Source organism: Streptomyces sp. NPDC001513 (assembly GCF_042894695.1).
In the GTDB taxonomy this organism is placed as follows: domain Bacteria; phylum Actinomycetota; class Actinomycetes; order Streptomycetales; family Streptomycetaceae; genus Streptomyces.
In genome coordinates this window covers 568,677-624,655 of the sequence record NZ_JBIAVU010000002.1, presented here as the reverse complement: position 1 = coordinate 624,655, position 55,979 = coordinate 568,677, and the positions used below count along the sequence as shown (strand labels likewise).

At 73.3% G+C, this 55,979-nt stretch carries 49 protein-coding genes, 1 tRNA gene and 1 pseudogene (2 of these 51 cut by a window edge); 24 read left to right on the top strand and 27 right to left on the bottom strand.

The window, feature by feature from the left end; all coding sequences use genetic code 11:
- Both ACFYZ4_RS06420 and ACFYZ4_RS06415 read right to left on the bottom strand, forming a co-directional pair.
- Window positions 1-605: the 5' portion of a toxin-antitoxin system, toxin component gene (locus ACFYZ4_RS06420; protein ID WP_351297910.1), read on the bottom strand. The gene continues 28 nt to the left of window position 1, outside the view; 605 of the gene's 633 nt are visible here — the first part of the coding sequence; the start codon lies at window positions 603-605; its stop codon lies off the left edge, out of view.
- The gene (locus tag ACFYZ4_RS06415) at window positions 602-1,630 is read right to left on the bottom strand and encodes a hypothetical protein (protein WP_390783222.1); all 1,029 of its coding nucleotides are present in this window, start codon (window positions 1,628-1,630) and stop codon (window positions 602-604) included. The genes ACFYZ4_RS06420 and ACFYZ4_RS06415 overlap by 4 nt, the downstream gene beginning before the upstream one ends.
- 258 nt (window positions 1,631-1,888) lie before the next feature.
- Between ACFYZ4_RS06415 and ACFYZ4_RS06410 the strand changes: the two genes are divergently transcribed.
- Window positions 1,889-2,305 (top strand): hypothetical protein, encoded by a 417-nt coding sequence (locus ACFYZ4_RS06410; protein ID WP_351297916.1) that lies wholly within the window; start codon window positions 1,889-1,891, stop codon window positions 2,303-2,305.
- On the opposite strand, the gene ACFYZ4_RS06405 is transcribed toward ACFYZ4_RS06410, so the two are convergent.
- Window positions 2,291-3,106 (bottom strand): helix-turn-helix transcriptional regulator, encoded by an 816-nt coding sequence (locus ACFYZ4_RS06405; RefSeq protein WP_351297919.1) that lies wholly within the window; start codon window positions 3,104-3,106, stop codon window positions 2,291-2,293. The genes ACFYZ4_RS06410 and ACFYZ4_RS06405 overlap by 15 nt on opposite strands.
- Window positions 3,107-3,142: 36 nt before the next feature.
- Complete coding sequence (locus ACFYZ4_RS06400; protein WP_390783221.1) at window positions 3,143-4,945, bottom strand: FAD-dependent oxidoreductase; 1,803 nt, start codon at window positions 4,943-4,945, stop codon at window positions 3,143-3,145.
- Window positions 4,946-5,120: 175 nt separating this feature from the next.
- On the opposite strand from ACFYZ4_RS06400, the gene ACFYZ4_RS06395 reads away from it, so the two are divergent.
- Together ACFYZ4_RS06395 and ACFYZ4_RS06390 are read left to right on the top strand one after the other, a co-directional pair.
- Complete coding sequence (locus ACFYZ4_RS06395) at window positions 5,121-5,426, top strand: 4a-hydroxytetrahydrobiopterin dehydratase (RefSeq protein ID WP_351297922.1); 306 nt, start codon at window positions 5,121-5,123, stop codon at window positions 5,424-5,426.
- Window positions 5,426-6,190: a class I SAM-dependent methyltransferase gene (locus tag ACFYZ4_RS06390; protein ID WP_351297925.1), complete on the top strand. Its 765-nt coding sequence runs from the start codon at window positions 5,426-5,428 to the stop codon at window positions 6,188-6,190. Before ACFYZ4_RS06395 ends, ACFYZ4_RS06390 begins: the two co-directional genes overlap by 1 nt.
- Window positions 6,191-6,242: 52 nt before the next feature.
- On the opposite strand, the gene ACFYZ4_RS06385 is transcribed toward ACFYZ4_RS06390, so the two are convergent.
- The 5 genes from ACFYZ4_RS06385 to ACFYZ4_RS06365 all read right to left on the bottom strand — a co-directional run bounded on the left by ACFYZ4_RS06385 (window position 6,243) and on the right by ACFYZ4_RS06365 (window position 12,457).
- Window positions 6,243-6,668, bottom strand: a complete 426-nt coding sequence (locus ACFYZ4_RS06385; protein ID WP_351297928.1) for an RICIN domain-containing protein — start codon at window positions 6,666-6,668, stop codon at window positions 6,243-6,245.
- 13 nt (window positions 6,669-6,681) lie between these two features.
- On the bottom strand, window positions 6,682-7,488 hold the full coding sequence (locus tag ACFYZ4_RS06380) for an aldo/keto reductase (RefSeq protein WP_390783250.1): 807 nt from the start codon (window positions 7,486-7,488) through the stop codon (window positions 6,682-6,684).
- A gap of 161 nt (window positions 7,489-7,649) precedes the next feature.
- Window positions 7,650-8,420, bottom strand: coding sequence for an ABC transporter ATP-binding protein (locus tag ACFYZ4_RS06375; protein WP_390783220.1), 771 nt, complete (start codon window positions 8,418-8,420; stop codon window positions 7,650-7,652).
- A complete protein-coding gene (locus ACFYZ4_RS06370; RefSeq protein ID WP_390783219.1) occupies window positions 8,417-11,179 on the bottom strand; it encodes an ATP-binding cassette domain-containing protein in 2,763 nt (920 codons plus the stop codon). The genes ACFYZ4_RS06375 and ACFYZ4_RS06370 overlap by 4 nt, the downstream gene beginning before the upstream one ends.
- A gap of 9 nt (window positions 11,180-11,188) precedes the next feature.
- On the bottom strand, window positions 11,189-12,457 hold the full coding sequence (locus ACFYZ4_RS06365) for an ABC transporter substrate-binding protein (RefSeq protein WP_390783218.1): 1,269 nt from the start codon (window positions 12,455-12,457) through the stop codon (window positions 11,189-11,191).
- A 342-nt stretch (window positions 12,458-12,799) separates the two neighbouring features.
- Between ACFYZ4_RS06365 and ACFYZ4_RS06360 the strand changes: the two genes are divergently transcribed.
- The gene (locus ACFYZ4_RS06360; RefSeq protein ID WP_351291979.1) at window positions 12,800-13,423 is read left to right on the top strand and encodes a DUF308 domain-containing protein; all 624 of its coding nucleotides are present in this window, start codon (window positions 12,800-12,802) and stop codon (window positions 13,421-13,423) included.
- 54 nt (window positions 13,424-13,477) lie between these two features.
- Here ACFYZ4_RS06360 and ACFYZ4_RS06355 read toward each other — a convergent pair whose 3' ends face one another.
- Both ACFYZ4_RS06355 and ACFYZ4_RS06350 read right to left on the bottom strand, forming a co-directional pair.
- Complete coding sequence (locus ACFYZ4_RS06355) at window positions 13,478-15,301, bottom strand: AMP-dependent synthetase/ligase (RefSeq protein ID WP_390783217.1); 1,824 nt, start codon at window positions 15,299-15,301, stop codon at window positions 13,478-13,480.
- 184 nt (window positions 15,302-15,485) lie between these two features.
- Window positions 15,486-16,337 (bottom strand): LysR substrate-binding domain-containing protein, encoded by an 852-nt coding sequence (locus ACFYZ4_RS06350; RefSeq protein WP_351291975.1) that lies wholly within the window; start codon window positions 16,335-16,337, stop codon window positions 15,486-15,488.
- 146 nt (window positions 16,338-16,483) lie between these two features.
- Here ACFYZ4_RS06350 and ACFYZ4_RS06345 point away from each other — a divergent pair, with 146 nt between their 5' ends.
- From ACFYZ4_RS06345 to ACFYZ4_RS06330, 4 genes are all read left to right on the top strand, one after another.
- Window positions 16,484-17,623, top strand: a complete 1,140-nt coding sequence (locus ACFYZ4_RS06345) for an oxidoreductase (RefSeq protein ID WP_390783216.1) — start codon at window positions 16,484-16,486, stop codon at window positions 17,621-17,623.
- 148 nt (window positions 17,624-17,771) lie between these two features.
- The gene (locus ACFYZ4_RS06340; RefSeq protein ID WP_390783215.1) at window positions 17,772-18,812 is read left to right on the top strand and encodes a bile acid:sodium symporter family protein; all 1,041 of its coding nucleotides are present in this window, start codon (window positions 17,772-17,774) and stop codon (window positions 18,810-18,812) included.
- A gap of 9 nt (window positions 18,813-18,821) precedes the next feature.
- Window positions 18,822-19,253 carry a (2Fe-2S) ferredoxin domain-containing protein gene (locus ACFYZ4_RS06335; RefSeq protein ID WP_351291969.1) on the top strand — a complete coding sequence of 144 codons (432 nt, stop codon included), beginning with the start codon at window positions 18,822-18,824 and terminating at the stop codon, window positions 19,251-19,253.
- Window position 19,254: 1 nt separating this feature from the next.
- Window positions 19,255-19,728: a hypothetical protein gene (locus ACFYZ4_RS06330; protein ID WP_390783214.1), complete on the top strand. Its 474-nt coding sequence runs from the start codon at window positions 19,255-19,257 to the stop codon at window positions 19,726-19,728.
- Here ACFYZ4_RS06330 and fdhD read toward each other — a convergent pair.
- Window positions 19,718-20,545, bottom strand: a complete 828-nt coding sequence (gene fdhD / locus ACFYZ4_RS06325) for a formate dehydrogenase accessory sulfurtransferase FdhD (RefSeq protein WP_390783213.1) — start codon at window positions 20,543-20,545, stop codon at window positions 19,718-19,720. The two genes, ACFYZ4_RS06330 and fdhD, sit on opposite strands and share 11 nt — an antisense overlap.
- A 207-nt stretch (window positions 20,546-20,752) precedes the next feature.
- On the opposite strand from fdhD, the gene ACFYZ4_RS06320 reads away from it, so the two are divergent.
- Window positions 20,753-21,694, top strand: coding sequence for a beta-ketoacyl-ACP synthase III (locus ACFYZ4_RS06320; protein ID WP_351291963.1), 942 nt, complete (start codon window positions 20,753-20,755; stop codon window positions 21,692-21,694).
- Here ACFYZ4_RS06320 and ACFYZ4_RS06315 read toward each other — a convergent pair.
- The gene (locus ACFYZ4_RS06315; protein ID WP_390783212.1) at window positions 21,681-22,883 is read right to left on the bottom strand and encodes a low temperature requirement protein A; all 1,203 of its coding nucleotides are present in this window, start codon (window positions 22,881-22,883) and stop codon (window positions 21,681-21,683) included. The two genes, ACFYZ4_RS06320 and ACFYZ4_RS06315, sit on opposite strands and share 14 nt — an antisense overlap.
- Window positions 22,884-23,141: 258 nt before the next feature.
- On the opposite strand from ACFYZ4_RS06315, the gene ACFYZ4_RS06310 reads away from it, so the two are divergent.
- A tRNA-Leu gene (locus ACFYZ4_RS06310) sits at window positions 23,142-23,226 on the top strand.
- Window positions 23,227-23,608: 382 nt separating this feature from the next.
- Here ACFYZ4_RS06310 and ACFYZ4_RS06305 read toward each other — a convergent pair.
- Together ACFYZ4_RS06305 and ACFYZ4_RS06300 are read right to left on the bottom strand one after the other, a co-directional pair.
- A pseudogene (locus ACFYZ4_RS06305) lies at window positions 23,609-24,328 on the bottom strand (IclR family transcriptional regulator C-terminal domain-containing protein); the annotation flags it as partial.
- 836 nt (window positions 24,329-25,164) lie between these two features.
- Window positions 25,165-25,713, bottom strand: coding sequence for a sigma-70 family RNA polymerase sigma factor (locus tag ACFYZ4_RS06300; protein WP_390783211.1), 549 nt, complete (start codon window positions 25,711-25,713; stop codon window positions 25,165-25,167).
- Window positions 25,714-26,198: 485 nt separating this feature from the next.
- On the opposite strand from ACFYZ4_RS06300, the gene metG reads away from it, so the two are divergent.
- The 3 genes from metG (at window position 26,199) to ACFYZ4_RS06285 (ending at window position 31,885) form a co-directional block, all read left to right on the top strand.
- Entirely contained in the window at window positions 26,199-27,914 is a 1,716-nt protein-coding gene (gene metG, locus ACFYZ4_RS06295) for a methionine--tRNA ligase (RefSeq protein ID WP_351291955.1), read from the top strand.
- Window positions 27,915-28,065: 151 nt separating this feature from the next.
- Entirely contained in the window at window positions 28,066-29,280 is a 1,215-nt protein-coding gene (locus ACFYZ4_RS06290) for a glycosyltransferase 87 family protein (protein WP_390783210.1), read from the top strand.
- A gap of 40 nt (window positions 29,281-29,320) precedes the next feature.
- Window positions 29,321-31,885: a bifunctional serine/threonine protein kinase/MFS transporter gene (locus tag ACFYZ4_RS06285; protein ID WP_390783209.1), complete on the top strand. Its 2,565-nt coding sequence runs from the start codon at window positions 29,321-29,323 to the stop codon at window positions 31,883-31,885.
- On the opposite strand, the gene ACFYZ4_RS06280 is transcribed toward ACFYZ4_RS06285, so the two are convergent.
- From ACFYZ4_RS06280 to ACFYZ4_RS06265, 4 genes are all read right to left on the bottom strand, one after another.
- Window positions 31,882-32,538, bottom strand: coding sequence for a response regulator (locus ACFYZ4_RS06280; protein WP_390783208.1), 657 nt, complete (start codon window positions 32,536-32,538; stop codon window positions 31,882-31,884). The genes ACFYZ4_RS06285 and ACFYZ4_RS06280 overlap by 4 nt on opposite strands.
- Complete coding sequence (locus ACFYZ4_RS06275; protein ID WP_390783207.1) at window positions 32,526-33,836, bottom strand: sensor histidine kinase; 1,311 nt, start codon at window positions 33,834-33,836, stop codon at window positions 32,526-32,528. Before ACFYZ4_RS06275 ends, ACFYZ4_RS06280 begins: the two co-directional genes overlap by 13 nt.
- 63 nt (window positions 33,837-33,899) lie before the next feature.
- Entirely contained in the window at window positions 33,900-35,354 is a 1,455-nt protein-coding gene (locus ACFYZ4_RS06270; protein WP_390783249.1) for a YfcC family protein, read from the bottom strand.
- A gap of 258 nt (window positions 35,355-35,612) precedes the next feature.
- Window positions 35,613-37,349, bottom strand: a complete 1,737-nt coding sequence (locus tag ACFYZ4_RS06265) for a serine/threonine-protein kinase (RefSeq protein ID WP_390783206.1) — start codon at window positions 37,347-37,349, stop codon at window positions 35,613-35,615.
- Between the two features lie 182 nt (window positions 37,350-37,531).
- Between ACFYZ4_RS06265 and ACFYZ4_RS06260 the strand changes: the two genes are divergently transcribed.
- Window positions 37,532-38,140, top strand: a complete 609-nt coding sequence (locus ACFYZ4_RS06260) for a hypothetical protein (RefSeq protein WP_351291941.1) — start codon at window positions 37,532-37,534, stop codon at window positions 38,138-38,140.
- An 84-nt stretch (window positions 38,141-38,224) separates the two neighbouring features.
- Window positions 38,225-39,001 carry a hypothetical protein gene (locus tag ACFYZ4_RS06255; protein WP_351291939.1) on the top strand — a complete coding sequence of 259 codons (777 nt, stop codon included), beginning with the start codon at window positions 38,225-38,227 and terminating at the stop codon, window positions 38,999-39,001.
- A gap of 45 nt (window positions 39,002-39,046) precedes the next feature.
- Here the strand turns inward: ACFYZ4_RS06255 and ACFYZ4_RS06250 are convergent, their stop codons facing one another.
- From ACFYZ4_RS06250 to ACFYZ4_RS06240, 3 genes are all read right to left on the bottom strand, one after another.
- Window positions 39,047-40,189 (bottom strand): MAB_1171c family putative transporter, encoded by a 1,143-nt coding sequence (locus tag ACFYZ4_RS06250; protein ID WP_390783205.1) that lies wholly within the window; start codon window positions 40,187-40,189, stop codon window positions 39,047-39,049.
- A complete protein-coding gene (locus tag ACFYZ4_RS06245; protein ID WP_351291935.1) occupies window positions 40,186-40,743 on the bottom strand; it encodes a toxin-antitoxin system, toxin component in 558 nt (185 codons plus the stop codon). The genes ACFYZ4_RS06250 and ACFYZ4_RS06245 overlap by 4 nt, the downstream gene beginning before the upstream one ends.
- Window positions 40,744-40,807: 64 nt before the next feature.
- On the bottom strand, window positions 40,808-41,476 hold the full coding sequence (locus ACFYZ4_RS06240) for a helix-turn-helix transcriptional regulator (RefSeq protein WP_351291933.1): 669 nt from the start codon (window positions 41,474-41,476) through the stop codon (window positions 40,808-40,810).
- A 216-nt stretch (window positions 41,477-41,692) separates the two neighbouring features.
- Between ACFYZ4_RS06240 and ACFYZ4_RS06235 the strand changes: the two genes are divergently transcribed.
- From ACFYZ4_RS06235 to ACFYZ4_RS06220, 4 genes are all read left to right on the top strand, one after another.
- A complete protein-coding gene (locus ACFYZ4_RS06235; RefSeq protein WP_384341814.1) occupies window positions 41,693-42,682 on the top strand; it encodes a helix-turn-helix domain-containing protein in 990 nt (329 codons plus the stop codon).
- A 189-nt stretch (window positions 42,683-42,871) separates the two neighbouring features.
- The gene (locus ACFYZ4_RS06230; RefSeq protein ID WP_390783204.1) at window positions 42,872-44,227 is read left to right on the top strand and encodes a 6-phospho-beta-glucosidase; all 1,356 of its coding nucleotides are present in this window, start codon (window positions 42,872-42,874) and stop codon (window positions 44,225-44,227) included.
- A 94-nt stretch (window positions 44,228-44,321) separates the two neighbouring features.
- The gene (locus ACFYZ4_RS06225; RefSeq protein WP_390783203.1) at window positions 44,322-46,382 is read left to right on the top strand and encodes an MDR family MFS transporter; all 2,061 of its coding nucleotides are present in this window, start codon (window positions 44,322-44,324) and stop codon (window positions 46,380-46,382) included.
- A gap of 115 nt (window positions 46,383-46,497) precedes the next feature.
- Window positions 46,498-47,166, top strand: coding sequence for a GPP34 family phosphoprotein (locus tag ACFYZ4_RS06220; RefSeq protein ID WP_390783202.1), 669 nt, complete (start codon window positions 46,498-46,500; stop codon window positions 47,164-47,166).
- A 37-nt stretch (window positions 47,167-47,203) separates the two neighbouring features.
- Here the strand turns inward: ACFYZ4_RS06220 and ACFYZ4_RS06215 are convergent, their stop codons facing one another.
- Window positions 47,204-47,737 (bottom strand): NUDIX domain-containing protein, encoded by a 534-nt coding sequence (locus tag ACFYZ4_RS06215; RefSeq protein WP_351291923.1) that lies wholly within the window; start codon window positions 47,735-47,737, stop codon window positions 47,204-47,206.
- Window positions 47,734-48,354, bottom strand: coding sequence for an XRE family transcriptional regulator (locus ACFYZ4_RS06210; RefSeq protein WP_351585491.1), 621 nt, complete (start codon window positions 48,352-48,354; stop codon window positions 47,734-47,736). Before ACFYZ4_RS06210 ends, ACFYZ4_RS06215 begins: the two co-directional genes overlap by 4 nt.
- 66 nt (window positions 48,355-48,420) lie before the next feature.
- Between ACFYZ4_RS06210 and ACFYZ4_RS06205 the strand changes: the two genes are divergently transcribed.
- Entirely contained in the window at window positions 48,421-49,509 is a 1,089-nt protein-coding gene (locus ACFYZ4_RS06205) for an NAD(P)/FAD-dependent oxidoreductase (RefSeq protein ID WP_390783201.1), read from the top strand.
- Between the two features lie 144 nt (window positions 49,510-49,653).
- Window positions 49,654-51,177, top strand: a complete 1,524-nt coding sequence (locus ACFYZ4_RS06200) for an NAD(P)-binding protein (protein WP_390783200.1) — start codon at window positions 49,654-49,656, stop codon at window positions 51,175-51,177.
- Here the strand turns inward: ACFYZ4_RS06200 and ACFYZ4_RS06195 are convergent.
- Window positions 51,084-52,208, bottom strand: a complete 1,125-nt coding sequence (locus tag ACFYZ4_RS06195) for an ATP-dependent DNA ligase (protein WP_390783199.1) — start codon at window positions 52,206-52,208, stop codon at window positions 51,084-51,086. The genes ACFYZ4_RS06200 and ACFYZ4_RS06195 overlap by 94 nt on opposite strands.
- Before the next feature lie 75 nt (window positions 52,209-52,283).
- Between ACFYZ4_RS06195 and ligD the strand changes: the two genes are divergently transcribed.
- The 3 genes from ligD (at window position 52,284) to ACFYZ4_RS06180 (ending at window position 54,918) form a co-directional block, all read left to right on the top strand.
- Window positions 52,284-53,303 (top strand): non-homologous end-joining DNA ligase, encoded by a 1,020-nt coding sequence (gene ligD / locus ACFYZ4_RS06190; protein WP_351291914.1) that lies wholly within the window; start codon window positions 52,284-52,286, stop codon window positions 53,301-53,303.
- A 131-nt stretch (window positions 53,304-53,434) separates the two neighbouring features.
- On the top strand, window positions 53,435-54,610 hold the full coding sequence (locus tag ACFYZ4_RS06185; protein ID WP_390783198.1) for a hypothetical protein: 1,176 nt from the start codon (window positions 53,435-53,437) through the stop codon (window positions 54,608-54,610).
- 62 nt (window positions 54,611-54,672) lie between these two features.
- A complete protein-coding gene (locus ACFYZ4_RS06180) occupies window positions 54,673-54,918 on the top strand; it encodes a WhiB family transcriptional regulator (RefSeq protein WP_351291910.1) in 246 nt (81 codons plus the stop codon).
- On the opposite strand, the gene ACFYZ4_RS06175 is transcribed toward ACFYZ4_RS06180, so the two are convergent.
- Together ACFYZ4_RS06175 and ACFYZ4_RS06170 are read right to left on the bottom strand one after the other, a co-directional pair.
- A complete protein-coding gene (locus tag ACFYZ4_RS06175) occupies window positions 54,919-55,500 on the bottom strand; it encodes a hypothetical protein (protein ID WP_390783197.1) in 582 nt (193 codons plus the stop codon).
- A protein-coding gene (locus tag ACFYZ4_RS06170) for a hypothetical protein (RefSeq protein ID WP_390783196.1) crosses the window boundary here: on the bottom strand, window positions 55,497-55,979 show its 3' portion. It continues 138 nt past the right edge of the window; the window shows 483 of its 621 coding nt (coding positions 139-621); its start codon lies beyond the right edge, outside the window; the stop codon is at window positions 55,497-55,499. The genes ACFYZ4_RS06175 and ACFYZ4_RS06170 overlap by 4 nt, the downstream gene beginning before the upstream one ends.

Sequence of the window (55,979 nt, the reverse complement as noted above, 5' to 3'; positions counted from 1 at the left end):
AGGGATGCGGCGACCGGCTGGTGCAGGTCGTGGCGTGGCACGGGGCTTCCCCAACCGAGTGAGGACTTGATGCGCTCGATCGCCTCGGGCAACTGCTGTTCCCGGCGCGAGGGCAGGTAGGAGCGCAGGATGCTGCCGAGGTGCAGACCGAAGGTCTCGGCCCGGATCTCCGCCGGGTCCCCCTGGTCGGCGCGCGCGGCGGCCTGCCGGACCACTGCGTCCAGCCCGGGACCGGCGAGCAGTTCGGCGAGGCGGCCGGGGCGTCCCGCCAGCCGGGCGGCCACCAGCATGCCCGGACCGAGGCTCTCGCTGGTCCCCTCGTTCAGGTGCCACACCTCGTGGCAGGCGATGACGAGCTGGTGTTCGGGCCGGGTGTGCTGCTCGACGACGATCAGGTCGACGTCGTCCAGCTCCAGCCACAGCCCGCTCGCGGTGCCGGGCGGAAAGGAGGTGAAGTGGAAATCGACCTTCCGCTCTTCGCCGCGCCGTTCGGTGTAGGCGGCGCACAACGCCCCGATGATCGCGCCGGCATCGGCCGGCGCCGTCAGGCGTGCGCCCTCCAGCAGTTCGGAGCCCAGCTCGCGCATGGCCCGTGTGGTCCTCATGGTGTTTCTCCCTCGGCGGCGGCGCCCTCTGTGGGCGTCCCGCCCTTCGTGCCCGGAGATCCGAGCTGCCCCTCGCGCGCGAGGAGGTCGTCCAAGTGGTCGGCCAGCGACTTCCAGCCCTGGGGCGACAGCCGGCCGGCCCGTGTGACGATGCGCCGCAGGTCGTGCGCCCGCATCACCGCCAGCATCGGGTTCTCCCGCTCCCGCGCAGCGGACTCCAGTTCGCCCTCGATCAGCGCGAGGGCGGTGGCGAGCGCCTCGGTGTCGTCGGCCAGCAGGAAGCCGCCCTCGACGCCGTAGAAACGCTGGATTCCCGCCGCCGCGGCGAGGTTCGGCAGGCCCTCGCCCTGGGCGAGGCGGGTCAGCGACTGGCCCGACGCGCGGAAGGACCTGGCGATGGCCGTCAGCGAATGGGCCTGGCCGTCCTCCCGTACGCGGGTCCGGCGCAGGTGCTCGAACCGCTGGTGCACCTGCTCCTTGAGGGGGAGCCGGGGCGGCTCGCCGTCGAGGGTGAGCCGGATGGCCTGCGGGGTCATGCCGGTCAGGTACGAGAGGTGCGCGAGGTCGTCCCGGCCGTCCGGGGCGGTGGCGGCGGCCGAGAGGGCGAGGGCCCGTTCCACGGCGCTCTTGCTGTCGGCCAGGAGGAAGCCGGCGTAGACCCCGAAGAACCGCTGCACGCCCGCCGCGTGCCCCATCCGCGGCAGCCCGGTGCCCGCGTTGAGCGGCCCGAGGGAGGCCCCGGGTGCGTCGAAGTCGTCGGCGATGGCGGCGAGCGGCCACTCCCGGCCGTGCTTGTCCCGCCGGGTGGCGCGCAGCCGCAGGAACCGCTGGTGCACGCGCTGTTCCAGCGGCACCTCGACGGCCGTTCCCGCCACCACCTGCGGTATGCGCCCGGGTTCGACCCCGGACAGATGGCTCAGCCGCTCCACGCCCACCGCGTCGGCCGGATCCTGGCCGCGCCGCTCCGACAGTGCCTCGACACGCCGCCGGATCGCGGCGAGATCGGGTCGGACGGCGGCTCGCACCGGCGGATTCTCCATTTGTCGACAAGGCGTTCGAGTGGATCGGGCTCCGTGAAGCCTAGCCCCCCACCCCGGCCCGAACCAGGGGAACCCCAACGTTTCCTGCCGTACGGCTCAAAAAGGGTTGGCATGACCTCCGAGGTAATCGACCCCCTCCGGGCCACCGGGCACAGTGGCGTCATCGGGTTCCGGGGCCGCGCACTCGGCCCCGGAAACCGTGTCCCCCCTTGGCTGTTCCACCTCGACGGAGGGTGATTCCCCATGTCCGCGACCCTGCTCGGCAGCATCGCTCGTACCGGCGTCCCGCAGCTCATGCTGCGGCGCTTCCTCGCCCTCGACTCCCTCGTCACCACCGGCAACGGGCTCGCGTACGTCGCCTTCTCCGCCCCGCTCGGACGCCTGCTCGGCGTCGGGCAGGGGCTGTTGCTCGGGCTCGGGGTGCTGCTCGTGGCGTACGGGGCCGCCGTCGGGCTGCTCGCCTCGCGCGGCCGGCCGCCGGCGCTCGCCGTGAAGGCCGTCATCGAGACCAACTACGCCTGGGCGGCCCTGAGTCTCGTCTCCCTGGCGGTGTGGTTCACACCCACCCTCGCCGGGACCGTGTGGATTCCGGCGCAGGGCCTCACCGTCGCCGGCTTCGCCCTCCTCCAGCAGCTCGCCCTGCGCTCAGTCGACCAGTGAGCGCAGGTACTTCGCCGTCGCCGGGTCGGCCGGGAGCATGGTCTCGATGGCCAGCTCGGCGACGGTCACGTCCATCGGCGTGTTGAAGGTCGCGATCGACGACACGAAGGACAGCAGGTGGCCGTCGTGCTCGATGACCAGCGGCAGCGCGATGTACGGGACGGGCTCGGCCGGTTCCCCGTCGCCCGGGCGCTCCGCGGCCGGGGGCAGCGGGTACGCGGACACCTCCTCGTACAGCGCGCGCAGCGGCTCGGAGCGGGCGAGCGCGATCTGACGCTCCATCTGGGCCAGCAGGTGCCCGCGCCACTCCTTGAGGTTGTGGATCCTCGGGGCCAGGCCCTCGGGGTGCAGGGTGATCCGCATGGCGTTGAGCGGCGGGGTCAGCAGGTGCTCCGGCAGCCCGTCCAGCAGCATCAGGATGCCCCGGTTGGCGGCGACGACGTCGTACGTGGCGTCGACGACCAGCGCCGGGTAGGGCTCGTACCCGGTCAGCAGCCGCTGGATGCCCTCGCGCAGCGTCTCCATCGACGGGTCGTCCAGCGCGGTCTGCGCGTAGCGCGGGGCGTAACCCGCCGCCAGCAGCAGGGCGTTGCGCTCCCGCACCGGTACGTCCAGGCGGTCGGCGAGCCTCAGCACCATCTCCTCGCTCGGCCGGGACCGGCCGGTCTCGATGAAGCTGATGTGCCGGGACGAGGAGTCGGCGCGGCCCGCCAGCTCCAGCTGGCTGATGCCGCGCCGCTCCCGCCACGCGCGGAGCAGGGCGCCGACCGTCGGAGCGGCCGCGGGCGTCGTGGTGGTCATGCCGACGACGGTAGCCGAGCTCCCCGGCGCGGGGCGTCACCCCAGGTCGAAGACGTTGCGCAGGCCGAGGCGGTGGCGCCACAGGTCGTGGCGCCTGGCGGACTCCATCTCCGGCGCCCGGTACAGCGGCCGGACCGAGCACCGCCCGGCCGTCGAACCATCGCGGTCCAGGAGGCAGTTGACGGCCGCACGGGCCGAGGCGTTCGCGCCCTCCATCGTCGCCAGGTCGATGTCCACCGACACGTAGTCCCCGCTGAGGAAGAAGTTCGGGATGCGGGTTCCCGCGCTCGGCCGGTTGTGGAAGGTGCCCACCGGGTGGATCAGCAGCTCGTCCTGGTTGGTGGGGTGCGGGGTGCCGAGCCCGTCCACCCCCGGGTCCAGGAACCAGGAGTGCAGCTTCGAGTCGCTCAGCGGCGTCTTCCCGGTGTCGTTGAGGGATGCTTTCAGCTGCGCCCACACCTCGCGGGCCACTTCCTCGCGGGTGCACTGCTTGGCCGTCTTCCCGTATAGGATCCCCGGCTTGTCCCACTCGGAGATGTCCACCGACAGGCAGTCGACCGCCCGACCGTCACCGTAGTCGGCCGGGAAGTCGCGCGCCGGCCAGTGCTCGGCCTGCTGGATAGCCGTCAACGACCAGGGCGAGTCGATGCAGTTGAGGTGCCCGTGGACCAGCGGCGCCCGCTCGGTCAGATAGAACTGGATGCCGGTCATCCAGTCGGTCTCCAGCTTGTCGCAGCGCCCCAGCATCGGATCGGCCGCCCGCAGCCCGGCGCTCCAGGTGCGGCGGGCGTGCTCGACGGGCAGCGCGCTCACGTAGTGGTCGGCCGTGACCGTCTGCCGGGCGCCGTCCGGCCCCTCGACGGAGACCCCGCTGACCGGGCCGATCCCGTACTGCACCTCCCGTACGGTCCAGCCGATCCTGAACTCCACGCCGAGCGCGCGGAGATGGGCCTCCCACGGGTCGATCCAGGCCTCGTTGGTCGGCAGGTTGAGGATCCGGTCCGGCGGGCCGTCCGCCCCGCGCCCCAGCAGGTTGAAGACGAAGGCCTCGCCGAGGGTGCCGACCGTACGGGTGGAGGCCTCCTCTGCCTTGGTCGCGACGATGTTGCGGGTGATGCCGACGGCGAGGATGCGCTGGTACTCGGACGACATCTGCTCCGCCCGCACGAAGTCCCACCACGGGGTCCGCTCCCAGACCTCGCTCCGCCGCTCGTCGCAGCTGGTGAGGAAGACGAGCACGCGGTTGACGAAGTACGCCGTCTCGTGGAGCGGGAGCCGCACCAGCGTCTGCAGGATGCCGGTGAGGGCCCTGCGGACCTCGTCGGGCGTCAGCTCGGCGGGGGAGTGGTCCGGCCAGGGGATCGGCCCGCGCAGGTCCTCGCGGCCGGCCGCCCGGGCGAACATCATCTCGCGAGGGGCGACGAGGTTGTCCCACACGCCGTTCGCGTTCCCGGGGAAGGGGATGCGCCGCATGGTGTCGGGCAGGTTGTGGTAAATGCCCGGGATGAAGCGGAAGCCGTGCTCGGCGGGCAGCGGCCGGCGGCCGCCGCGGGCGCTGCCGGGCACGTCCATGCTGCGCGCCTTGCCGCCGAGCGCCCGGCGCTCGTACACCGTGACAGCGTAACCGCGCTCGGCGAGTTCGTGCGCCGCCGTCAGGCCGGCCACCCCGCCGCCCAGGACGGCGACCCGGCGGCCGTCCGGCGCCGCCGCGGCCCCCGCAGGCGCGGCCGCCGCGCCCGGGGCGGTCGCGATCCCGGCCGACAGCGCGCCGGCGGTGGCCACGGCGCCCGCACCCGCGCCCGCGATGAACGTACGCCTGGAACTCCCTGTGCCGGTCATGGCGAATGCCCCCTAGTTACCGCTGGTAACAGTCCTGTCCGGCGCAGGAGCATATGGGGGGCGCGACGGGCGCGGAAGGCGCAGAAGTACCCGAGCGCACTATGGCGCGAAAGGGTTGCTCCGGGGCGCACTGTGGGAACCTTGACTACACGTCACGGGGAAAAGGAGCCGGTGCATGCCGAGTGAGCCGCTGTCACAGAAGGAGATCGAGGACCGGTTGCGGGAGCTCCCCGGCTGGGCCTTCGAGGACGACCGGATCATCCGCACCTACCGGCTGGGCGGGCACTTCGCCGCGAGCGCCCTCGTCGCCCACATCGCCTCGGTCCAGGAGGAGCTGAACCACCACTCGGACCTGACGCTCGGCTACAACACCGTCCGGCTCTCCGTGAACAGCCACGACGCGGGCGGGGCCGTCACCGAGACCGACTTCGCGCTCGCCGAACGCGTCGAGGCCCTCGCCCCCGCCCACGGCGCGAGCTGATGACCACGCACATACAGACCGTCAGACCCCTGCTGGACTACGACGCCGAGGCCGCGGCCTACGACACGAGCCGCGGCGGCGCCCCCCGGGCCGAGGCCGCGGCCGCCGCGGTCCTGCAACTGCTCCCGGCCGACGTGGCCACCCTCCTCGACCTCGGCTGCGGCACGGGCATCGTCACCCGCCGGCTGACCCGCCCCGGACTGCGCGTCCTGGGCGCGGACGCCTCCCACGGCATGGCCTCCACGGCCCTGCGGCGGGGCGTTCCCGTGACCCTCGCCGACGCGGCCCGGCTGCCGGTGCGGTCGGGCTCGCTGGACGCGGTGAGCGCGGTGTGGCTGCTGCACCTGCTGCGGGAGCCGGGACGGGTGCCCGCGGTGATCGCCGAGGCCGCCCGCGTCCTGCGGCCCGGCGGGGTCTTCCTCACCACCGTGGACAAGGACTCCGCGCACGACGTGGGCAGCGACATCGACGCCGTGTTCGCCGCACACCTGGCCCCGACCCCCGCGGACGCCTCCGGGGACGTCGAGGCCTATGCGGCGCGGGCCGGCCTGCTCCCGGCCGGCGAGGCCCTCTTCACCGGCCACGGTCAGGGCCGCAGCCCGCGCGCCTCCGCCGAGGCCCTGCTCGCGGGCCGGTACGCCTCCCGCATCGCCCCGCGCGGCATCACCCCGCAGGAGCTGGCGGCCCGGCTGGAGCTGCTGCCCGACCAGGACGTGCCGCGCGCGGAGCCGACGTACCGCGTACGCGGCTTCGTACGGGTCTGACCGGCGGGCGCTGCGGACGCAGCCGACGGGCGCGCGGCTCCGCGCCGCCGGGCTACACCGGCTCCAGGCGCCACCACTGGGCCGGCGAGTCGGTGTCCTCGCCCTGCCGGACGCGGCCCGCCCCGTCCGTCTCCAGCGGCAGGCCGCTGATACAGGCGATCAGGGACACCACCCCGGGATCGTCGAGGTGCTCCTCGACGATCCACTCCTGCGCGCCGAACGCGTTGGCCCGCCACACCTGCACCCGGGCGCCGCTCTCCGTCGACGCGTTCGCGACGTCGAGGCGCCGCTCGTTGTCCTCGCTCACCACGTGGAAGATGCCGCCGCCGTCGTGCACCGGAGCGATCCGCCACCGGCGGGCGGCCGCCGGCGCGGGCGGCCCGTCCGGGCCGACCCGCACCCGGGAGGCGCCCTCCAGCTGGAGCACCAGCCCGCTGTCCACGTTGCGGATCCGGTAGATCCCTTCGGGAAGGTTCACCTGGCCGTCGCCCTCAGACGTCGAACTCGGCCGGGTCCGGCCCGATCCGGCGGCCCGCCGCGCCCGCGCCCAGGGCGTCCAGCGCGGCCACGTCGGCGGCCTCCAGCTCGAAGCCGAAGACGTCCAGGTTCTCCCGGATGCGCGCGGGGGTCACGGACTTCGGGATCACGATGTTCCCGTGCTGGAGGTGCCAGCGCAGCACCACCTGGGCGGCGCTGCGGTCGTACTTGGCGGCGAGCGCGGCGACCGCCGGGAGGGTGAGCAGCTCCCTGCCCTGGCCGAGCGGGGACCAGGCCTCGGTGGCGATCCCGCGCGCGGCGTGCACGGCGCGCAGCTCGGCCTGCGGGAAGAGCGGGTGCAGCTCGACCTGGTTCACGGCCGGCACCAGCGCGCTCTCGGCGGCGAGCCGCTCCAGGTCCTCGGGGCGGAAGTTCGACACGCCGACCGCCTTGGCGCGGCCGCTCGCCGCGATCTCCTCGAAGGTCTTCCAGATGGCGACGAAGTCGTCGCGCATCGGGCGCGGCCAGTGGATCAGGTACAGGTCGATGTGGTCCAGGCCCAGCTCGCCGAGGGAGTCGTCGAAGGCGCGCAGCACCTCGTCCCGGCCCCACCGCTGCTCCGGGCCGTTCCACAGCTTGGTGGTGACGAACAGCTCCTCGCGCGGCAGCCCGGAGGCGGCGACGGCCTTGCCGGTGCCCTTCTCGTTGCCGTAGATCGCGGCCGTGTCGATGCTGCGGTAACCGGCCTCCAGCGCGGTCCCGACGGCGTGCTCCGCGTCCGCGTCGGGCACCTGCCAGACGCCGAAGCCGAGCTGGGGCATGAGGGAGCCGTTGTTGAGCTGAACGGTGGGGACCTGCTGGTTCACGTCTGGTCGTTCCTCGCGTCGGCGGCGGACTGGGTCGTACGAGGGGCGACAACCGGCCCCTCGTACGACCTATTCCCGCCATCCGCGGAGCGCTCACGAGACCCCGCGGACGGCCCTCACGCAGCGCCCAGATAGGCCTCCCGCACGAGCGGGTTCGCCCGCACCTCGGCCGCCGTCCCCTCCGCCAGCACCGTCCCGAGGTCCAGTACGACCACCCGCGTGCAGAGGTCCATCACGAAGGCCACGTTGTGCTCGACCAGCAGCACCGCACAGCCCTCCTCGGCCGCCAGCCGCCGGACGACCCCGGCCAGCTGCTCGCGCTCGGGCGCAGACATCCCGGACGCGGGCTCGTCCAGGAGCAGCACCCGCGGCGGATCGGCCACCGCACGGGCCAGTTCGACCATCCGGGCCTGTCCGACGGGCAGCCCGCCGGCGTACGAGGCCCCGAGCGCGCCGATCCCGCAGTCGGCCAGCACCCGCTCGCCGCGGGCCCGGCGGGCCAGCTCCCGGGCCCGCCGGGCCGGCAGGGCGAGGAGATCGGCGGCCAGCCCGCCCCCGCCGCCCCGCCACTCCTGCGCCACCAGCACGTTGTCGGCCACGCTGAGCTGCCCGAACAACTGCTGGCGCTGGAAGGTCCGGCGCATTCCGTGCCGCGCCCGCCAGACGGGGGAGCGCCGGGTGATGTCCGTCCCGTCCAGCAGCATCTGCCCCTGGTCGGGCCGGCGGATCCCGGACAGGACGTCGAAGAGCGTGGTCTTCCCGGCGCCGTTCGGCCCGATCAGCCCGCACACCTCGCCCGCCCGGATCCCGAGGTCCACCCCGGTCAGCGCCTTGACCCCGCCGAAGCGGACGCTGACCCCACTGGCCTCCAGCACGTAGCCGCTCATGTCCCCACCCCGCTCGTCCCCATGCCCAGGTAGGCCTCGGTGAGCCGGTCCGCCTCCACCTCGGCGCGGGGGCCGCACCAGGAGACCCGGCCCTGGGAGAGGTAGGCCACGGTGTCGGCGATCCCGAGGATCCCGGCGGCCTTCTCCTCGACCAGGAGCAGCGCGGTCCCCGCGTCCCGCAACTCGGTGAGCAGCGCGTACACCTCTTCCACCACGCGCGGGGCGAGCCCGAGCGAGGGCTCGTCGGCGATCAGCACCTCGGGCGGCCGCTGGAGCAGCGGTGCCAGGGCCAGCAGCTGCTGCTCCCCGCCGGACAGCGCCCCGGCGGGCACGGCGCGGCGCTCCGCGAGCCGGGGGAAGCGCGCGTACACGGCGGCGCGGGCCGCCGCCTCCGTGAGGTACAGGGCCAGGTTCTCCTCGATGGTGAGCGCGGGGAAGATCCCCCGGCCCTCGGGGGCGAGCAGCACCCCGGCCCGCGACCGCCGCACGGGGCCGTCGCGGGTGGCGTCCCGCCCGCGGACGAACACCGCGCCGCCGGTGACCGGCAGCAGCCCGGCCGCCACCCGGCACGCGGTGCTCTTCCCGGCCCCGTTGGGCCCGAGCACGGCGAGGATCTCCCCCTTGCGGACTTCCAGGTCGACCCCGTGCAGCACGAGCCCCCCGTCGTACCCGGCGGTGATCCCGCGCAGCGCGAGCGCAGCCCCCGCGGGCCCTTCGGGGCTCCGCCCCGCTGAAGAACCAGCCCCGGCGTTTGAGGCGCGGGGGCGCGGGGGCGGAGCCCCCGACGGGGTCCGGGGCGGAGCCCCGGTTTCGGGAAGGGGCGGGGTGGGGGACGAGCCGCCCGCAGGGCCCACCGCCCGCCGCTTCGCCAAGCGGACCGGCACGGCCGCGCAATACCCGTCGGGATCGTTGGCCAAGGCCAACCCCGCCAAGCCGAACAGGATCACCGGCAGATGGGCCGACGCCGTCACGTAATCGGCCAGCACCCGCGGAGCAACCGCGAACACGAGCCCCGCCACCACCGCGTACTGCGGCCTCCGCACACCCGCCGCCACCACCACCGCCAGCCACACCAGCCCCGTCAGCGCCGTGAAGTCCGTCGCCGTGATGCGGGTGTTGTACGAGGCGTACATCACGCCCCCGAACCCGGCCAGCCCCGCCGACAGGGTGAACAGCAGCAGCTTCGTCCGCAGCACGGACACCCCCGAGGCCACGGCCGCCGCCGGGGCCGACCGTACGGCCAGCATCGCCCGCCCCGACGGGGAGTTCCGCAGCGCGCTCAGCCCGGCGGCGACCGCCGCGACCAGCACCACCAGGGCCACGCCCAGCGCCCGGTCGTCGGACAGGTCCACCGGCCCGAACACCGGCCGCGGGACCGACCACCCGGAGTCGCCGTTGCGCAGCCACCTCAGCTGGAAGAGGACCTGGTCGGCGAGGAACGCCAGCGCCAGCGTGGCCAGGGCCAGGGACCTGCCCCCGAGCCGCAGCGCCGGCAGCGCGACCAGCGCCCCCAGCAGGGCGGCCACGCACGTGCCCACCGCCAGCGCGGCCACGAACGGCCAGCCCCGGCTCATGAGCAGCCCGGCGACGAGCGCCGCCCCGGTCACGAAGGTGCCCTGGGCCAGGGACACCATCGCCCCGAGCCCGGTCACCACCGTGAAGGACATGAACACCAGCGCGATGGCCAGCCCCTGTGCGAGCAGGCCGCTCCAGAAGGGTGTGGTCACGGTGTAGAACGCCACGCACAACAGCCCGCCGCCCGCCGCCCACACTCCCCACCGCCGCCCCCACGAGGCTCCCGCCAGATGGTCGACGGGCCGCGCGTCCACGGCCGCGACCCCCGCCGTCCGGGCCCTGCGGGTCAGCACCAGCAGCCCGCCGAACAGGATCAGGAAGGGCACCGCCGTACGGAAGCCCGTGATGCCCTCGGCGAAGGACGCGTACCCGGCCACCAGGTTCTGCAGGACCCCCAGCCCCAGCCCGCCCGCGAAGGCGAGCGGCACGGACGCGAACCGCCCGATGACCGCCGCCGTCGCCGATACGAACAGGAACAGCGTGAAGTCGTGCGCCGACAGCCCCAGCAGCGGCGTCGCCAGGACCCCCGCCAGCCCGGCCAGCCCCGACGCGATCATCCACGCCACCGACGACAGCCGGTCGGCGCTGATCCCGCGCAGCTCGGTCAGCGAGCGGTTGTCGACGGCGGCCCGCAGCTGCAGCCCGAGGCGGGTGTGCCGCATCAGCGCCCACAGGGCCACCGCGACCAGCGCCGTCGCCACCCAGGTGATCAGCTGGTCGGAGTCGATGCCGACGCCCTCCGCGAGCTGCCAGGACCGGGCGGGGCTCGGCCCCACCCCCGGCAGCCCGAACTGGTTCTCCGCCGGCTTCACCGGCGCGCCCGCCTCCGCCAGCAGGTCCACGGCCCACAGCCCGGCGGCCGGCAGTGCCACCAGCAGACCGATGGTCGCCACGATCTGGGCCGTCTCGCCGACCCGCGCGAGCCGCCGGAACATCAGCCGGTCCAGCCCCCAGCCGAGACCGGGGGCCAGGACGAACACCACCAGCAGCGCCGCCGGGACCGCCGGCCAGCCCAGGCCCGAGTGCAGCTCGTAGAAGGTGAGCGCGCACAGGTAGGCGGTGGCCCCGTGCGCGAAGTTGAACAGCCCGGACGCCGAGTACGACAGCACCAGCCCGGTGGCGAGCAGTGCGTACAGGGCGCCGGAGACCAGACCGCTCAGTACGAAGACGAGCAGATCTCCCATGCCGCAGCCCTACTTGAAGGGGATGGGCTCGTGGCACTTGAACGGGACGGAGACCTCGTACGCGCCGTTCTTCAGCTGTACGAGCGCCCCGCAGCCGAAGCTGTCCTTCTGCCCCTTGGGCTCCGCGCGGTCGCCGACCAGCGTGCCGGTGTCGGAGAAGCCCTGCGCGGCGCTCTGGAAGGACTCGACGGTGAGGTCCTTGCCCGCCTTCTGCGCGATGGACACGAACAGGTCGGCCGACATGTAACCGGTGAGCATGTGCATGTTCAGCGGGACGTCCTGGCCGCCCGCGGCGGCCTTGATGTCGGCCTTGAACTGCGCCATCTTCGGGTCCGTGGACTCGAACGGCTGGAACTGCAGCAGGACGTGCACCCCGTCGAGCGCCTGCTTCGTGGCGTCCTTGGCGAGCAGGCCCGGGTCGTAGTCGGTCGGGTCGGAGAGCAGCCCCTTGTACCCGCCGCGCTTGAGCGCGGTGAACAGCCCGATGTTGTTGGGGGTCTGCATCACGGAGACCACGGCGTCCGGGGCCTTGCCGCCGTTGCTCTCCAGGATCTCCTTCACGTACGCGGACCAGTCGCTCGGGACGGCGGTGGCGGGCACGGAGGCCTTGGCGTAGGAGACCGTGAACCCGGCGCTGGTGAAGCCCTGCTGGAAGGTCCGGATGCCGAACTTCCCGGCGTCGCTGTCGTTGGCGATGACGGCGACCGACTTGCCCTGTGCCCCGCCGAGGATCCGGGCGATGCCCTCGGGCCAGGTCTGGTTCAGGGTGCCGCCGGGGGTGGGGACCAGGCAGCCGTTGAACCCGTAGATGTACTTGGGCCCGCAGAAGGAGGGCAGGGTGCCCCAGCCGAAGGTGGGGACCTTCTCCTGCTCCAGGAAGTCGGCTCCGGAGAAGGTCACCGAGCTCATGGGGGAGACGGCGAAGACCTTGTCCTGCTGCACGAGTTTGCGGGCGGCCGCCAGGTTCTTCGCCGGGTCCTGGCCGTCGTCCTCCGCGCCCAGGTAGTCGATCTTGCGGCCGTTGACGCCTCCCTCGGCGTTGGCCCTCAGGTAGCGGGCCTTGGCGCCGAGGTCGGTGTCCTTCTTGCTGTAGCCGCTGGCGCTGGTCATCGAGACGATGCCGCCGACCTTGATCGAGTCGGCGGTGACCCCGCGGGAGTTCCCGGGGCCGTCGCCGGGCTTGCCCGGGCCGGTGCCGTTCGTGGAGGCGGAGTTGCAGGCGGAGACGAGCGCGAGGGCCGCCGCCGCGGCGGCCAGGGTGCGGATCGGTCGCAACATGTCGGGGGATCCCCTCCGGTCGGAATCCCCGCATTCTGTGCGCGAGCTGACGCACCGTCAATATTTACGGCAAAGAGAAATGACGGACCGTCAGTTTTGGTGGAGGGGTGCGGTGAAGGGTGGCCGGGAAGGCGGCCGGACCTGCGGTGACTGTGGCGAAGGGGCGATCGCGACCGAGGCGTGCCGGCGAGGCGCTCCGCCCCGTCCCCGGCCTTGGCGTGCGGGCCCGCATTCGGCACGGCAGAACCTTTCATATCCGACTAAAGTGGATCGGAAAGGTAAAAAGCATGTCCGGCGGCTCGTGGTACCCCCGCGTGCCGTCCGGCTGTCCCTGGAGGCGTGATGACCGTACCCTCCGACGCGGCGCCGCGGCACGCACAGAGCGACCCCGAGGACGTCCTCGGGCAGCTCGGAAACTCGTGGCACTGGGCACTCGGCTTCGCCCTCGCGACCCTGATCCCGGGCATCCTGGTGCTCGTCTGGCCCGACGAGACGCTGCACATCCTGGCCGTGATCATCGGTCTGCAGCTGCTGGTGGCGGGCGGCTTCCGCTTCGTCTCGGCCTTCTCCCACAGCAGTGACGGGGGCAGCAGCAGACTGGCCGGCGTCCTCATCGCCCTGCTGGCGTTCCTGGCCGGCGTCCTGGTGCTGCGGCATCCGATGCAGACGATCGGCGCGCTGTCCCTGATCGTCGGGGTGTTCTGGCTGATGACCGGAGTGCTCACGGCATACGTCGCCATCGCCGACCGCGCGATCCTGCACCGCGGCCTGACCTTCGGCCTCGGCGCCCTCGGCGTCGTCGCCGGAATCGTCGTGCTCTGCTTCCCGGTGGACTCCGCGGTCGCCCTGACGCGGCTGCTCGGCCTGTGGCTCGTCCTGCTCGGCGTGTTCGAAGTGGTGATGGCCTTCGCCCTGCGCTCGGCCACCCGCCGGATCACGCCCCAGCCGACGACCCGTCCGGGGTGACCGCCGGGCGCCGGGTGCCGTGCGCCGGGGGAGGGCCCCGGGACCCAAGGAGACTCAGGACGCGTAGAGCGCCGCGACCTCCTTGGCGTACGCCTTCTCGATCGCCCGGCGCTTCAGCTTCAGCGAGGGCGTCAGCAGCCCCCGCTCCTCCGTGAACTGCTCGCCCAGCACCCGGAACGTACGGATCGCCTCCGCCTGCGACACCAGGGTGTTCGCGGCCACCACCGCCCGGCGGACCTCCGCCGTCAGCTCGGGGTCGTTCACCAGGTCCGGGGCCGGCAGCTGCGGCCGGCCGCGCATCGACAGCCAGTGCGCGATCCCGTCCATGTCCAGCGTGAGCAGGGCCGCGATGTACGGCCGGTCGTTGCCCACCAGCACGCACTGCGACACCAGCGGATGCGAACGGACCCGCTCCTCCAGCGCGGCCGGCGCGACGCTCTTGCCGTTGGAGGTCACCAGGATGTCCTTCTTGCGGCCGGTGATCGTGAGGTAGCCGCTCTCGTCCAGCCGCCCCAGGTCCCCGGTCGCCAGCCAGCCGCCCCGCAGCACCGCCTCCGTGGCGCGCGGGTCGTTGAGGTACCCGGAGAATATGTGGTCACCGTGCAGCCACACCTCCCCGTCGTCCGCGATGTGCACCGTGCAGCCCGGGATCGGCCGGCCCACCGTGCCGTACTTCGTCGCGCCCGGCGGGTTCGCGGTGGCCGCCGCGGACGACTCCGTCAGGCCGTACCCCTCGAACACCGTGATCCCGGCGCCGTCGAAGAACAGCCCGAGGCGGCGCGACATCGCCGACCCGCCCGACATGGCGTACCGCACCCGGCCGCCCATCGCCTCGCGGACCTTCCCGTAGACGAGCTTCTCGAAGAGCTGGTGCTCCATCCGCAGCCCCGCCGAGGGCCCCGGCCCGATGCCGAACGCCTTCCGCTCGCGTGCCTCCGCGTACCGCACGGCCGTCTCCACCGCTCGGTCGAAGGGGCCGGAACGCCCCTCCGCCTCCGCCTTGCGGCGGGCGGCCGCGAAGACCTTCTCGAAGACGTACGGGACCCCGAGCACGAAGGTCGGCCGGAAGGCGGCCAGGTCGGGCAGCAGCTCGGCCGCCGCCAGCACGGGCTGGTGGCCGAGCTTGACCCGCGCCCGTACGGCGGCCACCTCCACCATCCGTCCGAAGACGTGGGCCAGCGGCAGGAAGAGCAGGGTGGACGGCTGCTCGCCCTGCCGGCCCTGGAACACGGACTCCCAGCGGGCCACCATGGTGTCCGCCTCGTACATGAAGTTGGCGTGCGTCAGCACGCACCCCTTGGGGCGGCCGGTGGTGCCGGAGGTGTAGATGACCGTGGCCGTCGCGTCCGGCGTCACCGCGCGGCGATGGCGGTGCACGACGTCCTCGGCGACCCCGCGGCCGTCCGCGACGAGGTCGGCCACGGCCCCCGTGTCGAGCTGCCACAGCCGTTGCAGGCGGGGGAGCCGGTCGACGACCGAACCCACCGTCATGGCCTGGTTCTCGTCCTCGACCACGCAGGCCGTGCAGTCGGTGTCGTACAGGATCCAGTGCACCTGATCGGCGGAGGACGTCGGATAGACGGGGACGGGCTGGGCGCCGATCGCCCACAGGGCGAAGTCGAAGAGGGTCCACTCGTACCGGGTACGGGACATGACGGCGACCCGGTCCCCGAACCGCACGCCCTGGGCCAGCAGCCCCTTGGCGAGCGCCAGCACCTCGGCGGCCAGCTCCCCGGAGGTCACGTCCCGCCAGACACCGTCCGTCTTGCGGCCGAGCACCACCCGGTCGGGCTCCTCGTGGGCGTACCGGAAGACGACGTCGGCGAGGCCGCCGACGGGCGCGCCCGTGACGACCGGTGGGACGGTGATCTCGCGCAAGGCCCCGCTCCTCTCCGCGCGCCGCGGTGAACGTACCTCACGGTCAAGGGGCGTTGATCAGCAAACGGATTCCTCCACAAGACCTCCCCAGCGAACGGCCCTCCCATGCCTCTGACGTGCGGCGTCGGGGCTCCGGCGGCGGCTCCCGGCGCCGCGGCTCCCGGCTCCCGGCGGCGCGGGCGGGTCAGCCGGCGCGGCTGAGCCGGTCCGCGCCGGAGAGCACGGCCGCCGCCAGCGCCTCGGCCGCGGCGGAGGCGCGCGGCCCGCGGAGCAGCGCGAACTCCACCGGCCCGAGCTCTGGCAGCCCGCCGACCCGCACCAGGCCCGGCGGGATCAGCCCGCGGGTGTGCGCCATCACGCCCAGCCCGGCCCGGGCCGCCGCGATCAGACCGCTCAGGCTGCCGCTCGTACACGCGATCCGCCAGGCCCGGCCCTCGCGCTCCAGCACCTCCAGCGCGCGGGCCCGGGTGATGCCCGGCGGCGGGAAGACGATCAGCGGAACGGGGCGCTCCGGGTCAACCCGCAGCCCCTCCGCGCCGATCCACACCATCCGGTCCCGCCACACCAGGCGGCCCCGCTCGTCGTCCGGCCCGCGCCGCTTCGCCAGCACCAGGTCCAGCCGCCCGGCGTCCAGCCGCTCGTGCAGCGTCCCCGACAGCTCCACCGACAGCTCCAGATCCACCTCGGGATGCTCGTGCCGGAAGCCCTCCAGGATCTCCGGAAGCCGCGTCAGCACGAAGTCCTCCGAGGCCCCGAACCGAAGCCGCCCCCGCAGCCGCGTCCCCGCGAAGAAGGCCGCCGCCCGCTCGTGCGCCTCCAGGATCGTCCGCGCGAAGCCGAGCAGCGCCTCGCCGTCCTCCGTCAGCTCCACGCTGTGCGTGTCCCGGACGAACAGCGGCCGTCCCGTCGCCTCCTCCAACCGCCGCACGTGCTGGCTGACCGTGGACTGCCCCACGCCGAGCCGCCCCGCGGCCTGCGTGAAGCTGAGCGTCTGGGCCACCGTGAGGAACGTACGCAGCTGGACCGGGTCGTACACACCGCCGATGCTAGGCCCTTCCGGCGTACGACGGCCGTCGTCGTGGCCGTTGACCTGCGCACGAGCGGTCCACGGGGCAGGGGGCTGCTGCTTCGTACCGCGCCGTTGCGGGTTACCGTGTCCCTTCATTTCGAGGGGGACAACTGATGTCGTACACCACGGGGCCGGGACCGTACCCGGGACAGCCGAATCCGCAGTGGGGAGGGAGCTGGCCGCCGCCGTTCCCGCCGCCCCCCAAGCCCGGCGTCATACCCCTGCACCCGCTCGCCGTGGGCGAGATACTCAACGGTGCCTTCACCTCCTTGCGCCGGTACGCGAAGCCGCTGATCGGCGTCATGCTCGCGGTACAGGCCATCGGAATCATGATCATGGTCGCCGCGATCGGCGCCACCGTCGCCATCGCGCAGGACCGGTTCGGCCCGGTCTTCGACCTCCTGCCGGGCGAAGACCCCGACGGCGCGGACGTGGCGGCCCTGTTCCTGTCCTTCGTGCCGGCCGTTGTGCTCCTGCTGGTCGTGGTGGCAATGGGAGCGGCGATGATCGCCGCCCTGTGTCCCGCGGTGGTGCAGGAGGCCGTGGTCGGCCGGCCCACGACCTTCGTCGCGATGTGGAGCCGCAGCTGGTCCCGGATGCCGTCCGTGCTCGGAACCCTGCTGCTCACGGGACTGATCGTGGGCGGGCCGATCCTCGTCCTCTACGCGGTCTGCATCCCGCTGATCGTCATGTCCGCCGACGACTCCGGTCCGCCGGCCGCCCTCGCCCTGCTGATCCCGGGCGTCTTCCTCTACATGCCCGTCGCGGTCTGGCTCATGACACGGTTCAGCCTCGCGCCCGCCGTCGCCGTGTGCGAGGGCCTCGGCCCGATCGCGTCCATGCGGCGTTCCGCCCAGCTGGTCAGCGGCGGCTGGTGGCGCGCGTTCGGCATCTCGATGGTCGGCTCCATCGTGGCCGGCGCCATCGGCTACGCCATCCAGATGCCGTTCGCCTTCGTCGGCATGGCCTCGCTCTTCCCCGCCATGGCGGCCGGCAGCGAGGGCAACGGGGATCCGGAAGAGATCATCTTCGGGATCGTCGTGTACGGGATCGCCGTCCTGATCGGCGGCGTGCTCAGCTCGCTCTTCCAGTACGGCTTCCCCTCGCTGGTGAACGCCCTGCTCTACGTCGACCTGCGGATGCGCAAGGAGAACCTCGCGGAGGCCCTGATCGCCAGCGCCGCCGCCGGTGCCACCGTCACCGACGCGCCCGCCCCGCCCCCGGCGTCCGCCACGGCGACCGACGAGAGGTGACACCCGCCTGCCATCGCAGGTCGTGATGACAGTGAGTGCGGTGTACGGGTTTCCCGATCACCGCCCACCGTCGACCATGGAGGGAGCACCGCGCCCGGGCCCGCCCGCCCGGGTGCCACTCCCCCCGACAGCAAGTGAGCACCCGCACATGCGCCGCCCTCACCTTCCCGCCTGGCTGCCCCTGGACCCGTACGTCCTGGCCCTGCTCGGCACCGTCGGCCTCGCCGCCCTGCTGCCGGCCCGCGGTGCCGGGGCCCCGATCGCCGACGGAGCCTCCACCGCGGCCGTGGCCCTGCTCTTCTTCCTCTACGGCGCCCGGCTCTCCACCCGGGAGGCCCTCGAAGGACTGCGCCACTGGCGGCTGCACCTCACCGTGCTCGCCTGCACCTTCCTGCTCTTCCCGCTCCTCGGCCTCGCCGCCCGCGGCCTCGCGCCCGGAGTTCTGACACAGCCGCTCTACACCGGCCTGCTCTTCCTCTGCCTGGTCCCCTCGACCGTGCAGTCCTCCGTCGCCTTCACCTCGATCGCCCGCGGCAACGTGCCCGCCGCGATCTGCGCCGGCTCCTTCTCCAGCCTGGCCGGCATCGTCCTCACGCCCCTCCTCGCCGCCGGCCTGCTCGGCAGCCACGCGGGCGGCTTCTCCCTCGACTCGCTCCTCAAGATCACCCTCCAGCTGCTGCTGCCCTTCCTCCTCGGGCAGGCCCTGCGCCGCTGGGTCGGCGGCTTCCTCGTCCGCAACAAGCGGGTCCTCGGCTACGTCGACCGCGGCTCGATCCTGATCGTCGTCTACGCCGCCTTCAGCGCGGGCGTGACCGCGGGCATCTGGCACCAGGTCAGCATCCCGCGGCTCGGCGCCCTGATGCTGGTCGAGGCGGTGCTCCTCGCCGTCATGCTGCTCGTCACCTGGTTCGGCTCGGCACGCCTCGGCTTCGGCCGCGCGGACCGCATCGCCATCCAGTTCGCCGGGTCGAAGAAGAGCCTGGCCGCCGGACTCCCCATGGCCAGCGTGCTGTTCGGGGCCCAGGCCGGCCTCGCCGTGCTCCCGCTGATGCTCTTCCACCAGATGCAGCTGATGGTCTGCGCGGTCATCGCCCGCCGCCGCGCCCAGGACCCGGAACAGGAGCCCGCCGCCGACCGTGTGGCGGAGGTCTCGCCCGCGGCCCAACAGCCCACCGGCCAGGCCCGATAGCGTGCGGTGGTGACCTGGATACGCCCGCTCGCCGCCCACGCCGAACGCCCCTGCACGCTGGTGGTCTGCCGCGGCTGCTGCTGCGGCGATCCCCGCAAGAACCCCGGCTCCGACCACGCCGGCCAACTCGCCCGGCTGCGCGAGGCCGCCGCCGCCTCCGGAGGCCGCCTGGCCGTCCGTACGAGCGAGTGCCTCGGCCCCTGCGCCCAGGCCAACGTGATCGTGGTGCAGCCCACCACCGAAGCCCGCCGCCGCGGCGCCCGCGCGACCTGGTTCGGCTGGGCCCTGGACGACACCGCGACCGACGAGATCATCGCCTGGGCCGAATCGGGCGGCCCGGGCACGACCCCGCTCCCGGCCACCCTGGACCTCCACCGCATCGACCCCCCGACCCCGAAGCCGGCCCCGCAGTCCGGCCGCCGCGGCCGCCGGGGGCGCTGACATGCGCGACTACAACCTCGCCCGCGCGGTGACCATAGTCCTCAGCGTGCTGTTCGGTCTGCTGTTGCTGCTGGCCCTGGCCTTCGGCCTGCTGGGCGGCAAGTCCTCCCCGCCGCTGACGGAGGCGGACGTCATCGGGACCTGGCAGGGCGACCGCGGAGCCCGGCTCGAGGTGACGGCCGACGGTCGGGCCCGCCTCACGGACTCCTCGGGCTGGAAGTGCACCCCGAGCGGGGCGCCGGCCGCGCTCACCGCCGAGGGCGACTGGACCATCGACTGGATCTCCGACGAGAACCCGGGAATCCTCATCAAGTTCACGCTCGACGGACCGTCGGTACCGTACTGCGGGGACTACTTCACGCTCGACGGCACCGGGAAGAGCGGCGCCTCGGGGGACGGAAGCGATGTGCGGGCCCATTTCCAGGGCCAGGGGGGTGCGGGCCGCGAGACCTACCGCAGGACCGCTACAGGGTGATCCGCTCCTCGCCCGCGTAGATGTTCATGTCCGGCCCCCGCAGGAAACCCACCAGGGTCATGCCCGACTCCAGCGCCAGGTCCACCGCCAGCGAGGACGGCGCGGAGACCGCCGCCAGCACCGGGATGCCCGCCATCACGGCCTTCTGCACGAGCTCGAAGGAGGCCCGGCCCGACACCAGCAGGACCGCGCCCGTCAGCGGGAGCCGCCCGGCCTGGAACGCCCGGCCGACGATCTTGTCGACCGCGTTGTGCCGGCCCACGTCCTCCCGCAGGTCCAGCAGCTCGCCCTGCGCCGTGAACAGCCCGGCCGCGTGCAGTCCGCCCGTACGGTCGAAGACCTTCTGGGCCGCGCGCAGCCGGTCCGGCATCGCGCTGAGGACCTCCGCGGGTACCCGTACCGGATCGGCGGCGATCCCCGGGAAGCGGGTCGCCGTACGGACCGCGTCCAGGCTGGCCTTGCCGCACAAGCCGCAGGAGGAGGTGGTGTAGACGTTCCGCTCCAGCGTGATGTCCGGCACGGTGACCCCGGCGGCCAGCTGCACGTTGACCACGTTGTAGGTGTTCGAACCGTCCTCGGTCGCCCCCTCGCAGTACGTGACGGCCTGCACGTCCGCCGAGGCCGCGAGCACCCCCTCGCTGACCAGGAAGCCCACCGCCAGCGCGAAATCGTCGCCCGGCGTACGCATCGTGATGGCCAGCGGCTTGCCGTTCAGACGTATCTCCAGCGGCTCCTCGGCCACCAGCGTGTCCGGGCGGACGCCCGCCCCGCCGTTCCGGATCCGGACGACGCGACGACGTTCGGTGACCCGTCCCATGGTGATCAGCCCTCCCCTTCTGTTTTCTCGCCGGTATCCGACAAGCTCATTCTCCCGGTTCCGCTTCCAGCGACGCCCCCGGCAGGTGGATCCTCGGGAAGCTCCAAAATCCGGGGCCGGAATCCTGTCGGGTCACGCGCACCCGTACCCACCAGTAGCAGGCAAAGCTGGGTGATCCTGACTTCCGACCAAGGGGGGACCCCGCCCATGACCGGTTCACGCGTGGTGGCGCTAGGGCACTACCAGCCCGCGAAAGTGCTCACCAACGAGGACCTCGCGGCCATGGTCGACACCACCGACGAGTGGATCCGGTCCCGCGTCGGCATCCGCACCCGCCACATGGCGGGCCCGGACGAGCCGGTGGACGAGCTGGCCTACCAGGCGGCGGGCAAGGCGCTGGCCGGCGCCGGCCTGACCCCGGACGACATCGACCTCGTCCTGGTCGCCACCTCCACCGCGATCGACCGTTCGCCCAACATGGCCGCGCGCGTCGCCGCCAAGCTGGGCATGGGCGGCGGCCCAGCCGTGATGGACATCAACGTCGTCTGCTCGGGCTTCACCCACGCCCTGGCCACCGCCGACCACGCCATCCGCGCCGGCTCCGCCACGCGCGCCCTGGTCATCGGCGCCGACAAGATGACCGAGATCACCGACTGGAGCGACCGCACCACCTGCGTGCTGACCGGCGACGGCGCCGGCGCGGCCGTCGTCGAGGCCTGCGAGGAGCCGGGCATCGGCCCGGTGCTGTGGGGTTCGGTCCCGGAGATGGGCAACGCGGTCCGGATCGAGGGCTCGCCGCCGGTCTTCGCCCAGGAGGGCCAGTCCGTCTACCGCTGGACCACCAGCCAGCTCCCGCCGCTCGCCCGCAAGGTGTGCGAGAAGGCCGGAATCACCCCGGAGGACCTGGCCGCGGTCGTCCTGCACCAGGCGAACCTGCGGATCATCGAGCCGCTCGCCGCCAAGATCGGCGCCGTCAACGCCGTCGTCGCCCGCGATGTCGTCGACTCCGGCAACACCTCGGCCGCCAGCATCCCGATGGCCCTGTCCAAGCTGGTCCAGCGCGGCGAGATCCCCACCGGCGCCCCGGTGCTCCTGTTCGGCTTCGGCGGCAACCTCTCCTACGCGGGCCAGGTCATCAGCTGCCCGTGACGGCTTCCGCGGCCGCTCCCTCCGCCGGCCCGGCGGGGGAGCGGGCGCCCTCGGCGGCCAGCGCGCCGACCAGGACGAACGCCAGGGCCACCAGCTGCCCCGCGCCCGCCCAGCCCATGCCCACGGGGACGGTGGCGAGCGCCAGCACCAGGGCCGCCGCGCGGTAACGGGCCGGCCCGATCCCCAGCGCCGCCCGGAAGGCCAGGTCACCGGCCAGGAACAGGGCGACCCCGCCGGCCAGCGCGACCGCCGGGCCGGTGTGCAGGTGCTCACCCAGGTGCCCGATGGTCTTCTTCACGCCCGCCGCGAAGACGGCGATGCCCAGGAGCATGGGCAGGAAGGCGTAGTAGTACGCGACCATCGCCAGCTTGAAACGCCGCTCCGGCGGAGTCCGCTCGAAGACCCTCTCGGCCCGGCCCTCGTCGCGGACGAAGTACATCCACCACATCGCGGACGCGACCGCCAGGGCCAGGAAGGCGCCCCCGGCGATCCCGAGGGACAGGGGCAGCGAGCCCACCCCGATGCCGATCGCGATCACGGACTCGCCGAAGACGATGATCAGCAGCAGGCCGTGCCGCTCCACCAGGTGCGCCGCGTTCATCCCGCCGAGCTGATCGCCGACCGTCTGCCCGGGCGCCTCCGTCTCGGCCTCGGCCCGCGCCTCGGCCTCCGCCGACCCGCTCGCCGCGACCCGCTGCACCACCACCGGCGTCGCGAACTGCAGCAGCAGCGCCAGCAGCCACAGCCCCCAGGCCGGCGCACCGTCGAAGAACCCGGCCGCCGTCACCGACAGCGCGCACAGCGCGTTGGGCAGCGCGAACCACAGCACCCCGCGCCCGTGCGCCTGCGTGTACAGCGCGCTGTGGACCAGTACGGCCAGCAGGTAGCCGAGGCCGAAGGCCACGCCGCCCGCCCCGAACGCGGTGGGCACGGCCAGCGCGCACACCAGGAACGCCCCCATGGCCAGCATGAGCAGGACCCGCCGGACGGTCCGGTCCGGCGGCACCTGGTTCGTCAGGTGCGCGTAGCCCCCGTACATCCAGAACAGCACGGTGAAGATCAGCACCACCTGTCCCGCGCCCCGCAGGGTCAGGTCGTCCGCCAGCAGCACCGTCAACTGCGTGATGGTGAAGACGAAGACGAGGTCGAAGAACAGCTCCAGCGTGCTGACGCGGTGCTCGGATTCCATGCGCGGCTCCCCCCGGATGTGTGCGCAGCCATCCGACCGCCCGGTCTCCCCCCGTGTCCAGCGGAATCGGCATTCTGAAGTCCCGCGGCGCCGGTGCCCCACCTCGGCGAGACATCCCGTCTCGCTACGGCCATCGGTGCATGCGTGCAGGTCAGCCCGGCGTGGCGGACGCCCACCGCGCGGATAAGTGGTCGGAACCCCGCCGATCCTTTGCTATTGTTGTCCATGTCGCCGCGGGAAACCGGGGCCGACCACCTGGTCCGGGTGGCGGAATGGCAGACGCGCTAGCTTGAGGTGCTAGTGCCCTTTATCGGGCGTGGGGGTTCAAGTCCCCCCTCGGACACAAGAAAGAACCCCACACATCGTGTGGGGTTCTTCTTTTTTGCCCTTCAGGTGCTCAGGACCACCAGGCCCGTCGGGGTGGTCAGACTGCCCGGGGCGACCGACGTGAAGGTGTGGGGCAGGGACAGGCGGGGCGGCTGGTCGCCGGCCGGGGCGGCGTCGAAGAGGTAGGCCGCCGCGGCCGTGGTGTCGCTGACCAGGTGGGGGCCGCCCGGGAGCGCCGTGACTCCGGTGAGCGGGGTACGGAAGAGGCGGCGCAGGTGACGGAGGGTCTCCGGGGTGACCGGGGCCCTCATCGGCAGGGCCCGGGCCGGGTGCTCCGCGGCGGGGGCGTCCGCGGGGGCCGGGGCGGCGGCCGTCGCCTCCGGGGGGATCGCGCCGGTCAGGAGCAGGGCCAGGAGGACCGGGACGGCCTTGCGGCGCAGGGCCGCGGTGGCCTCGGGCAGCCGGTGGGCATGGGTCGCGGGCAAGGAGAGCGCGAGGCTCCCCGCCGCGTCGCCGGTGGCGATCGGGACCGCCGAACAGACGACACCCGGGGAGTATTCGAGCAGGTCGAAGACCGGCGCGCCCGGGGCGACCGCGTCCAGGGCGCTGAACAGCACCCTGCTGTCGGTGATCGTCCGCGGAGTGAGCCGGGCGGTCCGGTGCCGGGCCACGTGGTCGGCGCGGCGGTCGTGGTCGAGCTGGGTCAGCAGGCACTTGCCGACCGCGCTGGCGTGCGCGGCCGCCCGGAAGTCGACCCACTCCCGCACCGGCGGGGTCGCGGGCCCGTCCGCCATCTGCGTGATCCGGACCTCGCCCTCGGCGTACCGGCCGAGGTACACCGCGGCGCCCGCGCTGTCCCGGGCCAGGGCAAGGGTGCGCTGGAGCTGGCCGGCCAGGCCGTGCCCGCCGGGGGCGGCGAGCCGGTCCAGGGCGGGCCCGCGCCCGAACACCCCCGCGCCCGGGCGGTACGCGTACTCCTCCTCGCACAACATCGACAGGATCGGGCGCAGTTCCCCCTCGGCGAGGCCCGACTCCCGTGCGAGCTGGGCGGCGCGGACCCCGAACGGGTGCTGTTCCAGGACGCGTACGACGGCCAGCGCGCGGCGGGCCTCCGCCAGCGCCTCGCTCGTCCCGCCCTGGACGACGGTCCCGCGGGCCGCCGCCGTCAGTGCCGGGTGGCGCAGCGGCCCGGCGGCCGGCCGGACCGTGGCCACCGGTGCCGGGGCGGTCGCCGGTGGCGTCGCCGGCGCTGTCGCCGCCACGGAGACGGGCGGCGCGAGGAAAGCGGCCAGCACCCCGGACAGCCCGGGCCGCGGCAGCGGCACCGGGCCCAGGTCGGGGTCCTCGAACTGGTCGACGTAGCGCAGCACGGCCGCCTGCGCGCACAGCCGGACCTCGCGCAGGTCCCGCCGGCCGCCCGGCCGGAAGCCGCGGCGGCCCAGCTCGCGCGCCCAGTGCCGGGCGTCGTGGTGCTCACCGCGCCGGGAGTGGTCGAGGAAGAGGCAGTACGCGGCGGCGGCGGTCGGCGGGCTCCCGGAACCGGCCGCGAACTGCCACCAGAAGCGCGAGCCTTCGCGCAGCCCGGCGAGGTACAGCAGGCAGCCGAAGACCACCGCGCCGGCCAGGTCGGTGTGCCCGCCGGTGCGGAAGGAGTCGAGGTGCGCCGCGGCCCTCGGCGCGCACACGGCGGCCAGGCAGACGGCCTTGAGGTCGCGCCGGGCCCGTTCGGCGTCGAGCGGGCAGTCCCGGGCCGGGTCGCTCCAGCCGTAGGCGGACCGGCGCCGGGCCCGGTGTCCGGGGACCGGGCCGTGCGGTGTCGCCCGCAGCAGCCGGGCCTCGGCCGCGCCGAGGTCGTAGTGCCGGTAGCGGTCGCGGACGCCCGCCCGGGCGAGGAACTCGGCGAGCGAGCGGGGGGTTCCGTCGCCGTACTGCCGCTCCTGGGGTTCGTACCGCTTCATGATTCGGCTGATTCGGCTGATTCGGCGGACGTGTCGAGGAGGCGCGCGAGCCGCCGGTGGGCCTGGCCGAGGTAGGAGCGGACGGTGGGCTCGTCGACGCCCATCACGTCGGCCGCCTCACCGGGGGTGCACTGGAGTCCGTACCGCAGGAGTACGGCGTCGCGCTGCCGCTCGGCCAGCCGGGAGACGGCGGAGTAGAAGCGGATGGTGTCGGTCAGCACCTCGTACTGGTCGGCGTGGGCCTCCTTGAGGGCGGCCTCGAAGGCGCTGATGTCCGTCGGTTCGGGCTGCTGCTGCCAGGGGTGGCGCCGGCGCTGCCGGTCGACCAGGCAGTGCTTGAGCACGGTCCACGCGTAGGCGTCGAGGCGGTCCATGTGCAGCATCCGGAGCCATTCGCCCATGATCGAGTCGAAGGCGGCGTCCACCGCCTCCTCCGCCGCCGCGTCGGTACCCAGCTGCAGATACGCGAAGCGCATGTACGCGGGCCGCCGGTTGGCGTGGAAGGCCCAGTACGACAGGCGCGCCGTCGGGGGCCACTGACTCATGGGAGTCGGCCGCCGACGCCGGCTCGGTAGTCCCACGGCCCCACCGGACTCCTCCGGTCCGCCATCGTTCACCGCTCCACCTCATCCCCTGTGCGCAGAACAGGAAAGCAGCGCGGGCGCACTCGGAGGGCGCAGAGAAGAAAGCTGGAAGCATTGCGTCGGCGATGATCGACTCGTGATCGATGTCGATCGCGCGAGGCTCCAGCCAGCACGTATGCATATGCCTCCTGCCGGTGCCGCCCGATCGCCGGTCCGGTGGCCGGCGGTCCGGTGCACCGCGGTCCGGCGGTCCGGTGCCCGGCGGTCCGCCTGTACCATGGGCCCGATCGCGAGGGCCGTGACGGAGAGGTCACTGCCCTCGCTTTTGCGTTATGTCCCCCATGAACAAATGCGGCGCGTGGCCTTTCGGCGGTTCGATACGATGAACCGCACTCACATTCCGTCACGTCACGTGGTACCGCACAGAGGAAATGGAGCATCCGAGGATGGCTCGACACCTGATCACCAGCGCGCTTCCGTACATCAACGGGATCAAGCACCTGGGCAACATGGTCGGGTCGATGCTTCCGGCGGATGTGTACTCCCGGTACCTCCGCCAGCGCGGCCACGACGTCCTCTACATCTGCGCCACCGACGAGCACGGCACCCCCGCCGAACTCGCCGCCAAGGAAGCCGGCATCTCGGTCGCCGAGTTCTGCGCGCAGGCCCACGACGCCCAGAAGGCGGTCTACGACGGCTTCGAGCTGTCCTTCGACTACTTCGGCCGCAGCTCCTCCGCGCAGAACCGCGAGATCACCCAGCACTTCGCGCGCAGGCTCCAGGAGAACGGCTTCATCGAGGAGCGCGCGATCCGGCAGGTCTACTCGCCGGTCGACGGCCGCTTCCTGCCGGACCGCTACGTCGAGGGCACCTGCCCGCACTGCGGCTACGACAAGGCCCGCGGCGACCAGTGCGAGAACTGCACCCGCGTCCTGGACCCCACGGACCTGATCGAGCCCCGCTCGGCCATCTCCGGCTCCACCGAGCTGGAGGTCCGCGAGACCAAGCACCTCTTCCTCCTGCAGTCCAAGCTCCAGCACGAGGTCGAGGCCTGGGTCTCCGAGCACGAGGAGGAGTGGCCGCAGCTCGCCTCCTCCATCGCCCGCAAGTGGCTGACCGAGGGCCTGCACGACCGCGCCATCACCCGTGACCTCGACTGGGGCGTCCCGGTCCCGGCCGACACCTGGCCTGAGCTGGCCGCCGACGGCAAGGTCTTCTACGTCTGGTTCGACGCCCCGATCGAATACATCGGGTCCACCAAGGAGTGGTCGGACCTGGACCCGGCGAACCGCGACTACAAGTCGTGGTGGTACGAGGCCGAGGACGTCCGCTACACGCAGTTCATGGCCAAGGACAACGTCCCGTTCCACACGGTGATGTTCCCCGCCACCGAACTGGCCACGCGCGAGCCGTGGAAGAAGGTCGACTACGTCAAGGCCTTCAACTGGCTGACGTACTACGGTGGCAAGTTCTCCACCTCGCAGAAGCGCGGCGTCTTCACCGACCAGGCCCTGGAGATCCTCCCGGCCGACTTCTGGCGCTACTTCCTCATCGCCAACGCGCCCGAGTCCGACGACTCCTCGTTCACGTGGGAGCACTTCGCCGCCACGGTCAACAAGGACCTCGGCGGCACCCTCGGCAACTTCGTCAACCGCGTACTGACCTTCTCCCGCAAGAAGTTCGGCGACGAGGTCCCCGCCGGCAGCCCCGCCGGCGAGGTCGAGGCCAAGCTGGGCGAGCAGATCGCCGAGCTCCTGGCCGAGTACGAGGGCCACATGGAGTCGCTCCAGTACCGCAAGGCGGCGGCCGCGCTGCGCGCCCTGTGGTCGGCCGGCAACGCCTACCTGGACGAGAAGGCCCCCTGGCTGGAGGTCAAGACCGACCTCGACGGTGCGGCGCTCACCCTGCGCACCGCCATGAACCTCATCCACCTCTACTCGGTCGTCTCCGAGCCGTTCATCCCGGCCTCGGCGCGCGCCATGCGCTCCTCCTTCGCGCTCGCCGACGACACGGTCACCTGGATCACCCCGGAGCAGGCCAAGGCGCTGGACGCGGTCCCGGCCGGTACGCCGTTCACCGTGCCGCCGGTGCTCTTCGCCCGGGTCACCGAGGAGGACCTGGAGTCCTACCGCGAGCGTTTCGGCGGTTCCCCGGAGGCCTGAGCCTGCGGTGACCGCCACATGAGGGGCGCGACCTTCCGGGGTCGCGCCCCTTTCGCGTGCCCGCCGGGCGGCAACGGTAGGGAAAACCCCACCGTGAAGTGTCCACCTGGGCGTGCAGACCCGGTGGGGGCCGCGCGGCTGGAATGGGGCCATGACCCTTTCCCGTACCGCCCGTCGGACCGCGGGCTGGCTGCTCGCGGCCGCCTGGGCGCTGTCCTTTCCGCTCCTGTCCCCGCTGGAACCCCACCGGCTGTGGGGCTGGTGCGCGGCGTGCGGCTACCTCGCCGCCGCCGCGGCCACCGCCTTGGGCCGCCGCCGCGCCGCCCTCGCCGCCGCACTGCTCGGCGCCGTCGCCGTGCCGCTGCTGTGGCTGGTCCTCACCGGCCAGGGACAGTCGGAAGTGAGGGTCATCGAACGGTCCGGGCGGCTCCTCCTGGAGTCCGGCCGGCTCTACGTGGAGGGGCCCGCGGCCGTGGAGGAGTACACGCCGTACCTGCCCGGCATGGCCCTGCTCGGCCTCCCGCGGGCGCTGCTCGGCGGCGGGGACGGCTGGGCCGTCCGGCTGCTGGGCGACGCCCGGATCTGGTGCGCGGCGGCCCTGTTCGGCAGCCTGTGGGCCGGGCGGCGGCTGCTCGGCGCGGCCAGGTCCCCGCTGCTCCCCGTGCTCGTGGCCTCGCCCGTGGTGGCGCTGCCCCTGGCCGTCAGCGGGGTGGACCTGCCGCTGGCCGGGCTGTGCTGCCTGGCGCTCGCCGCGGCGGCGGCGGGCCGGCCCCTGCCGGCGGGCGCGGCCCTCGCCGGGGCGTGCGCGCTGAAGTGGACCGCGCTGCCCGCGGTCGCGGTGGCGGTGGCCCTGCTCGCCGTCTGCCGGGGCCGGCGGCCCGCGGTGCGCTGCGCGCTGGTGGCGGCCGGCGGCACGGCCCTGCTGGTGCTGCCGGGTGCGCTGCTCCAGCCGGGCGAGGTGTGGCGGCAGGTGTTCGCCTTCCCCACCGGGCGCGCGGAGGTCCCGACCCCGGCCGGCAGCCCGCTCCCCGGTCATCTCCTCGCCGAACTCGGCTCCTGGGGCTGGTACCTGACGGTGGCTCTGCTCATGCTGGGCGGCTTGGCCGTGGCCCTCTCGCTGCTGGTCCGGCCCCCGCGCACCCTGGTCGCGGCGGCTGACCGCCTCGCGATCGGCCTCACCACGGCCTTCCTGCTGGCCCCCGCCGGCCGCTTCGGCTACCTGGCGCTCCCGGTGCTGCTGGCCCTGTGGTCCCGCACGGTGACGGTCCCGGGCGTCTCCCGCGTCGTCACGGGCTCGTCGCGGCTCCGGCCGTCGGACGGGCGGCCCACAGCGCGCAACGATCGGGCGGGAGGGCATTTCGCCTGACGGCCCCCACCCATTGGATAGTTGCACTATCCTTCCGTCCGTGGATCAGCTGATCGCCGAAGACCCGACCCGTATAGGACCGTACCGCTTGATCGCCCGGCTGGGCGCGGGCGGCATGGGCCTGGTCTACCTGGGCCGCTCCGAGGGCGGCCGTACCGTCGCCGTGAAGGTGGTCCAGGCGGAGTTCGCCGGGAACCCCGAATTCCGCAGGAGGTTCGCCCGTGAGGTGGCCGCCGCGCGCCGGGTGGGCGGCAGCTGGACGGCGGCGGTGCTCGATGCCGACACCGAGGCCGCCGTGCCCTGGGTGGCGACCCAGTACATCCCGGGGCCCGACCTGCAGACCGTGGTCGCCCGGCAGTTCGGGCCGTTGCCCGAGGACTCGGTGCGGACCCTCGCCAACCGGCTCGCCCTCGCGCTGCGGGCCGTGCACGACGCGGGCCTGATCCACCGCGACCTGAAGCCGTCCAACGTGCTCGTCACCGTCGACGGGCCCCGCGTCATCGACTTCGGCATCGCGCGGGCGATGGACAGCCTGACCGGTGACAGCCTGCACACCCGCACCGGCATGCTGATCGGCTCGCCGGGGTTCATGTCGCCGGAACAGGTGCGCGGACTCGAACTGACCCCCGCCAGCGACGTCTTCTGCCTCGGCGCGGTCCTCGTGTACGCCGCCACGGGGCGCATGCTCTTCGGCGCCACCGACACCGGTCTGAACGCCCATCTCTTCCGGATCGCCGAGGAGGAGGCGGACCTGACCGGCGTACCGGAGTCGCTGGTCGACCTCGTCGGCGCGTGCCTGCACAAGGACCCGGCCCGGCGGCCCACCCCCGAGGAGGTGGCGGCGCGCACGGCGGCGGACGCACCCGGGGAATGGCTCCCGGGTACGGTGCTGGCCCAACTGGGGCGGCATGCCGCACAGCTGCTGGACTACGCCCCGGCGTCTCCTGCCGGAGCCGGAGCCGGAGCCGGAGCCGGAGCCGGAGCCGGAGCCGGGGCCGCAGCCGGAGCCGGCGGCGAGGCCCCGACCGGGGGCACGCCCGCCGGGGCGCCGGACCCCCGCCTCGTACCGGAGCAGTCCCGGCGGGACGCCTCCCCGTACGGGACACCGCCCGCCTACGCCCCCACGGCCCCCGGCCACTTCGGCCCCGCGGACGGCTTCGGCCCGCCCCCGGGCCCCGCCCCCGGCGACCCGTCCGCCGCCGCGCCCCCGCACCCCAGGCGGTGGTGGGGCCTCGCTGTCCTCGCCCTGACGCAGCTGCTGGTGCTGGTCGAAGCGGCACAGTTCAACCTGCTGGGGGCGCAGATGCACTCCGATTTCGGCATCAGCGGCGACGGCATCGGCCCGGCCTTCACCGCCTACCTGGTCGCCCTCGGCGGACTGCTGTTGCTCGGCGGGCACCTCGCCGACCTGCTCGGGGCCCGGCGGATGCTGGTGACCGGCCTGATCGGCTTCGCGGTGGCCGCCGCGCTCGGCGGCGCGGCCGACGGCGCCGGGCTGCTGATCACCTCCCGCGCCCTGCAAGGCGCCTTCGCCGCCCTGCTCGTCCCGGCGGCGCTGTCCTTGGTGGCCACCGGCTTCACCGAACCCCGGGAACGCGCCCGGGCCTTCGGGATCTACGCGGCGGTCGCCGCGGGCGGCGGTGCGCTCGGCGTGCTAACGGGCGGGTGGCTCGCCGAGATCCTGGCGTGGCGCTGGGCCCTGTGGTCGGTCGTTCCCTTCGCGGTGCTCGCCCTGATCGGCGCGCTCACCCTGCTGCCCGACCGTCCGGGCCGTACCGGTGCCCGGTTCGACGGACCCGGAGTGCTCCTCGGATCGTCGGGACTCGCCGCCTTGACCTACGGCCTCGCCGCGGTGGAGACGGTCGGCCGGACCCCTCTGAGCCTGTTGCTGCTCGTGGGCGGCGTCGCGCTGCTCGCCGCCTTCCTGCGGCGGCAGACCAGAGCATCCGGCCCGCTGCTCCCGGCGTACGTCCTCGCCGACCGGAGCCGCCTCGCCGCCCTCCTGGCCCTCCTCTTCACCGGCGCCGCCACCGTCGCCCTCCTCCCGGCCCTGGGCTTCTTCGCCCAGCAGATCCGCGGCGAGGGACCGGCGTCAGGGGCGGCCCACCTGCCCCTGGTCGCCGCCGCCCTCGTGACCGCCACCCAGGTCTCCGCCCGCCTGCTGCCCCGCCTCGCACCGCGCGCCCTCATCCTGCCGGGCCTGGTGGTCACGGCCCTCGGGCTGGCCCTGCTGGCCGGTGTGGGGGGCGCCGCCACCTACGCGACGGGGGTGCTGCCCGGCATGCTGATCACCGGCGTAGGCCTGGGCCTGGCCCTCGTCCCGCTCTACGCCGTCGCGACCGCCGGGGTGTCCCCGCAGCACGCCGGCGGGACCTCGGCGGCCCTCGGCGCGGCCCACCACCTGGGGCAGTCGATCGGCGGGGCCGTGCTCGGCACCGTCCTGCTGAGCCACCTGGACCGGGTCTCGGACGACACCGACCTGTTCGCCCGGATGCTGGACTCCTACACGACCACCCTGTGGTGCGCGGTCGGCGTCCTCCTCCTCGCGGCCCTGCCGGCCGCCCTGCTGATCAGGACCGGGGCCCCGCGGCGGGACACTGCCTAGGCTTCCTGGCCCGCCAGGTGGGCCAGGACCGCGAGGACACGGCGGTTGCCCTCGGTGGCGTCCAGGTCGAGCTTCGTGAAGATGCTGGACGCGTGCTTGACCACGGCGGCCTCGGTGATGAACAGCCGTGCGGCCAAGGCCTGGTTGTTGAGGCCCGAGGCCATCAGGGTCAGCACCTCGCGCTCGCGCGGGGTCAGCCGCGCCAGCGGCCGGTCCTCGGACTGCCGGCCGAGCAGGACCCGTACCACCTCCGGGTCGATGACGGTCTGGCCGTCGGCGACCCGCCGAAGGGCGTCGAGGAACTCGGACACCTCGCCGACGCGGTCCTTGAGGAGGTAGCCCAGCCCGGCCGCCGAGGCGCCGGTGAACAACTGGGTGGCGTAGGCCGTGGCCACGTACTGGGACAGTACGAGCACGGGCAACGACGCGTCCCGGGAGCGGAGTTCGAGCGCGGCCCGCAGGCCCTCGTCGCGGAAGCCGGGCGGCATCCGGACATCGGTGACGACGGCGTCCGGCCGCTCCGCCGCCACCGCCCGTACGAGCTCCTCGGCGCTGCCGACGGCGGCGAGGACCCGGTGGCCGCCGCGGGTGAGGAGCTCCGTGAGCCCGGCGCGCAGCAGTACGGAGTCCTCGGCGAGGATCAGCCTGAGCACGGGACCTCCACGCGCAGTTCGGTCGGCCCGCCCACCGGACTGGACACCACCAGCCTGCCCTTCAACATCGCCACCCTGTCCGCGAGTCCCGCCAGTCCCGCCCCCGCGCCGGGATCGGCGCCGCCGCGGCCGTCGTCGGTGACGGAGAGGGTGAGCCGGTCGCCCTCGACCCTACCCGCGACCGCGATCCGCGAGGCACCGCTGTGCTTGGCCGCGTTCGTGAGGGCCTCGGTGACCGTGAAGTACGCCGTGATCTCAACCGGTTCGGGCAGCCGGGGCAGGTCCAGGTCCACGGTGACCGGCACGGGATGGCGCAGGGCCACCTCGGCCACGGCCGCCGCGAGCCCGTGGTCGGTGAGCACCTGCGGGTGGATGCCCCGTACGAGGTCGCGCAGTTGCTCCAGGGCCACCTTCGCCTCGCCGCGGCCCCGGGCCACCAGCTCGGCGGCCCCGGCGGCCTCCGGCAGCCCGCGCAGCTCCAGTTCGGCGAGGCCCAGGGTCATGCTGAGGGCGACCAGCTGCTGCTGGGCGCCGTCGTGCAGGTCCCGCTCGATGCGGCGCCGTTCGGCTTCGAAGGCCTCGACGAGCCGGACCCGGGAGCGGGTGAGCTCCAGGACCCGGTCGGCCTCCTCGCGCGGCCCGAGCAGCCGGCGTACGGTCGTGACCTGGGCTCCCGCGAGCAGGGCGGCCGCGTACGCCGCCACCACCAGCCCGACCAGTCCGGCCGCCGTGCCGCCCAGGGCCTCCAGCGGCCCGGAGACGGGCCGGCCGGGGATCAGCATCACCTGGTCGGGGGCGATGGCCCGGACGGTGACCGGGGTCGCGACGAGGATCAGGGAGAACGCCACCAGCGTGATCACCAGGAACCCGGCCGCCCCGAAGACCGGCCCGAGCAGCGCGGCGTACCCGAACTCCCGCCAGGTGGCCCGCTCGCGCAGCCTCGTCCGCAGCCAGGCCGCCGGCCCGGCCCCGGCGAGCGAGGCGTGCGGATCCGCCACGGGCACGGGCTCCACGCACCGCAGCCGCCACCGCTCCAGCGTCCCCAGCGGCACCCCGGCGACGACCGCGCAGAGCAGGAGCAGCAGCCCGATCCCGGCCGCAGCGAGCACCACCCCGAGCCCGACGAGCAGTCCCAGGACGACCAGCACCGGATAGCCGATGAGGAATCCGCTGCCCACGTACGCCCAGCACCGCCAGGGCCACCACGAGCCCAGGAACCGCAACGGCCTGCGCAGGGCCGCCCGGACGGCGACCGGCGGCCCGGCCGCCGCTTCGAGGAGGGGGAGGGAGAGGGACATGTGTCCCCAGTCTAGGCGCGCCGCCGGGACCCTGGCCTGGCGCCTTCCGGACCCGTCACCCCGTCACATCACGGCGCCCAGGGCCAGGAAGCCGCAGATCAGCACCGAGAGGATCGCCAGCAGGGGCCAGACGAACCGGAGGTACTTGTCGTAGCCGACCTTCGCCAGGGCCACGCCGCCGACCACCACGGCCGACGTGGGGACCCACAGGTTCATCCAGCCGCTCGCCGACTGCCAGGCCGTGACCGTCAGCGCGCGCGAGACGCCCGCGAAGTCGGAGAGCGGGGCCAGGATCGGCATCGCGAGGGTGGCGTGGCCGGAGGTGGAGGGGATCAGGAACGCCAGCGGGAGGTTGACGAGGAAGACCAGCACGGCGAAGGCCGCGGACGAGGTGCCCTCGACCATGCCCTCGATGGAGTGCAGGACGGTGTCGGTGATCTTCGAGTTGTTCATGATGACGGTGACCCCGCGGGCCAGCATGATGACCAGGGCCGGCGAGATGAAGTCGGCGGCGCCCCGGATGATCGTGGCGCTGAGCCTCGCCTCTCCCATCCGTGCCACCAGTCCCACCAGCACCGCCGCGCACATGAACAGCGCCGAGAGCTCCGCGAAGGACCAGTCCAGCTCCCACGGGTACGGGCCCGCCTCCGCCTCGCCGGTGAGCGCGCCGGACCAGGGGACCACCGAGAAGATCATGAAGGAGAAGACCAGGACGACCAGGACCAGCACCGTCTTGTGCAGGCGGGTCAGTTCCGGCTCCTCCTGGTCGGCTCCCGTCGCCTTCTGCTCCCGGTCGCCCGGCAGGAAGCCGCACACGGACGCGGCCGGGTCCCTCCGCACGCGCCTCGCGTACCGGACGACGTAGAGGATGGTCACGGCCGTCAGCACCACCCACATCGCGAAGCGCAGCGCGATGCCGTCGCCCAGCGAGATCTCGGCGGCCGAGGAGGCCACGCCGGTCGCGAACGGGTTCACGGTGGAGCACAGGACGCCGATGCCCGCGCCGAGGACGGCCGTGCCGACGGCGACGAGCCGGTCGTAGCCGAGCGCGAGCATCATCGGGACCAGCAGACCGTAGAAGCCGAGGGTCTCCTCCGCGAAGCCCTCCACCGTGCCGAGGACCGAGAACACCAGCATCACGGCGGCGATCAGCAACGCCCCGCGGTCGCGCAGCCGGTGGGCGAGGAGGGCGATGCCGCGGTCGAGGGCGCCGGTGGCGAAGACGACCGTGATGAACGCGCCGATGGCGAGGACGAAGAGGAAGACGCCCGCGCTGCCGTACAGGTCGCCGCTGAAGCCGGGGCCGACCTCGCCGGTCCGCTCGTCCCGGATGCCGTAGAGGCCGTTCACGGGGGAGAGGAAGAGGTCGTTCAGGCGCTCGGTGAAGCTCTGGGTGTCGGGGACCCGGTGGTAGGTGCCCGAGAGGGGGACGCCGCTGTCGTTGCGCTCGTACTGGCCGGCCGGGACGAGGAAGGCCAGCAGCCAGACCGCCACCGTGACGAGGGCCAGGATGGTCAGCGCGCTCGGGAAGGCGAACGTGCGGGCCGGGGGCCCCTCTTCCGGCGCCGGGGCCGGGGCGCCGGGTTCGGGGGGCGCGGTGGTCACCGGGCGTCTCCGGCGTCGGCCCGGCGCTCCAGGCTGCTCGGGCTGTCCGGTTCCATCCGCCACCATCCCTGTGAGGGGTCGCCTCCCCCGAGCATGGGGCGGGGGCGGAGCGGGTGCCGTGGTGGACTGCGCCGGGCGAGTGAACCGGACGGGCCCCTCCGGGTCCGCCGCTCAGCCGGTCCGTACGAAGGTCCGCACGGCCGTGTCGAAGTAGCCACGGGCCTCACCGGAACGCCCGACCGGAGAGGAGACCCACACGTCGTACAGCCGGCCGCCCTCCTCCCAGCACAGGTCGCGGGTGTGCCGGGGGCCTTCGGCCGGGGAGAAGCCGTCCCAGGTGAACAGCCAGAGGGCGGCCTCGTGGCCGTCGTGCGTGCCGGCCGCGACCTCGGCGTCCCGGTACCCGGGGTTGTTCGACGGCCCCTTGGCGTGGGCCCGTTGGTGTACGGCGAGCGGTCCGCCCGACTCCGGATCGGCCACCTTGATGCCGATGCGGATGGTCTCGCCCGGGGACATGTAGAAGATCCGCGGGCCTTCGACCTTGCGCGTGAAGCCGAGGGGGACGGCGAGCGAGAAGCCCTCCGGGTCCTCGACCACCTGGTAACCGGCGGGGGCGGCCTTGTCGCCCTTGTCATCGGAGGCGGGGGGAGCCGGCTGCGGCGCGGCCGGACTCGCCGTCGCGGTCCGCCCGCCGGGGCCGGTGGGGGAGGCTGAGGTCGGTGCGGGGGGTGCGGAGGCGACCGCGTCCGTGGCCGTGCTCCGGCCGCCCGCGACCCCGCTCGTGGACGCCTGCTTCGGGTGTTCGTCGTCGTTCATGAGCAGCGCGGCGGCGGAGACGCCCGCCCCGGCGATCGCGGCCACCAGCAGGCCCGCGATGAGCGCGGCCGCCGGCCGGCGCCTGGTGGGGGAGGGGACGGCCGGGGCCGCGGCCGCGGGGGCGGTCACGGGCGCCGTGGCCGGCACCGATGCCGGTGCCGGCAGCACTGCGGGCGCCGGTACGGGCGGTGGTGTCGGGAAGGGCGCCGGTACGGGTACGGCGGGCCTGGCCGCGTCCTGCGTCGGCGTGTGCTCCGGCGCCGCCGCCGCGCACGCCCGCAGCAGCCGTTCCGCCTGCTCCGCGCCGAGCCGCTCGGCGGGATCGCGCTCCAGCAGCCCCCGCACCACGGGCAGCAGCGGCCCGCACGCGGCGGGCGGCCGGATCTCGTCGTAGACCACGGCGTGCAGCACCCCGCCGAGCGAGTCCCGCCGGAACGGGGAGGCACCGCTCACCGCCGCGCACAGCAGGGCACCCAGCGACCACAGGTCGGACTCGGGCCCCACCGGCGTCTGCGCGGACATCCGTTCGGGCGCGGTGTACTCCGGGGAACCGACGAAGGCCCCGGTCGAGGTCAGCGTCGTCGCGCCCGCCACCTGCGCGATCCCGAAGTCCGTGAGGACGGGCCGGCCGCCCGGCGCCTCCAGCAGGACGTTCGCCGGCTTGATGTCCCGGTGCAGCACCCCCGCGGCGTGCGCCGCGCGCAGGGCGCCGAGCAGGGCGATCCCGATCCGGGCGCCCTCCGCGGGGTCCACCGGGCCGGTACGGGAGAGCCGGTCGGCGAGGGAGCCGCCCTCGACCAGCTCCATGACGATGTACGGGCGTTCGCCGTCCTCGACGATGTCGTGCACCACGATGATGTGCGGGTGCTTGAGCTGCGCGGCCGCGCGCGCCTCGCGGAGCGTGCGCTCGCGCTGGAGCAGGGCCTCGTCCTCGGACAGCGCGGGATCGAGGGCGACCTCCTTGACGGCGACGCTCCGGCCGAGCAGCTGGTCGGTGGCGCGCCACACGACGCCCATGCCACCGCGGCCGAGCTTGGCGTCCAGCCGGTAACGCCCGGCGATGAGTCGGGCGTTCTCCCCCTGGGTCCCCATGGCGCCATCATGCCGCATCGCAGGTGCGGGGCGGGGCCGGGCGCACGCATGCGGGGACGCACGACCGGGTGACGTGACCGCCGCGTCCGGGTACCCGATCGGTCCGCGGCGTGTCGAAGCGGGGCCTTGATCGTTTCTTCAGCGGTGACCATGCATCGGCCGCGGAATTCGGGAGGACGCGCGTGACCGCTTGGCAGTACTTCGCCGGGGCGGGGCTGGTGGCGGCGCTCTGCCCGCTGCACGGCCACGTGGCGGTCGCGGGTGACGGCCACGGCCGCGGCGCCCGCGTCGACCTGTGCGTGCCGATGAAGGGCCCGCAGCCGAGGGGGCCGCTCGCGCAGCCTTCCGGACGGCCGTCCGTACGGGCCGCCGTGCCCGGCGCCGACCGGCCGACCGTGCACCACCCGGGGCGGACGCCCGTGCCGGCCGCAGCCCCCGAGCGGCCCGCACGGCCCGCGCGGCCCGGACCGCCGGAGCCGGCGGTCCCGCCCGGCGAGCCGGGTCCGGCGGTGCCTTCCGCGGAGGCGGCGGCCGGGGAGGCGGAGCCGCCGACGCCCGCGCCTGATCCGGCCGAGGAGACGGCGACGGCGCCCGCCGGCGCACCCGCCCCGGCCCTGCCCAGGGCCGCCGTCGCGCGGGTGAGCGCCTTCCACGTGCGTCCGTACCGCGCGGTGGCCCTGGAGCGGCGCGGTCCGAACGGGATGTCCACCGTGATGCTCATGGTCGTCGTCACCACCCCGGCCGTGCTCGCCGCGGCCGCCCTGCGTCCGCGTTCCAAGAGCCGCGGCTGACCCCGCCGCCCCCGTCGACCCGACCCACCCGACTCAGCCCACCCCACGCAACCCACCCACCCCACCCACACCGGGAGAATCCACGTGTCCGAATGGCTGGTCCTGGCCATTGCCATGGCGCTCGTCTGCGCCGTCGTCCTCGCCATCACCACGATCCGGCACCGCCGGGCCGCGGACGACGAGGACACCAGCGAAACCCCCGACGTCATCGAGTACATGACGATGATGGTGGGCGTGGTCTACGCGATCGTGCTGGGCCTGGCCATCGCGGGCGTCTGGGAGGCGCGCGGCGCCGCGGAGGACAGCGTGCGCCGCGAGGCGCAGGCGCTGTACGAGGTCACCCAGCGCGCCGACGTCTACCCGACCGCGGTCCGCGACCGGATCCGCGGCGAGGTGGACGCGTACGTCACCCACACCGTCGCCGTGGACTGGCCGCTGCTGACCTCCGGGGAGGGCGCGTCGGCCCAGGGCGCCCAACTGCTGGGCAAGCTGCGCAGTGACGTCACCCACCAGAGCCCGGCCACCGAGCTGCAGGCGCAGGCCTACCAGCCGCTGCTGGACCACATCGCGGCGGCCGACGACGCCCGCCACTCGCGGACCCAGAGCTCCGAGTCCACGCTGCCGGGCGTCGTGTGGTTCGGGCTGCTGGTCGGCGGGGTGGTGACGGTCGGGCTGATCTTCACCCTGCAGATCCGCCGTTCCGGGCGGGAGTTGCTGCTCGCCGGGCTGTTCAGCGCGCTGATCGTGTTCCTGCTCTTCATGGTGTGGAGCTTCGACGCGCCCTACGGGCGGGAGGGGATCGACTCGGCGGGGCCGTTCCAGGACCTGTTCCCGAAGACGGCGGTGACCGCGGCCCGCTGAGCCCGCAGGGGCGGTCGTCACACCGCCCACCTGCCGGCGGACCGCCTACACCACCGGTGAATGCCGCAGGGCGTGCGAGATCCGGAGCAGGTCGCGGGGCACGTCGGGGGTGTCGAGCAGGGTCTCCTCGTCCTCGCCGATGATCTTGCCCTCGGGGTCGGCGGAGCGGGCCCGTACGGCGGCCGCGACCATGGCGGCGTCGGCGACCGCGCGGGCGGTCTCCTCGTCGGCTCCGGTGGCGACGGCGTTCGCGTACGCGTCGTCGCGCAGGCCCTTGTCGAAGTACGGGCCCAGGTGCAGGAAGCCGTCGTGGATGTCCGACTCGCGCTGGATCACCCGTAGCTCCGCCGCGGACCACCAGGCGATCTGCACGGAGGGCGTGCCCTCGGGCGCGGAGATCTGCACCTCCTGCCAGAGCGGGCCGAGCCGGCGGTACGTCGCCCAGGTCTGCCAGTGGTCCGACAGCCGCTGGCAGACCAGCGGGACCACGAAGCCCATGGCGCTGATCAGCGCCCCCAGGGAGGCGAGCGGCGGCGCGGCGTACGTGCTGAGGCCGTCCAGGTCGTGCCCCGACCAGCGGGCGACGACCGCGGTCATCTTCGTCGCGTCATAGGCGAGGTTGAAGATGTAGCCGATGACGATGATCACCAGGCCGACCCGCAGCCAGCCGCGGACCTGGAGCGACCAGCGCCAGCACAGGACCACCATCACCACGGCGGCCACGTGGTGCGCCAGCAGGTAAAGGGCGATCATGTGGCCGATGCGGGGCGTGTTCGCGTAGTAGGTGTCGAAGTCGCGCAGCCGCTCCACCGGGGTCTCGCCCAGGGCGAAGAACACGGTCAGCGCCAGGATGACCCCGCTGTAGCCCAGGATCCAGCGGCGCGAGACGCGTCGGGTCTGTTCGGGCTCTCCGCCCCGCCAGTTGACCATCAGGACCAGGCAGGAGGCGCTGAACGCGGTGATCAGGCAGTACACCAGGGGGGCCGAGAAGTTGGCGATCCCGGTCCAGCGGTTGACCGCCGCGATGGTGGGCGGGGCGGCGAAGAAGAACACCGCTCCCGCCAGGGTCAGCAGGGCGACGACCGACCGCAGGAGGGGGTCACGCCAGTTGTGCCGCAGGGCCGGCAGTTTGAAGGCGAGTGAGATCGCCATCGCGGCCGCGGGTATGTAGTAGTCCTCGCCAGTCAACGGTCGTTCCTGTGCCCCCGGTAGCCCAGCGATGCCTCGATGCGGCCCGCCAGTTGGTCGCGCTGGACCGGCGCCCGGTGGCCGGCCGATCCGGCCAGCCAGTTCCGGCACCGGCTTCCCAGCAGTAAACCGAACGTCTCGGCCTCGGTCTCCTCCTGAACGTCGGCGCGCGTGCGCGCCGCGACACGGCGGACGGTCTCGCCGATGTCGGCCTCGTCGGACAGCAGCCGCGCGGCGACGGCGGCGCCGTCGACGTGGTGGCTGCAGTGGCCGGCCTTCATGTGCCACAGCTCGTGGCCCAGGATGACCAGCTGGTGGTCGGGGGCGGTGCGTTCCTCGATGACCACGAGGTCGCGGTCCGCCATGTCGAGCCACAGGCCACTGGCCGTGCGCGGGGGGAACGAGGCCATCCGGAAGTCCACCCGTCGGCCGCGGTGTCTGCTCATGCCCTCGCAGAGGGCAGCGTAGAGTTCCACGGGTTCCGCGGGGGCGGTCAGCCGGATGCCGGCCACCAGCTCCCCGCACAACCGCCGCTGCTCTCTGCCTATGCTCACCGTTCTCCCCGTCGGCGCGGATCCGGATCAGGACTCAAGGATCAGACCCAGACTTTCGACTGGGTCAGGATTCATTCGGTTTGACGCTTTCGAGGAGCATGTCCAGCCATTCGGTCACCTTGTCCCGGTGCTTGTCGCTGGGCAGTTGGGCCGCGCGCCAGGCGATGCCCCGCACGCCGTGGTTCTGGAGGAGTCTTGCCAGCGGATCGCCCGCCGATGCGGCCGCGGCCGGTACGGTTTCCCGCGCGCGCCCCGCGAAGTCCTGGAGCAGCTGTTGCTCGGTCCGCTGGAGGGCGTCCGTGAGCGCGTCTGAGTCGTGCGCCGTGAGGAACCCGGCGTGCACCCCGAAGAAGCGCTGGATCGCGTCGCAGTGCTCCATGGTGGGGCGGCGGTCGCCGTTGATCAGGGCCCCGGCCTGCTGCCGCGACATGCCGGCGCCGTCCGCGATCTCCTGCTGGGTGTACCGGCGGCCGTTCGGTTTGACGCGCGTGCGCCGCAGCAGGTCGAGCCGCTGGAGGAACCGGGTCTGCAGATCGGGTTCGCCGGCCGGCCTGCCGTCGAGGAGGGTCCTGACCACGTCCGTGGGGACGCCGGAGGCCTCGGAGAGCCGCCGCAGGTCGAAGACATGGTTCAGGTCGCGGCTCATCTTGCCCGCGAGTTCGGCGACGCGCGTGATGGTGGCTGCCAGGGGTGCGTTGGCCACCGCGACGGGAGCCGGGAAGCCGTCTGTCACCAGTGGTTCTCCTAGATCGCGCGAAGTCGGTACGGCACATGGTCGGCTTCTGGAATCTAGCCGCTCTCGCCCGTAAGGGCTAGAACGTGCCACAGCTGTGGCGGGAATGAGCTGTCAAGAGGCTGGAATTGCCACAATAGTTGACACTCGAATGAAGTCGGTAGCAGGATCGCCACACGGAAATGAAGATCCAGACCGGAGGAGGGGGAGCTCTCGGTGCCACATCTCGCAGCGGTGGGCCCGTCCGATGGCCTCGCCCGAGCCGGTGAGGAGCGCCTGGCGGGCGAGGAGTCCGCACGGGGCGCCGTGCGGTCCGAGCGACGCAAGGAGATTTTGCGCCAGCGCCGCGAGGAGCTGGGGCTGAGCCAGGAGGACCTCGCCGCCCGGCTGCGCATCAGCGTGCGTGCGTACGGAAACTGGGAACGCGGCCTCGTCAAGGAGTGGACGGACCGCAAACTGCTCGCCCTGGCCGAGGCCTTGGAGATGAGCGAGCGGCAGTGCTTCTGGCTCTTCCGCGTCATGGTCGACCGCGACCCTCCGCCCACCTGGCGGGCGGCCGAGGAGAACCGGCTGCCCGAGGACCCCGCGCAGCGCGACTACCTGTGCGACTACGCGGCCCTCATGGAGTCGGTGCCCTACCCGAGCTTCCTGGTGGACCACCGGTGGGACGTCGCGCTCACCAACTCCGCCTTCGACCAGCTCTTCCAGTCCGTACGGCCGCACCCGACGGCCCTGCCGGACGACAACTTCCTGCGCTTCGTGCTGTTCCACCCGGACGCGGCGGGCGTGCTGGAGGACCACGAACCGGCCTGGTGCGTACCGCTGCTGGCCCAGTTCGCGGCCGCGCTCGCCTCGGCCCCGGACGACGAGGGGCTGCGCAGCATCCGCCAGGAGGTGGCCCGTGACCCGTTCATGGAGGCCGCCTACCGGTACGGGGTGCCGCACTGGCTGAGCATGCGCGGGGCCGAGGCCGCCGAGATGGACGGGGCGGTGCGGACCGTGCGCCACCCCGACCCGCGGTGGGGGCTGGTGCGCTGCCGGATGGTGGCCGAGACCAGCCGGATGCTGGACGAGATGGGGCTGACGAGGATCACCCTGATCCTTTCGGCGCCGCAGGGCGCCCCGGTGGGTCCCGTACGGGGCGGCGCCGGGGTCGCGCACCAGCAGGGTGCCAGGCTGCGCGCCGTGCCGTCGCTGGAGGAGTGACCGGCCGGGGCAGACTGGTGCCGGCGGGCCCGCGCGGCGGGTTCCGTGCCACCGATCGTGTCATCGATCGTGGCATTGGCGCTGCCGGAGCCGCCACGGGCGCGATCGTGGTGCGGGGAACGGCCACGGGAGCCGCCACGGCCACCGGCACCCGCGGTGGCCTCTGCACGGGCGAAGGGCGGTAGGGACGTGCGGCTGACGATCCTCGGCGGGGGCGGCTTCCGCGTACCGCTCGTCTACGGAGCACTGCTCGGCGACCACGCCGAGGGCCGGGTGTCCCATGTGACCCTGTACGACGAGGACCCGGCGCGGCTCACCGCCATGGCCCGCGTCCTCCACGACCAGGCCGAGGCCGCCGGCGTACCCGACGCCCCGGCCGTCACGGCCACCACGGACCTCGACGAGGCCCTGCGCGGGGCGGATTTCGTCTTTTCGGCCATTCGCGTCGGCGGCCTCGAAGGGCGCGCCGCGGACGAGCGGATCGCCCTCGCCGAGGGGGTGCTGGGCCAGGAGACGGTGGGCGCGGGCGGGATCGCGTACGGGCTGCGGACCGTGCCGGTGGCCCGCGCGATCGCGCGCCGGATCGCCCGCAGCGCCCCCGAGGCGTGGGTCATCAACTTCACCAACCCAGCCGGGCTGGTCACCGAGGCCATGGCCGAGGAGCTCGGCGAGCGGGTGATCGGCATCTGCGATTCCCCCGTGGGACTCGGCCGGCGCATCGCCCGCCTGCTCGGGGCCCGGCCGGAGGAGGCCTGGATCGACTACGTCGGCCTCAACCACCTGGGCTGGGTGCGCGGGCTGCGCATCGGCGGCCGCGACGAACTGCCCCGGCTGCTGGCCGACACCAAGGCCCTGGAGTCCTTCGAGGAGGGCCGCCTCTTCGGGGCCGAATGGCTGCGCTCGCTCGGCGCGATCCCCAATGAGTACCTGCACTACTACTACTTCAACCGTGACACGGTACGGGCCTACCAGGAGGCCGAGCAGACCCGTGGGGCCTTCCTGCGCGACCAGCAGCGCGGCTTCTACGCCGAGGCCGGCCGGGCCGGGCAGCCGGCCGGGGCGGCGCTGGCCGCCTGGGACCGGACGCGGGCCGAGCGCGAGGCCACGTACATGGCCGAGAACCGCGAGGCGGCCGGCGTCGGCGAGCGCGACGAGAGCGACCTGGAGTCCGGCGGGTACGAGAAGGTGGCGCTCGCGCTGATGCGGGCCATCGCCCGGGACGAGCGGGCCACGCTGATCCTGAACGTCCGCAACGGCTCGACGCTGTCGGTCCTGGACGCCGCAGCGGTCATCGAGGTGCCCTGCCTGGTCGACGCGAACGGCGCCCACCCGGTCGGCGTGGCGCAGCTGCCGCTGCACGCGGTGGGGCTCGTGACGGCCGTCAAGGCGGTCGAACGGGAGGTCCTGGCGGCCGCGGCGAGCGGGTCCCGGGCCGCCGCGGTCAAGGCCTTCGCGCTGCACCCGCTGGTGGACTCCGTGGCCGTGGCGCGGCGGCTGCTCGACGGCTACGCGGCGGAGCACCCGGGGCTGGCGTACCTGCGCTGACGCACGTGCCGCCGCGCCCTCGGCGACGGCGGGCGGTCCCCCGTACGGCGCAGCGCCGCATGCGGTGGGGCGGGTGCGCTGTGAGAGTGCGAGAGTGACCACTGCTCCCGCCGTAGCCGCCGCGCCACCCGTGCTCGACCGGCGGCAGCGCAACATCATCTTCGGCACGATCATGCTGGGAGTGCTCCTCGCGGCGCTCGACCAGACGATCGTCGGCACCGCCCTGCCCACGATCGTGGGGGAACTCGGCGGCGGGGACCACATGTCGTGGGTGGTGACCTCCTACCTGCTCGCGGAGACCGTGTCGACCGTGCTGGTCGGCAAGTTCGGCGACCTGTACGGGCGAAAGCTGATCTTCCAGATCTCCGCGATCGTCTTCATCAGCGGCTCCTTCCTGTGCGGCCTGTCCCCCAACATGACGTTCCTGATCGTGTGGCGCGGCGTCCAGGGCGTCGGAGCCGGCGGCCTGATGGTCACCGCCATGGCGCTCATCGCCGACGTGGTGCCGCTGCGCGAACGCGGCAAGTACCAGGGCCTGATCGGCGCCGTCTTCGGCGTCGCCACCGTGATCGGACCGCTGCTCGGCGGGTTCTTCACCGACCAGCTCAGCTGGCGGTGGTGCTTCTATGTCAACGTCCCGATCGCCATCCTCGTGGTCATCGCGGCCGCCAAGACGATCCCGGTGGTCAAGGCCTCGGGCAAGGCGGTCATCGACTACCTGGGCATCGCCCTGGTCGCGGTCGGCGCGAGCGCGCTGATCCTGGGCACCAGCTGGGGCGGGAACGAGTACGCGTGGACCTCGCCGGCGATCATCGGCCTGTTCGCACTCGGCGCGGTCGCGCTGGCCCTGTTCTGCTTCGTCGAGACACGGGCCGCGGAACCGATGCTGCCGATGCGGCTCTTCGGCAATCCGGTCTTCGCCGTGTGCTCCATCCTGAGCTTCGTCGTCGGCTTCGCCATGCTCGGCGCGATGACGTTCCTGCCGACCTACCTCCAGTACGTCGACGGGGACTCGGCCACCATCTCGGGCGTCCGGACCCTGCCCATGGTCTTCGGACTGCTGATCGCCTCCGTCTTCAGCGGCAACGTCACCAGCAAGACGGGGCAGTACCGGATCTTCCCGATCGTCGGCAACGCCGTCACGGGCATCGGCCTGTACCTGCTGTCGCGGATGCAACCGGGGACCAGCACCCTGCTCGAATCGCTGTACATGTTCGTGCTCGGCACGGGCATCGGCCTCTCCATGCAGGTCCTGACGATCGCCGTGCAGAACACCGTCGACTACGCCGACCTGGGCACCGCCACCTCCGGGGTCACCTTCTTCCGTACGCTCGGCAGCGCCTTCGGCACCGCCGTCTTCGGGACCATCTACGCGAACCACCTGGGGCCCGAACTGAAGGCGGGGATCGCGGAGGCGGCGCGGATCACCGGGCAGGACCCGGCACGGCTGGCCGAGGCCGCGTCGACCCCGGAGGGCGTGCACCGGCTCAGTCCGGAAGCCGCGGCCCCGATCATCGACGCGTACGCGGAGGCCCTGCACACGGTGTTCCTCTGGACCGTTCCGGTGGCGGTCTGCGGGTTCGTCGCCGGGCTCTTCCTCAAACAGGTCAAGCTGCGCGACAGCGCCCGGGCCGGCTCCACGGACATGGGCGACGGATTCGGCTCCCCGGCCACGGCCAGCGGGAATTCGGCCAAGCTGCTGGAGCTGGCCGTCGGCAAACTCGTACGGAACATGGGAGCCGACACGGCGCGCGCGATCGTCGGGGCCTCCGACACCCGGCTGGACATCGCGGGCGCGTGGACGGTGATGCAGGTGGAGCTGATGACCCGGACGGTCGGCACCGCCAGCATCGGGCTGATCGCCGGGCGCCGGGCGGTGCCGCCGGAGGTGCTGCTCCCGGTCTTCGACCGGATGACGGAGGAGGGCTACCTCAGCCGCGCGGGCAGCTTCTTCTCCCTCACCCCGGCCGGGGTGAGGGAGGCCGCGATCATCTCGGCCGCGTGGGCCGAGTGGCTCGGCGACCAGCTGGAGAAGGACAAGGGGCGGCCGCGGAGCGCCGAACTGCGGGTGGCGGCGGACGCGATCGCGAAACGGCTGCTGGCGGAGGACCTGGGCGAGGGGGGCTTCGCGCCGAAGATCGTGGTGCGCACGTAGCGGGGCGGCCGCGCGGGTGGCGGTGGCGCAGGGGGAACCGGAATCGGAACCTCCGCCGACTGTCGGACGTCCTCCCCGTCGAAGCGTGTGGTGCACGGCGGACCGGGGAGCGGACATGGGAATCACACTGGCCGAGGAGATCGTGCTGCTGTCCCTGGACGACGGGTCCGGGGAGACGCGCCGGCGCCAGGCGGCCGGCTGGGCCGCCGCGGGCGCCATCCTGCTCGAACTGGTCATGGCCGAGCGGGTGTCGGTGGCCGGCAAGTACCTGGAGCTGCGCGACACCACGCCCACCGGGGAAGAACTGCTCGACGGACGGATCCTGTCGATGGAGGCCTGGCTGCGCGGCCGCGCCAAGCGCCGGGTGACGGACTGGCTGACCAGGGAGCAGACCAAGGCGGTCGGCGCCGCGGTGGAACGCCTGGTCGAGCGCGGCCTGGTGGCCGCGGAAGTGCACAAGGTGCTCGGGATGTTCCCGCAGAAGCGCTACCCCGGGACCGACGGCGGCGCCGTCGAGCGGGCCCTGCGCGAGCGGCTGCGCGCCGTCGTCATCGAGGGCGCCGAGCCGGACGAGCGCACGGCCGGCCTCATCGCGCTGATCCACTCGACAGGCCTGCACGGGCTGGCCTTCCCGGACCGGCGCCGCAAGGAGGTGGCCCCGAGGACGGCGGAGATGGCCACCGGTCAGTGGGCCGCCGACAGCGTCCGGACGGCCATCCGAGACGTGCAGGCCGCGATGGTGGCCGTGACGGCCGTGACGGTGGCGGCGTCCTTCACGGCGTGAGACCGGGACGTCCGTCCCTTCCGCTCTTCGAGAGGCCTCAGGTGCTCGCGGCCGGGCCCGTGCCGGGGTTCGTACTCGGGTCCGGGTCCGGGTCCGAGGCCACGGTGGGGTAGTCGTACGAGGGGACGTGCGGCAGGCTCGCGAGGTCCGGGCGCCAGCTGCGCAGCACGGCCGCCGACGGCGCGTACAGGGCCGCGGGGATCTCGGCCGGGGCGAACCACTGCCAGCGGGCGATCTTGTGCGGCTCGGTGACGGCGGGGACCCCCTCCGCCGAGGTGGTGACGGCGGCCGCCGTCAGCCGGGTCAGGCCGGACTTCGCGTCGATCTGGACGGAGAGGATGCGGATCCCCTCGGGGGCCGCACGCAGATCCGTCTCCTCGGCGAGCTCCCGGGCCGCGGCCTCCTCGAAGCCCTCCCCGGGGTCGACCTTGCCGCCCGGCAACTCCCAGCGGCCGTCGTGTGCCTGGCCGAGCAGTACCCGGCCGTCGGGGCCGATGACGACCAGCCCCACGCCGACGACGGCGTTGGGCTGCGGTACGGCCCGCTCGGGGCGCTCTCCGGTGGTGGTCATGGGCGTCCTTCCGGTGACGTGGTGGGCCGGGCGCGGACGTGGATCCGTTCGCCCTGGGGGCCGAAGAGGCTGAGGAACTCCGCCGCCTGCGACCCCGCGTTGAAGAAGGCGTGCGGGGTGCGCGTGTCGAACTCGGCGGCCTCGCCGGGACCGAGGACCAGGTCGTGCTCGCCGAGCAGCAGTCGGATGCGCCCCGACAGCACGTACAGCCACTCGTACCCCTCGTGGACCTGGAGTTCGGGCAGCTCGGGCGGTGGGCCGTCGAGGGGCGGGAGGATCTGCTTGAAGGCGTGCACCCCGCTGAACTTGCGGGTCAGCGGCACAAAGGTGCTGCCGTGCCGGACGAAGGGGCGCGGGCGGACCCGGGGATCCCCGGTCTCCGGGGCGCCGACCAGCTCGTCGAGTGCCACCCGGTGCGCCCTGGCCAGCGGAAGCAGCAGCTCCAGCGTCGGCCTGCGCTGTCCGGACTCCAGCCGGGAGAGGGTGGAGAGGGAGATCCCGGTGGTCTCGCTGAGCTGGGCCAGCGTGGTGCCGCGCTGGCGGCGCAGGGCGCGCAGCCGCGGGCCCACGGCGGTGAGCACGCCGGCGAGTTCCTCGTCCTGCTCCTCGGTGGCCATGGCTCCATTTGCCACTTCGGCAAGAACATTTGTCAAGCGGGCGCCTGCGAGCGGACCCTCGGAGTCATGGACAACGCACGGGACGTACAGGACGCAGGCAATTCAGGCGACGCGGGGGACGACGTGTTCGACGTGGTGGTCGTGGGCGGTGGGGCCGCCGGGCTGGCCGGGGCCCTGACGCTGGCCCGGGCCCGCCGCTCGGTGCTGGTGATCGACTCCGGCAGCCCGCGCAACGCCCCGGCCGCGCACCTGCACGGATACCTCGGCCGGGACGGGGAGAGCCCGGCCGGGCTGCTGGCCCGGGGGCGCGCCGAAGTGGCCGGTTACGGCGGCGAGATCAGGCCGGGCACGGCCATCGCCGCGGACCGGCTGCCCGACGGGGGCTTCCTCGTCCGCTGTGGGGACGGCTCGACCGTCCGGGCGCGGCGGCTGCTGGTCGCCACCGGCCTGGTCGACGAGCTGCCCGCGGTGCCGGGGATCGCGGCGCGCTGGGGCCGGGACGTGCTGCACTGCCCGTACTGCCACGGCTGGGAGGCCCGGGACCTGCCGGTCGCGGTGCTCGCCGACGGACCCCTCGCCGTGCACCAGGCGCAGCTCTGGCGGCACTGGAGCGAGCGGACCACCCTGCTGGCGCACACCTGGCGGCTCACCGACGCGGACCGGGAGCTGCTGGCGGCCCTCGGTGTCCGGGTCGTCGAGGGAGAGGTGACCGGGCTCGCGGTCGAGGAGGACCGGCTGACCGGGGTGACCCTGGCCGACGGCTCCGGCGTGGAGTGCGAGGCCCTGGTGGTGGCCCCGCGGTTCACCGCGCGCTCGGGCGTCCTGACCGGCCTGGGCCTGCCGACCACCGCCGTGGAGCGGGACGGGCACACCATCGCCACCTGCGTCGAGTCCGATCCGGCGACCGGCGCCACCGCGCTGCGCGGGGTCTGGGCGGCGGGCAACGTGACCGGCCCGATGGAGCAGATCGCGGGCGCGGCCGCGCAGGGGGTGCGTGCGGCCGTCGCCGTGAACGCCGACCTGATCGAGGAGGAGGCCCGCCGGGCCCTGGCGGCCCACCGCGCGGGTGCGGGGGCGGGGGGGCGGGCCGAGGCCGAGGCCGAGGCCGAGGCCGGGGCCGGGGCCGGGGTCGGGGCCGGACCGGGCCGCGGCTGAGCAGGTCCGCTCGGCGGCTCGTCCCGTCGCGTACGGCTCGTATCGGACAGTTGTGCGGGTTTCGGCCGCTGTCCGTTCGCGCAGGCTCTGGGCGGTGTGATCGTCGTACGGTCCAACGGTTCCAAGGGTTCGGGGGGACGCTCCATGGCACACGTACTGGTCATCGGCGGAGGGGTCGGAGGCCTGGCCACGGCCCTGCTCGCGGCGCGGCACGGACACACGGCGGAGCTCTTCGAGCGCGATACGCGGGCTCCGGGCACCGCCCTCGACCGTGACTTCTTCGGCTGGCGCCGGCCGACCGTACCGCAGGCCGCCCAGCCGCACGCGCTGCTCGGGGCCGCCCGCACGGTCCTGCGCGACGAACTGCCCGACGTCCACGCGGAGATGCTCAGACTCGGTGCGCGGGAGCGGCACGAGCTGGACTGGTTCGAGGTGCGGCCTCCCGCGCTCCCCGGCGACGAGGACCTCGTCATGCTCCAGGCGCGGCGCATCGTGCTGGAGAGCGCGCTGACGACGGCCCTGCGCGCGGAGGCGGGCGTCGTCGTCCGGTACGGGGAGCCGGTCACCGGCCTGACCACCGTCCCGGAGCCGGCCGAGAATCCGGGGATCCAGGTGACGGGAGTGACCACCGAGGCGGGGAGTTACGCGGGGGACCTCGTGGTGGACGCGGGCGGGCGGCGCGGGGGAGTGGAGCGCAGGCTGGCCGAGGCGGGCTGCCGGCCACCCGTCGTGGAACGGCACCGCACGGGGCTCGCGTACTTCTGCCGCTGGTACCGGCTGCCCGAGGGCACGGACGAGGGGCCGCGCCGGCCCTGGGCGGTGACCGGTGGGACCTTCGCCGGGTGCGCGGTGTTCCCGGCCGACAACCGGGTGTTCGCGGTGACGCTGTTCGTGCACACCTCGGACGCCACCCGCTCGGCACTGCGCGATCCCGCCGTCTTCGAGCGGGCGGCCCGTGCCTTCCCGCCCGGTGCGGCCTGGCTGGCCCCGGGGGCCGAGTCGCTGTCGGGCGTACGGGCCACGGCGAGCCTGGACAACCGGTGGAGCGCGCTGGTGGACGAGCGGGGCCCCGTGGTGACCGGGCTGGTGCCGGTCGGCGACTCGATCACGCACACCAATCCGACGCTGGGGCAGGGCACCTCGCTCGCGCTGTGGGCCGCGCGCCGGGTGGCCCGTACGGCGCACCGGGACCCCGGATCGGCCCGGTTCGCCGTCGACCACCACGGCTGGGCGGTGCGGACGCTGAAACCGTGGTTCGACTTCCAGGTGGTGGCCGACGCGGCCATCGGGGAGCGCTTCGCGACGCGGGCCGGGCGGACGGGGACGGCGCGCGAGGTGGCCGCGCTGTTCGACTGCGCGCTGGAGGACCCCGAGGTGATGCGGGCGAGGGCGCGGGTGCGGCATCTGGCCGAACCGCCGGAGCGGGCGTACGCGGATCCGGAGATCAAGGCCCGGGTGGCGCGCTGGCTGGCGGCGCGGCCGGACTACGCCCCGGCCGAGGCGGGGCCGGACCGGGCGGAGTGGGAGAAGCTGACGGCGGGGGCGGGGGCGGGGGCGGGGGCGAGGTGGGCCGCTCAGCCGCCGGAGCCCTCCGTACCGCCGGTGCCGGTAGTGCCGGTGGTGCCGGTGGTGCCGGTGGCCGGGCCGAGCACTTCGGCGAGGTCGTAGCCGATGACCTCCTCCAGCTGGGCGTAGGTGCAGCTCTGCGGGGTCCGGTCCGCCCGCCAGCGGTGGAACTGTGCGGTGTGCCGGAAGCGGTCGCCCTCCATGTGGTCGTACTTCACCTCGACGACCCGCTCGGGGCGCAGCGGTACCCAGGACAGGTCCTTCTTGCCGGTCCAGCGGCTCTGCGCGCCCGGCAGCCGGGCGCTCTCGTGGGCCGACTCCTCCGCCCAGGCGGCCCACGGATGACCGGCCGGGTCGGGCATCCGCAGGGGTGCGAGTTCCTCCACCAGCTCGGCGCGGCGCTTCATGGGGAAGGCGGCGCAGACGCCCACGTGCTGGAGGGTGCCGTGGGCGTCGTACAGGCCGAGGAGCAGCGATCCGACAATCGGACCGCTCTTGTGGAAACGGAAACCCGCGACGACGACGTCGGCGGTACGTTCGTGCTTGATCTTGTACATGAGGCGGGCATCGGGCCGGTAGAGGAGATCGAGCGGTTTGGCGATCACTCCGTCGAGCCCGGCGCCCTCGAACCGCTCGAACCACTCCTGCGCGAGCGCGGGATCGGTGGTCGCGGGCGCGAGATGGACGGGGGGCCGAGCAGTGGAGAGTGACAGGACCAGGGCGGCACGGCGGTCGGCGAGCGGCGTGTCGAGGAGCGACTCGTCGCCGAGCGCGAGCAGGTCGAAGGCGACGAAGCTGGCGGGAGTGGTCTCGGCCAGCAGGGCGACACGGGACTGCGCGGGATGGATCCGCTCGGTCAGCCGGTCGAAGTCGAGCCGCCCGCCGTGAACGATCACGATCTCGCCGTCCACGACGCAGCGGTCGGGCAGATTGCCCTTCAGCGCCTCCGCCAGCTCGGGAAAGTACCTGGTCAGGGTCTTTCCGGTGCGGCTGCCGAGCTCGATCTCATCGCCGTCGCGATGGACGATGGCCCGGAAGCCGTCCCACTTGGCCTCGTACTGCATGCCGGGCGGGATCTTCGCCACGGACTTGGCGAGCATCGGTTTCACGGGCGGCATCACTGGCAGATCCATGCCTCCGATTCTGCGGTGGTACGTCCGGCCGCGCCCGGTATGCGCGCACGAGCGGGCCCGCCTACCGTGGCGCACATGGGTGCTGCCGGTAATGCGATCGAGCTGGACGCGGGCGGGCGGACGGTACGGCTGTCCAGCCCGGACAAGGTGTACTTCCCGGAGCGCGGCCTCACCAAGCGGCACGTGGCCGAGTACTACCTGGCGGTCGCGGACGGCATCACGCGCGCCCTGCGCAACCGGCCGACGACCCTGGAACGGTTCCCGGACGGGGTGGAGGGCGAGTCCTTCTTCCAGAAGCGGGCGCCGAAGAACCTTCCCGACTGGATCCCGACCGCCCACATCTCCTTCCCGAGCGGTCGCTCCGCCGACGAGATCTGCCCGACCGAACCGGCCGCCGTCCTGTGGGCCGCCAACCTGGGCTGCCTCACCTTCCACCCCTGGCCGGTACGCCGCGAGGACACCGACCGCCCCGACGAACTCCGCATCGACCTGGACCCGCAGCCGGGCACCGACTACCACCACGCGGTGGCGGCCGCCCACGAGCTGCGCGCCCTGCTGGAGGAACTGGGCCTGCGCGGCTGGCCCAAGACCTCGGGCGGGCGCGGACTGCACGTCTTCGTGCCGATCGCCCCGCGCTGGACCTTCACCGAGGTCCGCCGGTGCGCCATCGCCCTCGGCCGGGAACTGGAACGCCGGATGCCGGGCAAGGTCACGACGGCCTGGTGGAAGGAGGAACGCGGCGAGCGGATCTTCGTCGACTACAACCAGACGGCCCGCGACCGTACGATCGCCTCCGCCTACTCCATCCGCCCCCGCCCGCACGCCCCGGTCTCGGCACCGCTGCGCTGGGACGAGGTGGACGACGCCGAGCCCCGCGACTTCGACATCGTGACGATGCCGGCCCGCTTCGCCGAACTGGGCGACCTGCACGCGGACATGGACGAGCACGCCTTCGCCCTGGACCCCGTACTGGAACTCGCGGCCCGCGACGAACACGAGCACGGTCTGGGCGACATGCCCTACCCGCCGGACTACCCGAAGATGCCGGGCGAACCCAAGCGCGTCCAGCCCAGCCGCGCCAAGCACGAGGACTGACGTCCGTTCGGCCCGCGCCAGGCCCGGGGAGAGCCTGGTTGTCCGGATCATGGCTGTTCATCCCGGTGCGGCACGGCAAGGATGTGGCGCGGCCGAACGGCCGTCACGTGAATCGATCCGGGGGGATGTTCATGGGAACGAGAAATGCGCGCATCGGTCTCGCCGCGCTGGGGAGCCTCCTCGCCGCGCTCGCGGTGACCGCTCCCGCGCAGGCGGCTCCGGGGGGAGCCGGCGCGGGCTGCAAGCCGTCCATCCAGGTCCTGGAGAGACTGTCTCCCGCGGAGGACCCGCATCCGAGCCCGTGGGTGCGCCGCACCCAGGTCAGCGCCATCGCGCCGGGGCCGTCGCGACTGGCCGTCGGCATGTCCGGGATGAAGGCCGTCTACTGGATCGGGACGCGGGTGTTCGCCGTGCCCATGCCCGCCGACGCCGGCCCGGGCGCCCTCACGGACGTCAACCGGTCCGGCCTCATGGTCGGCAAGGTGCTCACGTCCGAAGGCAGCAAGGCGTTCAGCTACCGGCACGGTGACAGTGCCATCACCCTCCTGCCCGGCGGGGGCGCGGCGTACGGCGTCAACGACCACGGGGTCATCGTCGGCAATGTCTGGGACGCCGCCCAGAACCGGACCATCGCCAGGGAATGGTCCGGCACGAGGATCCGCCGCGAACTGCCGGCGCCCGCCGGATACCTGATCCACTTCATGTCCGGGATCAACAACGCCGGCCAGGCCGTCGGCAACGGCGAGACGAGCGAGCCCCTCCCGGGCACGCAGATCTGGATCACCCCGGGGCTGCACTGGTCCGCCGACCCGCGCACCGCCCCCAGGGTGCTCCGGCCCGCCGACGACACCGGGGACCGCTACGTCACCCGGGGCATCGACGAATCCGGCCGGATCGTCGGCTACCAGAAGCAGGCATCGGCCGACGGGAGCGAGATCGCCGTGATGTGGAACCGCCCCGACGGCCCTCCCGTGTACGCGCCCTGGGCGCCCGGAGCCATGGGCGGCACCTTCGAGGCCGTCAGCCCGAACACCCACGTCGCGGTCGGCCTGGCCGAGTTCCGCTACGACTCCCCGCCGCCGGCGGACAGCCCGGACGCCCGGGCCCAGTACTGGACCGGCAGCGGCCCGATGCGGGTCCTTCCCGGGCTCGCCCCGTCCCGCTTCACCGCCGCGTTCGCCGTCACCGACGACGACCGCGTCGGCGGGGCCGCGCTGGACGCCGACGGCCGGGTCCAGCCGGTGATCTGGACCTGCGCGGCGAAGCAGGCCTTCGTCCTGCCCGAGGCGCCGGCGGAGAAGGGGTGACATGACGGGGTGTTGATCAGGCGTTGATCGGACGTCCATCGGCGGCGGCCAGTATCTGCGGCATGTCGATGAACACCACTGCCGCAGCCACGGACACCGCCTGGTACGAACTCGCCCTGTGCGCCCAGACGGGCCCGGGCTTCTTCTTCCCGGAGCCGGGCTCGTCGCTGCGCGACGCGAAGCGGCTGTGCGGGGCGTGCGAGGGGCGGGCGGCGTGCCTGGAGTACGCCCTGGCCAATGACGAGCGCTTCGGCGTCTGGGGCGGCCTCTCCGAAGCCGAACGCCTCGCCCTCCGCCCCCGCCCCTGATCAGGTCCGCGTTCCCTTGCCGCTCGCACGGACCAGCCCCACCCGCCGGGCGAGGTCGAACCCCTCGCCCCCGCACTCCTCACGGCGCGGCGTGTGCGGCACGACCCGCACGGGGTAGTGCCCCCCGACGGGCGAAACGACCCCACCGAAGCGAGGATCCCCCGCGAACCAGATCCGGTCCGGCCGATCGCCCTCCAGCGCTGCGAGCGCGACGGGGAACGGGATGATCCGGAACGTGGCCGTGAAGTCCTCCCCGAACCGGACATCCATGGTCGCGGGGCTCTCGGGTGCGCGGGTGGGGTGCCGACACGGCCACTCCTGCCAGGGGTAGGCCCGCAAGACGGCGGCGACGCGCCGTCGGCGGAAGAAGGCGATGACCACCCATGGGAGAAGGGGTGCCACCAGCAGAGCGATGAGGGCGAAGGCCGTTCCTGCGTGAGGGATGCGGTCGACGCAGGCCAGGGCGATCAGAGGCGGACCGCCGAGGCTGAGCACCCATCCGAGGCGACGGATGACCAACCGCTTGTAGCCCGCGGCTGTCGGAGGGTGGTCCCATGCCGCCTTGGTGAGCGCAAGGCTCACAGGAGCACCTCCAGAATGCGTGAAGTCCCGGTCGCTGTCGGCGCGCTCGGTTCGGGGTCGGTGAAGAGGAGCGTGTGCGCCACGGCTTCGAGGATGTCCGTGTACGCCTCGGCGTGCTGGGTGGAGGCGCTGGTCAGATCGAGCACGAGTAGGTGGAGTCCATCCGGGTGCACCGTCGCGACCCTGGCCTGAAACAGTCGCTGCTCCACATTGGGCACGGAAATGATCCCGGCGACGAGGCAGCACGGGAGAGCCGATGGCAGGTCGATGAACCTGCGGATAGAGCTCTCCCACAACGAGGAATGTGCGATGGCCAGGGCCGTGCGTGCCACGGTGAGCCGGGGGTTGGGTTTTTCGGCACGCTGGATGGTCAGAGAGAACAGTGAAGTGGCGACGCCGAGCGGTTCCTCGGGGTGAAAACCGATCGCTGTGTGCAGGACGTCGTGCCCTGCCAATTCCTCCAGACCATCCGCGAGCTG

What these genes read in the sequence shown, in the direction of transcription:
- ACFYZ4_RS06410 (WP_351297916.1), top strand. Translation starts at nt 1,889, where the DNA reads ATGTCCGCGACCCTGCTCGGCAGCATCGCTCGTACCGGCGTCCCGCAG.
- ACFYZ4_RS06405 (WP_351297919.1), bottom strand. Translation starts at nt 3,106, where the DNA reads ATGACCACCACGACGCCCGCGGCCGCTCCGACGGTCGGCGCCCTGCTC.
- ACFYZ4_RS06400 (WP_390783221.1), bottom strand. Translation starts at nt 4,945, where the DNA reads ATGACCGGCACAGGGAGTTCCAGGCGTACGTTCATCGCGGGCGCGGGT.
- ACFYZ4_RS06395 (WP_351297922.1), top strand. Translation starts at nt 5,121, where the DNA reads ATGCCGAGTGAGCCGCTGTCACAGAAGGAGATCGAGGACCGGTTGCGG.
- ACFYZ4_RS06390 (WP_351297925.1), top strand. Translation starts at nt 5,426, where the DNA reads ATGACCACGCACATACAGACCGTCAGACCCCTGCTGGACTACGACGCC.
- ACFYZ4_RS06380 (WP_390783250.1), bottom strand. Translation starts at nt 7,488, where the DNA reads ATGCCCCAGCTCGGCTTCGGCGTCTGGCAGGTGCCCGACGCGGACGCG.
- ACFYZ4_RS06375 (WP_390783220.1), bottom strand. Translation starts at nt 8,420, where the DNA reads ATGAGCGGCTACGTGCTGGAGGCCAGTGGGGTCAGCGTCCGCTTCGGC.
- ACFYZ4_RS06370 (WP_390783219.1), bottom strand. Translation starts at nt 11,179, where the DNA reads ATGGGAGATCTGCTCGTCTTCGTACTGAGCGGTCTGGTCTCCGGCGCC.
- ACFYZ4_RS06365 (WP_390783218.1), bottom strand. Translation starts at nt 12,457, where the DNA reads ATGTTGCGACCGATCCGCACCCTGGCCGCCGCGGCGGCGGCCCTCGCG.
- ACFYZ4_RS06360 (WP_351291979.1), top strand. Translation starts at nt 12,800, where the DNA reads ATGACCGTACCCTCCGACGCGGCGCCGCGGCACGCACAGAGCGACCCC.
- ACFYZ4_RS06345 (WP_390783216.1), top strand. Translation starts at nt 16,484, where the DNA reads ATGTCGTACACCACGGGGCCGGGACCGTACCCGGGACAGCCGAATCCG.
- ACFYZ4_RS06340 (WP_390783215.1), top strand. Translation starts at nt 17,772, where the DNA reads ATGCGCCGCCCTCACCTTCCCGCCTGGCTGCCCCTGGACCCGTACGTC.
- ACFYZ4_RS06330 (WP_390783214.1), top strand. Translation starts at nt 19,255, where the DNA reads ATGCGCGACTACAACCTCGCCCGCGCGGTGACCATAGTCCTCAGCGTG.
- fdhD (WP_390783213.1), bottom strand. Translation starts at nt 20,545, where the DNA reads ATGGGACGGGTCACCGAACGTCGTCGCGTCGTCCGGATCCGGAACGGC.
- ACFYZ4_RS06320 (WP_351291963.1), top strand. Translation starts at nt 20,753, where the DNA reads ATGACCGGTTCACGCGTGGTGGCGCTAGGGCACTACCAGCCCGCGAAA.
- ACFYZ4_RS06315 (WP_390783212.1), bottom strand. Translation starts at nt 22,883, where the DNA reads ATGGAATCCGAGCACCGCGTCAGCACGCTGGAGCTGTTCTTCGACCTC.
- ACFYZ4_RS06300 (WP_390783211.1), bottom strand. Translation starts at nt 25,713, where the DNA reads ATGAGTCAGTGGCCCCCGACGGCGCGCCTGTCGTACTGGGCCTTCCAC.
- metG (WP_351291955.1), top strand. Translation starts at nt 26,199, where the DNA reads ATGGCTCGACACCTGATCACCAGCGCGCTTCCGTACATCAACGGGATC.
- ACFYZ4_RS06290 (WP_390783210.1), top strand. Translation starts at nt 28,066, where the DNA reads ATGACCCTTTCCCGTACCGCCCGTCGGACCGCGGGCTGGCTGCTCGCG.
- ACFYZ4_RS06275 (WP_390783207.1), bottom strand. Translation starts at nt 33,836, where the DNA reads ATGTCCCTCTCCCTCCCCCTCCTCGAAGCGGCGGCCGGGCCGCCGGTC.
- ACFYZ4_RS06265 (WP_390783206.1), bottom strand. Translation starts at nt 37,349, where the DNA reads ATGGGGACCCAGGGGGAGAACGCCCGACTCATCGCCGGGCGTTACCGG.
- ACFYZ4_RS06220 (WP_390783202.1), top strand. Translation starts at nt 46,498, where the DNA reads ATGGGAATCACACTGGCCGAGGAGATCGTGCTGCTGTCCCTGGACGAC.
- ACFYZ4_RS06215 (WP_351291923.1), bottom strand. Translation starts at nt 47,737, where the DNA reads ATGACCACCACCGGAGAGCGCCCCGAGCGGGCCGTACCGCAGCCCAAC.
- ACFYZ4_RS06210 (WP_351585491.1), bottom strand. Translation starts at nt 48,354, where the DNA reads ATGGCCACCGAGGAGCAGGACGAGGAACTCGCCGGCGTGCTCACCGCC.
- ACFYZ4_RS06205 (WP_390783201.1), top strand. Translation starts at nt 48,421, where the DNA reads ATGGACAACGCACGGGACGTACAGGACGCAGGCAATTCAGGCGACGCG.
- ACFYZ4_RS06200 (WP_390783200.1), top strand. Translation starts at nt 49,654, where the DNA reads ATGGCACACGTACTGGTCATCGGCGGAGGGGTCGGAGGCCTGGCCACG.
- ACFYZ4_RS06195 (WP_390783199.1), bottom strand. Translation starts at nt 52,208, where the DNA reads ATGGATCTGCCAGTGATGCCGCCCGTGAAACCGATGCTCGCCAAGTCC.
- ligD (WP_351291914.1), top strand. Translation starts at nt 52,284, where the DNA reads ATGGGTGCTGCCGGTAATGCGATCGAGCTGGACGCGGGCGGGCGGACG.
- ACFYZ4_RS06185 (WP_390783198.1), top strand. Translation starts at nt 53,435, where the DNA reads ATGGGAACGAGAAATGCGCGCATCGGTCTCGCCGCGCTGGGGAGCCTC.
- ACFYZ4_RS06180 (WP_351291910.1), top strand. Translation starts at nt 54,673, where the DNA reads ATGTCGATGAACACCACTGCCGCAGCCACGGACACCGCCTGGTACGAA.